The sequence below is a fragment of the Streptomyces sp. NPDC057543 genome (assembly GCF_042801895.1).
GTDB lineage: Bacteria > Actinomycetota > Actinomycetes > Streptomycetales > Streptomycetaceae > Streptomyces.
Map to the genome: position 1 here is coordinate 1 of NZ_JBHVFF010000009.1, position 54,003 is coordinate 54,003.

58 protein-coding genes and 1 pseudogene (2 of these 59 cut by a window edge) are annotated in these 54,003 nt (G+C 70.6%); 33 read left to right on the forward strand and 26 right to left on the reverse strand.

The annotated features are described in order from the left end of the window. Window positions 1–346 precede the first annotated feature (346 nt). On the forward strand, window positions 347–841 hold the full coding sequence (locus tag ACFU8Q_RS03145) for an HIT family protein (protein WP_384447115.1): 495 nt from the start codon (window positions 347–349) through the stop codon (window positions 839–841). Window positions 842–933: 92 nt separating this feature from the next. Here ACFU8Q_RS03145 and ACFU8Q_RS03150 read toward each other — a convergent pair whose 3' ends face one another. The 6 genes from ACFU8Q_RS03150 to ACFU8Q_RS03175 form a co-directional block, all read right to left on the reverse strand. Then, window positions 934–2,346 (reverse strand): sensor histidine kinase, encoded by a 1,413-nt coding sequence (locus ACFU8Q_RS03150; RefSeq protein WP_384447117.1) that lies wholly within the window; start codon window positions 2,344–2,346, stop codon window positions 934–936. Beyond that, window positions 2,343–3,074: a response regulator transcription factor gene (locus ACFU8Q_RS03155; protein ID WP_384447119.1), complete on the reverse strand. Its 732-nt coding sequence runs from the start codon at window positions 3,072–3,074 to the stop codon at window positions 2,343–2,345. The genes ACFU8Q_RS03150 and ACFU8Q_RS03155 overlap by 4 nt, the downstream gene beginning before the upstream one ends. 42 nt (window positions 3,075–3,116) lie before the next feature. Continuing rightward, entirely contained in the window at window positions 3,117–3,287 is a 171-nt protein-coding gene (locus tag ACFU8Q_RS03160) for a hypothetical protein (RefSeq protein WP_384447121.1), read from the reverse strand. A 10-nt stretch (window positions 3,288–3,297) separates the two neighbouring features. Continuing rightward, a complete protein-coding gene (locus ACFU8Q_RS03165) occupies window positions 3,298–4,320 on the reverse strand; it encodes a S1C family serine protease (protein WP_384447123.1) in 1,023 nt (340 codons plus the stop codon). A 190-nt stretch (window positions 4,321–4,510) separates the two neighbouring features. Beyond that, window positions 4,511–5,554 (reverse strand): LacI family DNA-binding transcriptional regulator, encoded by a 1,044-nt coding sequence (locus ACFU8Q_RS03170; RefSeq protein WP_384447125.1) that lies wholly within the window; start codon window positions 5,552–5,554, stop codon window positions 4,511–4,513. A gap of 24 nt (window positions 5,555–5,578) precedes the next feature. Continuing rightward, window positions 5,579–6,382: a response regulator transcription factor gene (locus tag ACFU8Q_RS03175; protein ID WP_384447126.1), complete on the reverse strand. Its 804-nt coding sequence runs from the start codon at window positions 6,380–6,382 to the stop codon at window positions 5,579–5,581. A 314-nt stretch (window positions 6,383–6,696) separates the two neighbouring features. Here ACFU8Q_RS03175 and ACFU8Q_RS03180 point away from each other — a divergent pair, with 314 nt between their 5' ends. From ACFU8Q_RS03180 to ACFU8Q_RS03215, 8 genes are all read left to right on the forward strand, one after another. Further along, entirely contained in the window at window positions 6,697–7,599 is a 903-nt protein-coding gene (locus ACFU8Q_RS03180) for an alpha/beta hydrolase family protein (RefSeq protein WP_384447128.1), read from the forward strand. 41 nt (window positions 7,600–7,640) lie between these two features. Continuing rightward, window positions 7,641–7,895, forward strand: coding sequence for a MoaD/ThiS family protein (locus tag ACFU8Q_RS03185; RefSeq protein ID WP_384447130.1), 255 nt, complete (start codon window positions 7,641–7,643; stop codon window positions 7,893–7,895). A 10-nt stretch (window positions 7,896–7,905) separates the two neighbouring features. After that, window positions 7,906–9,378 (forward strand): hypothetical protein, encoded by a 1,473-nt coding sequence (locus tag ACFU8Q_RS03190; RefSeq protein WP_384447132.1) that lies wholly within the window; start codon window positions 7,906–7,908, stop codon window positions 9,376–9,378. Window positions 9,379–9,526: 148 nt separating this feature from the next. Then, window positions 9,527–10,216: a DUF2993 domain-containing protein gene (locus tag ACFU8Q_RS03195; RefSeq protein ID WP_384447133.1), complete on the forward strand. Its 690-nt coding sequence runs from the start codon at window positions 9,527–9,529 to the stop codon at window positions 10,214–10,216. A gap of 220 nt (window positions 10,217–10,436) precedes the next feature. Further along, on the forward strand, window positions 10,437–10,544 hold the full coding sequence (locus ACFU8Q_RS03200; protein ID WP_384447135.1) for a putative leader peptide: 108 nt from the start codon (window positions 10,437–10,439) through the stop codon (window positions 10,542–10,544). Between the two features lie 171 nt (window positions 10,545–10,715). Beyond that, the gene (locus ACFU8Q_RS03205) at window positions 10,716–11,561 is read left to right on the forward strand and encodes a sulfurtransferase (protein ID WP_383760226.1); all 846 of its coding nucleotides are present in this window, start codon (window positions 10,716–10,718) and stop codon (window positions 11,559–11,561) included. 77 nt (window positions 11,562–11,638) lie between these two features. Then, window positions 11,639–11,926 (forward strand): DUF1416 domain-containing protein, encoded by a 288-nt coding sequence (locus tag ACFU8Q_RS03210; RefSeq protein ID WP_030925040.1) that lies wholly within the window; start codon window positions 11,639–11,641, stop codon window positions 11,924–11,926. Window positions 11,927–12,079: 153 nt separating this feature from the next. Continuing rightward, entirely contained in the window at window positions 12,080–12,337 is a 258-nt protein-coding gene (locus ACFU8Q_RS03215; RefSeq protein ID WP_383760227.1) for a DUF3099 domain-containing protein, read from the forward strand. Window positions 12,338–12,384: 47 nt separating this feature from the next. On the opposite strand, the gene ACFU8Q_RS03220 is transcribed toward ACFU8Q_RS03215, so the two are convergent. Then, a complete protein-coding gene (locus tag ACFU8Q_RS03220) occupies window positions 12,385–12,747 on the reverse strand; it encodes a DsrE family protein (protein ID WP_384447137.1) in 363 nt (120 codons plus the stop codon). A 344-nt stretch (window positions 12,748–13,091) separates the two neighbouring features. On the opposite strand from ACFU8Q_RS03220, the gene ACFU8Q_RS03225 reads away from it, so the two are divergent. From ACFU8Q_RS03225 to ACFU8Q_RS03235, 3 genes are all read left to right on the forward strand, one after another. Continuing rightward, window positions 13,092–13,664, forward strand: coding sequence for an FABP family protein (locus tag ACFU8Q_RS03225; protein ID WP_384447139.1), 573 nt, complete (start codon window positions 13,092–13,094; stop codon window positions 13,662–13,664). A 146-nt stretch (window positions 13,665–13,810) separates the two neighbouring features. Continuing rightward, window positions 13,811–14,281, forward strand: coding sequence for a Fur family transcriptional regulator (locus tag ACFU8Q_RS03230; protein ID WP_384447140.1), 471 nt, complete (start codon window positions 13,811–13,813; stop codon window positions 14,279–14,281). Between the two features lie 44 nt (window positions 14,282–14,325). Further along, on the forward strand, window positions 14,326–15,291 hold the full coding sequence (locus ACFU8Q_RS03235) for a YgfZ/GcvT domain-containing protein (RefSeq protein WP_384447142.1): 966 nt from the start codon (window positions 14,326–14,328) through the stop codon (window positions 15,289–15,291). Between the two features lie 142 nt (window positions 15,292–15,433). Here the strand turns inward: ACFU8Q_RS03235 and dtd are convergent, their stop codons facing one another. Then, window positions 15,434–15,883, reverse strand: coding sequence for a D-aminoacyl-tRNA deacylase (gene dtd / locus ACFU8Q_RS03240; protein ID WP_384447144.1), 450 nt, complete (start codon window positions 15,881–15,883; stop codon window positions 15,434–15,436). Between the two features lie 131 nt (window positions 15,884–16,014). On the opposite strand from dtd, the gene ACFU8Q_RS03245 reads away from it, so the two are divergent. From ACFU8Q_RS03245 to ACFU8Q_RS03265, 5 genes are all read left to right on the forward strand, one after another. Then, window positions 16,015–16,635 (forward strand): ABC transporter substrate-binding protein, encoded by a 621-nt coding sequence (locus ACFU8Q_RS03245; protein ID WP_384447145.1) that lies wholly within the window; start codon window positions 16,015–16,017, stop codon window positions 16,633–16,635. Between the two features lie 46 nt (window positions 16,636–16,681). Beyond that, on the forward strand, window positions 16,682–17,665 hold the full coding sequence (locus ACFU8Q_RS03250; protein ID WP_384447147.1) for an asparaginase: 984 nt from the start codon (window positions 16,682–16,684) through the stop codon (window positions 17,663–17,665). A 64-nt stretch (window positions 17,666–17,729) separates the two neighbouring features. Then, complete coding sequence (locus tag ACFU8Q_RS03255; RefSeq protein ID WP_384447149.1) at window positions 17,730–18,980, forward strand: GNAT family N-acetyltransferase; 1,251 nt, start codon at window positions 17,730–17,732, stop codon at window positions 18,978–18,980. A 216-nt stretch (window positions 18,981–19,196) separates the two neighbouring features. Further along, entirely contained in the window at window positions 19,197–19,970 is a 774-nt protein-coding gene (locus ACFU8Q_RS03260; protein WP_384447151.1) for a TetR/AcrR family transcriptional regulator C-terminal domain-containing protein, read from the forward strand. A 300-nt stretch (window positions 19,971–20,270) separates the two neighbouring features. After that, the gene (locus ACFU8Q_RS03265) at window positions 20,271–20,945 is read left to right on the forward strand and encodes a TetR family transcriptional regulator (RefSeq protein WP_384447153.1); all 675 of its coding nucleotides are present in this window, start codon (window positions 20,271–20,273) and stop codon (window positions 20,943–20,945) included. A 48-nt stretch (window positions 20,946–20,993) separates the two neighbouring features. Here ACFU8Q_RS03265 and ACFU8Q_RS03270 read toward each other — a convergent pair whose 3' ends face one another. The 4 genes from ACFU8Q_RS03270 to ACFU8Q_RS03285 form a co-directional block, all read right to left on the reverse strand. Then, window positions 20,994–21,515 (reverse strand): DUF2199 domain-containing protein, encoded by a 522-nt coding sequence (locus ACFU8Q_RS03270; RefSeq protein WP_384447155.1) that lies wholly within the window; start codon window positions 21,513–21,515, stop codon window positions 20,994–20,996. Between the two features lie 332 nt (window positions 21,516–21,847). Further along, window positions 21,848–22,738: an oxidoreductase gene (locus tag ACFU8Q_RS03275; RefSeq protein ID WP_384447157.1), complete on the reverse strand. Its 891-nt coding sequence runs from the start codon at window positions 22,736–22,738 to the stop codon at window positions 21,848–21,850. A 158-nt stretch (window positions 22,739–22,896) separates the two neighbouring features. After that, the gene (locus ACFU8Q_RS03280; RefSeq protein WP_384447158.1) at window positions 22,897–23,982 is read right to left on the reverse strand and encodes a MerR family transcriptional regulator; all 1,086 of its coding nucleotides are present in this window, start codon (window positions 23,980–23,982) and stop codon (window positions 22,897–22,899) included. A gap of 226 nt (window positions 23,983–24,208) precedes the next feature. Continuing rightward, window positions 24,209–26,599, reverse strand: a complete 2,391-nt coding sequence (locus ACFU8Q_RS03285) for an ATP-binding cassette domain-containing protein (RefSeq protein ID WP_384447160.1) — start codon at window positions 26,597–26,599, stop codon at window positions 24,209–24,211. Window positions 26,600–27,281: 682 nt separating this feature from the next. Here ACFU8Q_RS03285 and ACFU8Q_RS03290 point away from each other — a divergent pair. The 3 genes from ACFU8Q_RS03290 to ACFU8Q_RS03300 all read left to right on the forward strand — a co-directional run bounded on the left by ACFU8Q_RS03290 (window position 27,282) and on the right by ACFU8Q_RS03300 (window position 28,910). Further along, complete coding sequence (locus ACFU8Q_RS03290) at window positions 27,282–27,752, forward strand: helix-turn-helix domain-containing protein (protein WP_384447162.1); 471 nt, start codon at window positions 27,282–27,284, stop codon at window positions 27,750–27,752. 51 nt (window positions 27,753–27,803) lie between these two features. Then, window positions 27,804–28,454: a hypothetical protein gene (locus tag ACFU8Q_RS03295; protein WP_384447164.1), complete on the forward strand. Its 651-nt coding sequence runs from the start codon at window positions 27,804–27,806 to the stop codon at window positions 28,452–28,454. Window positions 28,455–28,577: 123 nt separating this feature from the next. Then, window positions 28,578–28,910, forward strand: coding sequence for a DUF2516 family protein (locus ACFU8Q_RS03300; RefSeq protein ID WP_384447166.1), 333 nt, complete (start codon window positions 28,578–28,580; stop codon window positions 28,908–28,910). Here ACFU8Q_RS03300 and ACFU8Q_RS03305 read toward each other — a convergent pair. The 3 genes from ACFU8Q_RS03305 to ACFU8Q_RS03315 form a co-directional block, all read right to left on the reverse strand. Beyond that, on the reverse strand, window positions 28,892–30,298 hold the full coding sequence (locus ACFU8Q_RS03305) for a PP2C family protein-serine/threonine phosphatase (protein ID WP_384447168.1): 1,407 nt from the start codon (window positions 30,296–30,298) through the stop codon (window positions 28,892–28,894). The two genes, ACFU8Q_RS03300 and ACFU8Q_RS03305, sit on opposite strands and share 19 nt — an antisense overlap. Window positions 30,299–30,720: 422 nt before the next feature. Then, window positions 30,721–31,803 carry an NlpC/P60 family protein gene (locus tag ACFU8Q_RS03310; protein WP_384447170.1) on the reverse strand — a complete coding sequence of 361 codons (1,083 nt, stop codon included), beginning with the start codon at window positions 31,801–31,803 and terminating at the stop codon, window positions 30,721–30,723. A 249-nt stretch (window positions 31,804–32,052) separates the two neighbouring features. Further along, on the reverse strand, window positions 32,053–32,844 hold the full coding sequence (locus ACFU8Q_RS03315; protein WP_384447172.1) for a class I SAM-dependent methyltransferase: 792 nt from the start codon (window positions 32,842–32,844) through the stop codon (window positions 32,053–32,055). A 196-nt stretch (window positions 32,845–33,040) separates the two neighbouring features. Here ACFU8Q_RS03315 and mshA point away from each other — a divergent pair, with 196 nt between their 5' ends. After that, window positions 33,041–34,393: a D-inositol-3-phosphate glycosyltransferase gene (mshA, locus tag ACFU8Q_RS03320; RefSeq protein ID WP_384447174.1), complete on the forward strand. Its 1,353-nt coding sequence runs from the start codon at window positions 33,041–33,043 to the stop codon at window positions 34,391–34,393. Next, complete coding sequence (locus tag ACFU8Q_RS03325; protein ID WP_384447175.1) at window positions 34,386–34,928, forward strand: YbjN domain-containing protein; 543 nt, start codon at window positions 34,386–34,388, stop codon at window positions 34,926–34,928. Before mshA ends, ACFU8Q_RS03325 begins: the two co-directional genes overlap by 8 nt. A gap of 173 nt (window positions 34,929–35,101) precedes the next feature. On the opposite strand, the gene ACFU8Q_RS03330 is transcribed toward ACFU8Q_RS03325, so the two are convergent. Next, window positions 35,102–36,187, reverse strand: coding sequence for a phosphotransferase family protein (locus ACFU8Q_RS03330; RefSeq protein ID WP_384447177.1), 1,086 nt, complete (start codon window positions 36,185–36,187; stop codon window positions 35,102–35,104). A 185-nt stretch (window positions 36,188–36,372) separates the two neighbouring features. Here ACFU8Q_RS03330 and ACFU8Q_RS03335 point away from each other — a divergent pair, with 185 nt between their 5' ends. Together ACFU8Q_RS03335 and ACFU8Q_RS03340 are read left to right on the forward strand one after the other, a co-directional pair. Further along, window positions 36,373–37,161 (forward strand): hypothetical protein, encoded by a 789-nt coding sequence (locus ACFU8Q_RS03335; protein WP_384447178.1) that lies wholly within the window; start codon window positions 36,373–36,375, stop codon window positions 37,159–37,161. Between the two features lie 145 nt (window positions 37,162–37,306). Beyond that, window positions 37,307–37,579, forward strand: coding sequence for an SCO0607 family lipoprotein (locus ACFU8Q_RS03340; RefSeq protein ID WP_384447227.1), 273 nt, complete (start codon window positions 37,307–37,309; stop codon window positions 37,577–37,579). A 49-nt stretch (window positions 37,580–37,628) separates the two neighbouring features. Here ACFU8Q_RS03340 and ACFU8Q_RS03345 read toward each other — a convergent pair whose 3' ends face one another. The 3 genes from ACFU8Q_RS03345 to ACFU8Q_RS03355 form a co-directional block, all read right to left on the reverse strand. Then, complete coding sequence (locus ACFU8Q_RS03345; protein ID WP_384447180.1) at window positions 37,629–37,871, reverse strand: hypothetical protein; 243 nt, start codon at window positions 37,869–37,871, stop codon at window positions 37,629–37,631. Beyond that, on the reverse strand, window positions 37,868–38,116 hold the full coding sequence (locus ACFU8Q_RS03350; protein ID WP_384447182.1) for a hypothetical protein: 249 nt from the start codon (window positions 38,114–38,116) through the stop codon (window positions 37,868–37,870). The genes ACFU8Q_RS03345 and ACFU8Q_RS03350 overlap by 4 nt, the downstream gene beginning before the upstream one ends. Before the next feature lie 177 nt (window positions 38,117–38,293). Further along, the gene (locus ACFU8Q_RS03355) at window positions 38,294–38,476 is read right to left on the reverse strand and encodes a hypothetical protein (protein WP_384447184.1); all 183 of its coding nucleotides are present in this window, start codon (window positions 38,474–38,476) and stop codon (window positions 38,294–38,296) included. 646 nt (window positions 38,477–39,122) lie between these two features. On the opposite strand from ACFU8Q_RS03355, the gene ACFU8Q_RS03360 reads away from it, so the two are divergent. Further along, window positions 39,123–39,389 (forward strand): hypothetical protein, encoded by a 267-nt coding sequence (locus ACFU8Q_RS03360; protein ID WP_384447186.1) that lies wholly within the window; start codon window positions 39,123–39,125, stop codon window positions 39,387–39,389. 460 nt (window positions 39,390–39,849) lie between these two features. Then, entirely contained in the window at window positions 39,850–40,392 is a 543-nt protein-coding gene (locus ACFU8Q_RS03365) for a GNAT family N-acetyltransferase (RefSeq protein WP_384447187.1), read from the forward strand. Window positions 40,393–40,454: 62 nt separating this feature from the next. On the opposite strand, the gene ACFU8Q_RS03370 is transcribed toward ACFU8Q_RS03365, so the two are convergent. The 6 genes and pseudogenes from ACFU8Q_RS03370 to ACFU8Q_RS03395 form a co-directional block, all read right to left on the reverse strand. After that, complete coding sequence (locus ACFU8Q_RS03370) at window positions 40,455–41,039, reverse strand: rhodanese-like domain-containing protein (RefSeq protein WP_384447189.1); 585 nt, start codon at window positions 41,037–41,039, stop codon at window positions 40,455–40,457. A gap of 124 nt (window positions 41,040–41,163) precedes the next feature. After that, a complete protein-coding gene (locus tag ACFU8Q_RS03375) occupies window positions 41,164–42,552 on the reverse strand; it encodes a rhodanese-like domain-containing protein (protein ID WP_384447191.1) in 1,389 nt (462 codons plus the stop codon). A gap of 94 nt (window positions 42,553–42,646) precedes the next feature. Beyond that, window positions 42,647–42,873: pseudogene (locus ACFU8Q_RS03380) on the reverse strand (rhodanese-like domain-containing protein). A 477-nt stretch (window positions 42,874–43,350) separates the two neighbouring features. Beyond that, on the reverse strand, window positions 43,351–44,217 hold the full coding sequence (locus ACFU8Q_RS03385; protein ID WP_384447193.1) for a GNAT family N-acetyltransferase: 867 nt from the start codon (window positions 44,215–44,217) through the stop codon (window positions 43,351–43,353). Between the two features lie 480 nt (window positions 44,218–44,697). Then, on the reverse strand, window positions 44,698–45,474 hold the full coding sequence (locus ACFU8Q_RS03390; RefSeq protein ID WP_384447195.1) for a class I SAM-dependent methyltransferase: 777 nt from the start codon (window positions 45,472–45,474) through the stop codon (window positions 44,698–44,700). A gap of 207 nt (window positions 45,475–45,681) precedes the next feature. Then, window positions 45,682–46,443 (reverse strand): phosphoglyceromutase, encoded by a 762-nt coding sequence (locus ACFU8Q_RS03395; RefSeq protein WP_114245786.1) that lies wholly within the window; start codon window positions 46,441–46,443, stop codon window positions 45,682–45,684. A 238-nt stretch (window positions 46,444–46,681) separates the two neighbouring features. On the opposite strand from ACFU8Q_RS03395, the gene ACFU8Q_RS03400 reads away from it, so the two are divergent. After that, window positions 46,682–48,007, forward strand: coding sequence for an MDR family MFS transporter (locus ACFU8Q_RS03400; RefSeq protein WP_384447197.1), 1,326 nt, complete (start codon window positions 46,682–46,684; stop codon window positions 48,005–48,007). 107 nt (window positions 48,008–48,114) lie between these two features. On the opposite strand, the gene ACFU8Q_RS03405 is transcribed toward ACFU8Q_RS03400, so the two are convergent. Then, a complete protein-coding gene (locus ACFU8Q_RS03405) occupies window positions 48,115–49,575 on the reverse strand; it encodes a purine-cytosine permease family protein (protein ID WP_384447199.1) in 1,461 nt (486 codons plus the stop codon). A gap of 161 nt (window positions 49,576–49,736) precedes the next feature. On the opposite strand from ACFU8Q_RS03405, the gene ACFU8Q_RS03410 reads away from it, so the two are divergent. Continuing rightward, entirely contained in the window at window positions 49,737–50,645 is a 909-nt protein-coding gene (locus ACFU8Q_RS03410; RefSeq protein ID WP_384447201.1) for a LysR family transcriptional regulator, read from the forward strand. 152 nt (window positions 50,646–50,797) lie between these two features. Next, window positions 50,798–51,373: a flavin reductase family protein gene (locus ACFU8Q_RS03415; protein WP_384447203.1), complete on the forward strand. Its 576-nt coding sequence runs from the start codon at window positions 50,798–50,800 to the stop codon at window positions 51,371–51,373. A 31-nt stretch (window positions 51,374–51,404) separates the two neighbouring features. After that, the gene (locus tag ACFU8Q_RS03420) at window positions 51,405–52,877 is read left to right on the forward strand and encodes a 4-hydroxyphenylacetate 3-hydroxylase family protein (RefSeq protein WP_384447205.1); all 1,473 of its coding nucleotides are present in this window, start codon (window positions 51,405–51,407) and stop codon (window positions 52,875–52,877) included. After that, complete coding sequence (locus ACFU8Q_RS03425) at window positions 52,874–53,332, forward strand: RidA family protein (protein ID WP_384447207.1); 459 nt, start codon at window positions 52,874–52,876, stop codon at window positions 53,330–53,332. The genes ACFU8Q_RS03420 and ACFU8Q_RS03425 overlap by 4 nt, the downstream gene beginning before the upstream one ends. After that, on the forward strand, window positions 53,329–54,003 hold the 5' portion of the coding sequence (locus ACFU8Q_RS03430; protein WP_384447209.1) for a DUF1028 domain-containing protein. Its footprint extends 3 nt past the window's final position; the window shows 675 of its 678 coding nt (coding positions 1–675); the start codon lies at window positions 53,329–53,331; its stop codon lies beyond the right edge, outside the window. The genes ACFU8Q_RS03425 and ACFU8Q_RS03430 overlap by 4 nt, the downstream gene beginning before the upstream one ends. Further along, a protein-coding gene (locus tag ACFU8Q_RS03435; protein ID WP_384447211.1) for a M20 family metallopeptidase crosses the window boundary here: on the forward strand, window position 54,003 shows a 1-nt sliver of it. The gene runs 1,148 nt beyond the window's last position; just 1 of its 1,149 coding nucleotides falls inside the window; the start codon is cut by the window's right edge — 1 of its three bases falls inside, at window position 54,003; the stop codon falls past the right edge of the window. The genes ACFU8Q_RS03430 and ACFU8Q_RS03435 overlap by 4 nt, the downstream gene beginning before the upstream one ends.

Sequence of the window (54,003 nt, forward strand, 5' to 3'; positions counted from 1 at the left end):
AACCTCCCCATACGACAACGTCGGCCTTCAAGACCACAACCGGGTGTTGAAGGCCGACGTCACGCCGAGCCACGAATTCGCCAACAGCATCCCCGAAGGTGCGGGGCCGCAGTGCACGTGGGGCGGCTGTCGCCAGGTCCTGAAGCGGGTTCCGCCGGCGCCGTGTGCTCGGGCGGTGACCCGGCACGGGTCGGGGCAGCGTCCGGAGGTACTGCGGCGACGTACCGGCGTGGGTCCGGACGCCGTAGAAAATCAGCCCTCCTTCGAGCCGGTGCGCGTCGCAGGGCTGCGGCAGACTGATGCGCCCCTATGGAGAGGCGCACAGGTGTCTTTGGACCGACGGCCCATGAATCTTGAGGCGTACGTGGAGCGCACGGAGAGCGGCCCGTGCTTTGTCTGCGCGTTCCTCGCCGGGAACCCGAACTACCCGCACGAGACCGTATTCGAGGATGCCGACCACATCGCGTTCCTGGACAGGTGGCCCACCTTGCCGGGCAAGGTCCTCGTCGCGCCGAAGGTGCACGTCGAGCATGTGGTGCGTGACCTGAACGAAACGGCATACAGCCGACTCATGCTGTTCGTCCGGGAGATCGCCCTGGCCGTCGAGGCCGTCTGCGAGTCGGAGCGGACGTACCTCTACTCGCTCGGCAGTCAGCAGGGCAATGCGCACCTGCACTGGCACATCGCCGCCCTGCCGTCCGGCGTCCCCTCCTCCCAGCAGCAGTTCCACGCTCTGATGACGGAGAACGGGGTTCTGTCGCTGCCGCCGGCCCAAAGGGACGAGATGGCCGCACGACTGCGCGAGGCGGTCAGTGCCCGGGGTGTCCTCAAGGAGGGGTGACCGGGTTCCCGGGCAGGACGAGTGGTCCGGTTTCGGGGGCGGACGGCCGTCGACCCGGTTCCGTTGGTGTCGTGTACCCGTCGGTTCCCCCGTCAGAGCCCCGGCGGCGGCTGCGGGGCTCCCGGCAGCCTGATCGACGCCTCGGTGCCGTCTCCCTCCGCCGCCGGGCGCAGGGTCACTTCGCCGCCCGACTGCTGGACCGTGCGGGCGACGATCGACAGGCCCAGGCCCGAGCCGGGGAGCTGGCGGGCGGACGGGGAGCGCCAGAAGCGTTCGAAGACGTGGGGGAGTTCCTCGGCGGGGATGCCGGGACCGTGGTCCCGTACGGTCAGTTCCCCGTTCCGCAGCGCGACCTCGATGGTGCCGTGGGGCGGGCTGAACTTGACCGCGTTGTCCAGGACGTTGACCACGGCCCGTTCCAGCGCCGCCGGTTCGGCCCGTACGTACCAGGGGGTCAGGTCGGCCCTGATCGTCAGCTCGGGGCCGCGCAGGCGGGCGCGTTCCAGGGCCGTGTCCGCGATGTCGTGCAGGGCGACGACCTGGAGCGGGCCGGGGTTCGCCGCGTCGGGGCGGGCCAGTTCCTGGAGGTCGCCGATGAGCGAGGCCAGTTCGGTCATCTGCGCCTTGACCGAGTTCATCAGGGCCCTGCGGTCGTCCGGCGGGATGGCCCGGCCGGTGTCGTCGCTGCGGGCGAGGAGCTCGACGTTGGTGCGCAGCGATGTCAGCGGCGTCCGCAGTTCGTGGCCGGCGTCCGCGATCAGCTGGGCCTGGCGGTCGCGGGAGCTGGCGAGTGAGGCGGTCATCGAGTTGAACGACCGGGACAGCCGGGCGATCTCGTCCTCGCCCTCGACCGGGATGCGTACGGTGAGGTCCTCGGTACGGGCGACGTGCTCGACCGCCTCGGTGAGTTCGTCGACGGGACGCAGCCCCGTGCGCGCGACCCACAGTCCGGCCGCGCCGGCGCCGCCGACGCCGATGCCGGAGACGGCCAGGAGCACCCAGGCGAGCGTGGACAGCGGGTCGTTGATCTCGCTCATCGGGCGGGCGATGGAGACGGCGATGCTGCCTGTCGTCCCACCGGAAACGGGGAGCGCGTACGTGTAGACGCGCATCCGCTCTCCGTCGGCGTTCTTCGTCGAGTGCAGGGCGTCGCGCTGCGTCCCCTCGGCCACCGCGATGTCCGCGGGGCTCACCTGGAGTGCCGACGCCTTGGGGGCGATGCACACCGTGCCCTGGGAGTCGATGAGCTGAACGGTGTATCCGGTGAACGGCCGCGGCGGCAGCGGACTGGTGCCCTGGCAGTAGTTGTACAGGTTGCTCAGGTAGCTCTTGTCGACCTTGGAACTGTGCAGCGACGCGTCCATCTGCTGCTCCAGCTGCACCCGCGTCACGAACCAGCAGGCCGCCGCCACCGCCGCGACCGCGACCGCGACCGCCACCGCCACCAGCATCGCGAGCCGGGTCCGCAGGGGCAGGGCACGGAGCCGGTGCAGGGTGCCGGTCATCCGTCACCGCCGCCGGAGCGGAGCGCGTAACCGACCCCCCGCACCGTGTGCACGAGCCGCGGTTCGCCGCCCGCCTCCGTCTTGCGGCGCAGGTACATCACGTACACGTCCAGGGAGTTGGAGCTCGGCTCGAAGTCGAAGCCCCACACGGCCTTGAGGATCTGCTCGCGGGTCAGCACCTGCCGCGGGTGTGCCAGGAACATCTCCAGCAGGGTGAACTCGGTACGGGTCAGCTCGACCCGGCGGGTGCCCCGGGTGACCTCGCGGGTGGCCAGGTCCATCCGGAGATCGGCGAAGGCCAGCACATTGTCGTCGGGGACGCCGCCGCCCGCCGTGGCCGCGTACGAGCTGCGGCGCAGCAGGGCCCGGATGCGGGCGAAGAGCTCGTCCAGCTCGAAGGGCTTGACCAGGTAGTCGTCGGCGCCCGCGTCGAGACCGGTGACCCGGTCGCCGACGGTGTCGCGGGCGGTGAGCATCAGGATGGGGGTGGTGGTGCCCGCGGAGCGGAGCCGGCGGGCCGCCGTCAGGCCGTCCATCCGCGGCATCTGGATGTCGAGGACGATGAGGTCGGGCGCGTACGCGTCGGCTCTGGCGAGGGCGTCGAGACCGTCGACGGCGACCTCGGTGCCGTATCCCTCGAACGCGAGGCTGCGCTGCAGGGCCTCACGCACGGCGGGCTCGTCGTCGACGATCAGGATGCGCTGCGGATCGTCTTCGGCGGGGCTCATCGCTCGTTTTCCTCTTCTCGTTCCGTGCGGACCGGGCTGCTTTCAGCCTCGCACGGTCGCGGCACGTCGTCGCGCGGCCCGGCGTTTGCGGGCCGTGGCGGTACGGACCTCCGGGACACGTTCCGGAGCCCGTTCCATGAGGAGTTCCGAGACGAGGGCGAGAGGCAGGGCCAGGTCGGCCGGGCCGGCGGGGGTCTGTGCGGGGTGGTGCATGGCTGTCTCCTCAGGAGCTGTTGCCGGACCTCAGGGTGTCGAGGTCGGCCTTGACCGTATTGACCGGGATCGCGAAGCCGAGGCCCACGCTTCCCGCGCCGGAACTGCTGGAGTTGCCGGACGAACTCGCCGAGTACATCGCCGAGTTGATGCCGATGACCTCGCCGTTCATATTGATGAGCGCGCCACCGGAGTTGCCGGGGTTGAGCGAGGCGTCGGTCTGGATGGCCTTGTACGTGGTGGTGGAGTCACCGGTGTCGCCGTTGAACTGCTGACCGCCGAACTCGAACGGCCACTGTCCGCCGCCGCCCATTCCGCCCTGCCCGTTCCACCCCTGTCCCTGGCTGCCGCCGTCGTCCTTGGCGACCGTGACATCGCGGTTCAGGGCGGAGACGATGCCGCTGGTGACGGTGCCGGTCAGGCCCTCCGGTGAGCCGATCGCGACGACCTGGTCGCCGACCGCGACCGCCGAGGAGTTGCCCAGCGTGGCCGTCTTCAGCCCGCTCGCACCCTGGAGCTTGATGAGCGCGAGGTCCTTGTCGGCGTCGGTGCCGACGACCTTCGCGGTGTACGTCCTGCCGGTGCTGAGCGTCACCTTGACCGACGAGGCGCCGGAGATGACGTGGTTGTTCGTGACGATCTCGCCGTCGGAAGTGATGACCACGCCGGAGCCGGTGGACTCGCCCGCGGTCGAGGTCGCGTTGATCTCGACGATCATCGGCGAGACGGCCGCCGCGACACCGGCGACGGTGCCCTTGCTGCTCTGCGAGACGGTGGTGCCGGGAATGATGCCGCCGGCCGTGCTGTTCGTGTCGTTGCCGGTGAGCTGTTCGACGAAGGCGGCGGTGCCGCCGCCGACGACGCCCGCCGCGATGGCCACGGCCGCCAGGAGTGCCACCGGCCGCTTGGCCCGGCGCCGGTGCGCGGCCGGCTCGGGGGCGGGCGGGTAGGACGGCGGCGGGTAGGACGCGTCACCGTTGCCGTACGAGGGGTACATCGGGTACTCGCCGCTCGGGCGCTGGCTCTCTGTCATGTAAAAGAGCGTGACGGCCGAAGATGAGAGAAGCCTGAGCACCCGCTGAGAAGCCCGGCAGAACCTCGTATGCCCGATATAAGGGAGTACGGCTTCCGTGTAGGGAGTACGGCTTCCGTTGGATTGTGGGGGAGTACGAACGAGGCGGGGCCTTCGGCCGGTGCGGCCCGCCCCGCCTGACGCATACCGGCTAACGCACCCCGCCCGTGGGCTCCCCGCAGCCGCACGACCGTCGTACCACCAGCGCCGACGGGAACTGCTTCAGCCGCTCCCGGCGCGACCCCTGCACCCGCAACGAGTCGTCGAGCACCAGGTCCACGGCGGCCCGCGCCATCGCCGGGCGGTCCGAGAAGACCGTCGTCAGGGGCGGATCCGTCAGACCGGCTTCCTTCACGTCGTCGAAGCCCGCCACCGCGAGCTCCCCGGGCACATCGATCCGCAGCTCGCGCGCGGCCCGCAGCACACCGATGGCCTGGTCGTCCGTCGAGCAGAAGATCGCCGGTGGCCTGTCCGGCCCCGCGAGCAGCTTCAGCGCCACCTGATAGGCGTCGTAACGGTTGTACGGGGCCTGGAAGAGCCGGCCCTCCGTCGAGCGCCCCGACTCGTGCATCGCACGGCGCCAGCCCTCGACGTGGTCGGCGACCGGGTCACCGACCGAGGGGGTCGACTCCACGCCGCCGAGGCACGCCACGTACTCGTTGCCGTGCTCCAGGAGGTGCCGGGTGGCGAGTTGGGCGCCGCCGACGTCGTCCGTGACGACCGCGACGTCGTCGATCGCCTCGGGCCGCTCGTGCAGCAGCACGACCCGCGCGTCCCACGCCTCGATCTCCGCTGCCGCCCGCTCGCTGGGGCCCTGGCTGACCAGGATCAGCCCGGAGACCCGCATGCCGAGGAAGGCCCGCAGATAGTGGACCTCGCGCTCGTCGCGGTAGTCGGAGTTGCCGACGAGTACCATCTTTCCGCGCTCGGCGGCGGCCTGTTCGACCGCGTGCGCCATCTCCGCGAAGAACGGCTGCCGGGCGTCCGGCACGATCATCCCTATGAGGTCGGTCCGCCGCGAGGCCATGGCCTGGGCAACCCGGTCGGGCCGGTAGCCCAGCTCCTTGATCGCGGCGAGCACCCGCTCGCGCGTGGCCGGGGCAACCGGCCTGGGTCCGTTGTTGATGACGTAGCTGACGACCGCGGTCGACGTACCCGCCAGTCTCGCCACATCGTCCCGCGTCACCTTGGCCACGCGCGGCAGTCTACGCGGATATACCTACCTGTTGGCAGGCCGCACTGGGGCTTCTTGCGGGGCCTCGGCCGTGCTCGGCTGCTCCGAACGGGTTACGGGTTCGGCGGCCCTCTTCGTCGCGGCCCGGGCCTTGGCCTCCTCGGCCGCGCGCTCCACCTTCTCCGGTGCGACGAATCGGTAGCCGACGTTACGGACCGTGCCGATCAGCGACTCGTGCTCCGGGCCGAGCTTGGCGCGCAGCCGCCGCACATGGACGTCGACCGTCCGCGTACCGCCGAAATAGTCGTAACCCCAGACCTCCTGGAGCAGCTGGGCGCGGGTGAAGACCCGGCCCGGGTGCTGCGCCAGATATTTGAGCAGTTCGAATTCCTTGAAGGTCAGGTCCAGGACCCGGCCCTTCAGCTTCGCGCTGTACGTCGCCTCGTCGACCGACAGATCGCCGCTGCGGATCTCCATCGGGGAGTCGTCGGAGCTGATCTGCTGCCGGCCGGTGGCCAGCCGCAGCCGGGCCTCGACCTCGGCCGGGCCCGCCGTGTCCAGCAGCACGTCGTCGATGCCCCAGTCGGCGGTGACGGCCGCGAGACCGCCCTCCGTCACGACGAGGATCAGCGGACAGCCCGGTCCGGTGGACCGCAGCAGCTGGCACAGCGACCGCACCTGCGGAAGATCGCGGCGGCCGTCGATCAGGATGACGTCGGCACCGGGAGTGTCGACGAGGGCGGGACCTTCGGCCGGCGCCACCCGCACGCTGTGCAGCAGGAGACCGAGGGCCGGAATTACCTCCGTCGACGGTTGAAGGGCATTTGTCAGAAGCAGCAGTGAACTCATCGCCGCCCACCTGCCTGGGTCGTCGGTCGATGATCGTGCGCGGTTCGCTCGCCCATTACGTCGGTCCTCCTCGTTCCCTGCGAGAGGGGCACTCCCGGGCTCGGCCCGGGGGAGTATGCGGCACTTCTTCGTACGGTTCGTGCTGGCTTCATCACTGCTTGCCGTACGACGTTCGTCATCGTCCGTCATACGTTTCTACGGGTGCGGCCGGGGACCGCTGAGCTTGTGGAAACGTCGCCGTAACAACGCCTGGAAAGCACAAAAGGACCCGGGGGCTGCTTTGCCCGGATCCTCTTCCCAGCAGAATAGCCCACATGAGTTCTGTGTCCGAGGGGCGATTTCGGAGTTCCTCTGTTCCCTTGATCACGCCCGGACGTCCGCGCACCCCGTTGCGGACCACGTTGCGGACCGATGACGGGGTCCGTATCGAGGCGGTGTACGAGCCGTGTACGGCAGATGCCGGGGCCGCTGCGGAGACATCCTTCGACGGTACTGCGATCGTGGTCGCGCACGGGTTCACCGGTTCGGTGGACCGGCCCGCGGTACGGCGTGCCGCGGAGGTTCTCGGCCGGCGCGCGGCCGTGGTCACGTTCTCGTTCCGGGGGCACGGCGGGTCCGGCGGGCGGTCGACGGTGGGCGATCGCGAGGTGCTGGATCTGGCGGCGGCGGTGCGGTGGGCGCGTGCGCTCGGACACCGGAGGGTCGTGACTGTCGGGTTCTCGATGGGCGGCTCCGTGGTGCTGCGGCACGGGGCGCTGTGCAAAGGGCGAGCCGGCGCGAGCGCGGAGCGCGGGGGGCGCATCGAAGCGTACGAGGGGGTGCATGCGGATGCGCGCGCCGATGCGGTGGTGGCCGTGAGCGCCCCCGCCCGCTGGTACTACCGGGGCACGGCCCCGATGCGCCGCCTGCACTGGGTGGTCACCCGGCCCGTCGGCCGGCTGGTCGGCCGCTACGGTTTCCGCACCCGGATCGACCACAACGACTGGGACCCGGTCCCGCTCTCCCCGGTCGGGGCGGCCAGGCTGATCGCCCCGGCCCCGCTGCTGATCGTGCACGGTGACCAGGACCCGTACTTCCCGCTGGACCACCCCCGGATGCTGGCCGAAGCGGCGGGCGACGACGCAGAGCTGTGGCTGGAGCACGGCATGGGCCATGCCGAGAACGCCGCGGACGAGAGCCTGCTCACCCGCATCGGCGACTGGGTGGCGGCGCGGTGATCCATGATGGACAGCTGATGCGAGACGAGAGGAGCTCCGCCATGTCTGCCGGAACGATCCGCTACTGGGCCGCCGCGAAGGCCGCCGCCGGGACCGCGGAGGAGGCATACGCCGCCGCGACGCTCGCCGAGGCGCTCGACGCGGTGCGCGAACGGCACCCCGGCGAGCTCACCCGAGTGCTGCAAAGGTGCTCGTTCCTCGTCGACGGTGACCCCGTGGGGACCCGCAGTCATGAGACCGTACGTCTCGCCGAGGGCGGCACGGTCGAGGTGCTCCCGCCGTTCGCAGGAGGGTGAACCGCAGAACATGAGCAGCAACGATCAACAGCATCCGTACGGACAGGACTCGGGCCGCGGCTACGGGTACGAGCCCGGCCAGGAGCCGCAGCCCCAGCCCTCGCAGCCGTATGGGGAGCAGGCGTACGGTCAGCAGGCCTATGGACAGCAGCCCTACGGTCAGCAGGCCTACGGCGACCGGACCCATGGTGCGCAGTCCTATGGGGAGCAGTCGTACGGCGGCCCGTCCTACGGCGGCCCGTCGTACGGTCAGCAGGCGCCGTACGGAGCTCCGCAGCCGGCCGGCCCGGTGTCCGCATGGCCGACCGGCCATCCGCCGGAGTCCGGCGCACCGGCGGCGCACGGCCCGCAGGATCCCGGTGTCGCGCAGACCTGGGAGGGGCAGACCTGGGACACCCAGTACCAGCCGACCATCCAGCCCGCGCAGCCTGTGCAACATGCTCAGCCCGCTCAGCCCGCTCAGCCCGCTCAGCCCGCTCAGCCCGCTCAGCCCGCGCAGCCCGCTCAGCCGGTGCAGCCCGAGCAGCAGCCCGTTCCGGCTGCCGCCGAGAACAACTATCTGCCGCCTTCGCATCCGCGGCGCGCCGCGGGCTCCTACCCGCTGCCTCCCGAGGCCCCGGCCGAGCCGGTCCGGGCGGACGTACCCGCGGGTCAGGCCCCTGCCGCCACCGACTCCGCGCTCGACGCCGCCGGATACAGCGCCCCCACCACCCTGGGCAACAGCCGGATCACCGACGCGCAGCGCGCCCGCGCCGAGGGCCGCTCGCCGATCATCGCGCCGGGTATGCAGCCCGCCGCCATCACCGCGGGACTCGGGCTGCTCCTCGCCCTCGGTGCCGCGATCGGGCAGTACGCCCTGGCCGTACCGCTGGTGCTGCTCCAGGCCGTGACCGCGGCCGGGTGGTTCCGGCTCAACGGCATGTGGCCGGCCCGGCAGGGCATCGCGCTCGCGTTCGCCGGCGGCCTCGTCGCCGACATCGCGCTGCTCGCCGCGGGCCGCGAGAACGGACCGGCCGCCATCCTCGGGACCCTCGGCATCTGGGTGCTGCTCACCGTGGTCCTCCAGCTGCGCAGCCACGCGAGCGCCGACGAGCGGATGCAGGGGCTGATGGCCACCGTCGCCTCGGCCGCGCTCTCGGTCCTGGCCGCCGGACACCTCGCGGCGGTCCCGGACGCGGTGACGGTGGGCGGGGTGGCCGTCGCGGTCGCCGTCCTCGTCCGCGCGCTGCCGCTGCCCGGGCCGGCCTCGGTCGTGGTGGCGCTGCTCGCCGCCGCGGGTGCCGGTGCCGCGGCGGGGGCGTTCACCGATTTCGGTACGAAGGGTGCGCTGCTCGGCCTCGCGGCGGGCGGTTGCGCGCTGATCGGGCTGCGGGTGGCGAGTTACGACTACCCGTCGCGGTTCGTCCACATGACGGCCGGTGTGGCACTGCCGCTCACCGCCGCCGCACCCGCCGTCTATCTGCTCGGCCGCGCGATCTCGTAGCACGCACCGGCACCACCCCCTTCGGGAACCGAGCGGGAACCGAAGGGGGGCGTCCGCTCGTCGATCACCCCGGGAGTTCCGTGCATCCGTACCGGACACACGGGCGTCGGGGGGTCCGGCCGGATGCAGGGTGGGGGAAAGAGCGGGCATGCGCGCACTGCGAATACTGCTGGTCATAGTGGTGGTTCTGGGCGGGATCTTCTTCGTCGTCGACAGGGTGGCGGTGTATTTCGCCGAGTCGGAGGCCGAGGGCCGGGTCCACGTCACCGGCGCCACGATCGGCTCCACGGACGTCTCCATCAAGGGATTTCCGTTCCTGACCCAGCTCGCAGGTTCGCAGCTCGACGAGGTCGACGTCGAGATCACCGGCATCGAGACCGACGCCAACGGCCACCGGATCCGGATCAGCAGGATGAACGCCGCGCTGCACGAGGTGAAGCTGGCCGACGGCTACTCCAGCGCCACCGCCGCCCGCGCCACCGGCTCCGCCGTCATCTCGTACGAGGACCTGACCAAGGCCGCCGGCGACGGCGTCGTCGTCGAGTACGGCGGCAACGGCAAGGTGAAGGTGACCGGCACGGTCGACATCCTCGGCCGCCCCCTGTCGCGCAGTGTGCTCTCCACCGTCACCCTCGTCGACGGCCACATCCTCAAGGTGCACGCCGACAAGGTGCCGGGCGAGGGCATTCCGGGGCTGGAGGGTCTGGTGCGCCGGAGGACCGACTTCGAGCGGGAGGTCGGCGGCCTGCCCAGCGGCCTGAAGCTGCAGAAGATCCAGCCGACCGCCGACGGCCTGGAGATCTCGGTGACGGGCACGGACGTACAGCTCGACGGCTAGGTCCCGCCGGGTCCGGGCAGCGGCCTCGACCTAGCAGGGCACTTCGGGCCACATATTGAGACGGCCGTGTCCGATCCGCAGATGACCGACGGGCGCGGACGGCGGGGGAGCCACGCGGGGGACGGTGCCGCCCAGTCGATGTCTCGTATTGCGGACGATCGAGTCTCAGGATGCGACACGGCGGTGACATGTCCGGCCGTACCTCCCTACGATCGGTCCCATGCAGTGCTCCATAAGCGGTCTCCCACAGTGGGGACGGGCGGATCTCACGAAGCGGCGGGCAGTGGACCTGTGCCGCGTCGCCGCCATGCTCTGTCGCACTGTCTGAGCGGGAGCCTTCGGCACCCCGCATTCCCCCGGCCCTTCGAGCGATTCAGGGCCCATCCCGATCGCATGTCGCACGTGCGCCGCACCCTGCGCCGCCGTACATCCGCATCACGCATCCGCATCACGCACCGTCTCGCACATCTCGCCGCAGACTGCCCCGGAGGAGAACAGAATGAGCCGCAGTGACGTCCTGGTAGACGCCGACTGGGTCGAGGCCCACATCGAGGACCCGAAGATCGCCCTCGTCGAGGTCGACGAGGACACCTCCGCGTACGAGAAGAACCACATCAAGAACGCGATCCGGATCGACTGGACCAAGGACCTCCAGGACCCGGTCCGCCGGGACTTCATCGACCAGGCGGGCTTCGAGAAGCTGCTGTCCGAGAAGGGCATCGGCAACGACACCACGGTCGTCCTGTACGGCGGCAACAACAACTGGTTCGCGTCCTACGCGTTCTGGTACTTCAAGCTCTACGGTCACCAGGACGTCCGCCTGCTCGACGGCGGCCGCAAGAAGTGGGAGCTCGACTCCCGCGACCTGGTCGACGGCGACCAGATCCCGTCCCGCCCGGCCACCGCGTACAAGGCCCAGCCGCAGGACGAGTCGATCCGCGCCTACCGCGACGAGGTCGTGAAGGCGATCGGCAGCCAGAACCTGGTCGACGTGCGGTCGCCCGACGAGTTCAGCGGCAAGCTGCTCGCCCCGGCGCACCTCCCGCAGGAGCAGTCCCAGCGCCCCGGCCACGTGCCGACCGCCCGCAACATCCCGTGGTCGAAGAACGCCAACGACGACGGCACCTTCAAGTCGGACGACGAGCTCAAGGCCCTCTACGAGGACGAGCAGGTCGACCTCGCGAAGGACACCATCGCGTACTGCCGCATCGGCGAGCGCTCCGCGCTGACCTGGTTCGTGCTGCACGAGCTGCTCGGCCAGGAGAACGTCAAGAACTACGACGGTTCGTGGACCGAGTACGGCTCCCTCGTGGGTGTGCCGATCGAGCTCGGCGCCAACAAGTAACCACCAAGCAACTCCGCACGACCCGGACCGGCACCACCCGGACCAGGACGCCCCCCGACCCAGAAGGACAGAACACCATGTGTGGAGCAAAGGCCGGCGGCCCCGACGCTTCGACCATCAAGCCCGGTGAGACCACCATCCAGGGCAGCGTGACCCGCGACGGCGAGCCCGTCACCGGCTACGTGCGCCTGCTGGACTCGACCGGCGAGTTCACCGCGGAGGTCCCGACCTCGGCGACCGGACAGTTCCGCTTCTACGCGGCCGAGGGCACGTGGACGGTCCGCGCCCTCGTCCCGGGCGGCAGCGCCGACCGCACGGTCGTGGCGCAGACGGGTGGCCTCTCCGAGGTCGCCATCGCCGTCTAGTACGTACGCGGGAGCCCGCCCGGCCGACCGGCCCGGCGGGCCCGCGACACCGCACCGGCCGAAGGGCCGTACCCCAGGGTTGGACGCCTTCTGAAACGGGGTACGGCCCTTCGTGCCGTTCGCGTGGGCGTGCCACGGGCCTACGCTTGACCTATGTACGCCCGACGCCGTCGCGGCTATTTCCTGATGATGGGCGGCTGCATCGTCCTCTTCGTGTCGGCCTGGGCATTCGTCCGGCTGTGGTCGATGCCCGCCGCGATAGCGATGTGTCTCGTCGCCATGGTCATCCCGCCCGTCGCGGCCATGATCGCCAACCGTCGGGGCCCGGAGGACCGCTGGTGGGACGATCCGTCCGGCGACCCGAAGTCCGACGAGTGGTGGGACGAACTCGACGGCAAGAAACGGCACTAGTGGGTGGGGTGGGGCGCCGGCGGGTGCGCGGTAGTGCGCGTGGCGCGTCAGTAGACGAGGGCCTGGACGCCCTCGGCCATGATCTCGCTGACGAAGACCTGGGCGCCCGCGATCCGCACGCCCTTCAGGACGTCCTGTTCGGTGATGTCGCGCCGCGCCGCGCACTGCGTGCAGAGGGTGATCTGCCCGGCCGCCTGGATCGACTCGATCAGATCGGGCAGCGGCGCGGCATGCGGCAGTTCGAACTCCGCGGCGCGGCCCGGCAGAGCGAACCAGGAGGATTCCCCGGTCAGCCAGAGGGAGACCTCCACGCCGCTGGCGACGGCGACCGCGGCCACCGTGAACGCCTGCGAGCAGCGCTCGGCTGAGTCGGCACCGGCAGTCACCTTGATCACGAGCTTCTTCGGCATGTGCCGAACTCTAATCGCGGCCCGGAGAGCGTGCCGTTCCACCGGGTGCCGACCGGTGCCGACCCTGCGGAACCGGCCGCCGGGCCGGCCTGCGCCCCGGCGGACCCACGCAGGCCCCGAACCGACGGGCCGGGCCCCAACCCATTAGGCTGGGGCCGGGCCCCGTACTGTCGGCCTACCGCTCGTTCCAAGGAGTTCCCGTGCTTGAGGCATTCTTCTCCGCCCTGCTGGTGCTGGTCTGCGTCGGCGTTCTCGCCTTCGCCGGCCTGACCGTGAAGAAGCTCTACCAGGGTCAGCGCTGACCTTCCCCGCCCCCACCCCCTCACAGATCGTCTGAGCCACTCATGATCGAGATCCCGTCCGACCTCCACCCGGACCTCGTCCCGCTGGCCTTCCTCCTCGGCAACTGGGCGGGCGCGGGTGTCTCGGACTTCCCGGGCGCCGAGCAGTGCAACTTCGGCCAGGAGGTCTCCTTCAGCCACGACGGCCGGGACTTCCTGGAGTACACCTCGCACACCTGGGTGCTCGACTCCGAGGGCAAGAAGGTCAAGCCGCTGGAGTCCGAGTCGGGCTACTGGCGCATCGACAAGGACCGCAAGGTCGAGGTCGTCATGGTCCGCGACCAGGGCGTCATCGAGATCTGGTACGGGGAGCTGGCCGACCAGAAGCCGCAGATCGACCTGGTCACCGACGCGGTGGCGCGCACCGCGGCCTCCGGCCCGTACAGCGGTGGCAAGCGGCTCTACGGTTATGTGAAGAGCGACCTGATGTGGGTCGGCGAGAAGGCCACCCCGGAGGTGGAGCTGCGCCCGTACATGTCGGCGCACCTGAAGAAGGTCGTCACCCCGGAAGAGGTCGAGGCGATGGCGAAGAGCCTCGGCGACCTCCCGGACGACGGCATCGCCTTCTTCAAGTAGTTCAAGAAGCCCTCCGGGTCCAGGTCCACGCCGGAGCAGTGCACGGACTCCTCCCGGACATAGCTACGGACTCCTCCCGGACATAGCTACGGACTCCTCCCGGACATAGCTGGGGCCAGGTGTTCACCCGGTCCTACACTGGGCCTGTGGTGAGCACCGATTGGAAGACCGATCTCCGGCGGCGCGGCTATCGGCTGACGCCGCAGCGGCAGCTTGTCCTGGAAGCCGTCGACACGCTGGAACACGCGACGCCCGACGACATCCTCGCCGAGGTGCGCAGGACCGCGTCCGGCGTGAACATCTCCACCGTCTACCGGACGCTCGAACTCCTGGAGGAGCTGGAGCTGGTCAGCCACGCCCATCTGGGGCACGGGGCGCCGACGTACCACCTGGCCGACCGCCACCACCACATCCACCTGGTCTGCCGCGACTGCACGAACGTCATCGAGGCCGATGTCGGGGTCGTCGCCGAGTTCACCGCGAAGCTGCAGGACAGCTTCGGGTTCGAGACGGACATGAAGCACTTCGCGATCTTCGGCCGTTGCGCCGACTGCACGGCGAAGGCGGCATCCGGGGACGCGGCACGGACGGCCGACGCGGCCGGACCCAAGGCATAGGACCGACCCGTCCCGAGCCGTAAATCGCGTCGTACGCTGGTCGCATGAAGAGCCCTCTGCTGTCCCTGCCCGGCGCGGTCCCCGCCGAAGGCCGCGACGAAGGCGTCGCCGCGCACTACGGTGACCTGTTCCGCGAGCAGCGCGCCCTCGCCGACGGCTCCGGCCTCGTCGACCTCTCGCACCGCGCCGTCGTCACCGTCACCGGCAGCGACCGGTTGGCCTGGCTGCATCTGCTGCTCACCCAACACGTCAGCGAACTCGCCCCGGGACAGGCCACCGAGGCCCTGATCCTCACCGCGCACGGACACATCGAGCACGCCCTCTATCTCGTCGACGACGGCGAGACCGTGTGGATGCACGCCGAACCGGGCACGCAGGGCGACCTCGTCGCCTACCTGGAGTCCATGAAGTTCTTCTACCGGGTCGAAGTCGCCGACCGCACCGCGGACTTCGCCGTCGTGTACCTGCCGGCCGGTTCTATCGCGGAGGTCCCGGACGGGGTGACGGTACGGGAGACGGCGTACGGCCGGGACCTGTTCCTGCCCCGCGCCGACCTGGAGGCGTACGCGGCCGCACACGGCCCGGTGGCCGGCATCCTGGCGTACGAGGCGCTGCGCGTCGAGGCGCACCGACCGCGCCTCGGTTTCGAGACCGACCACCGCACCATCCCGCACGAGCTGGGCTGGATCGGCACCGCGGTCCACCTGCAGAAGGGCTGCTACCGGGGCCAGGAGACCGTGGCCCGGGTGCAGAACCTGGGCAAGCCGCCGCGGCGGCTGGTCTTCCTGCACCTCGACGGCAGCGAGGTCGTGCTGCCCGGACACGGCACCCCTGTCCGGCTCGCCGCGGACGGCGCCGAGGGCCGGCAGCTGGGCTTCATCACGACGTCCGCCCGCCACCACGAGCTGGGGCCGATCGCGCTGGCTCTGGTCAAGCGGAACGTGGCAGTGGACGCGGAGCTGCTCGCGGGGGATACCGCCGCCGCCCAGGAGACGGTCGTGGAGCCGTAACCGCACGCAGATTCTCTACGCGCGGCGTCTGCCGCGTCCGTACCGATGCACTGACCGGCATGGGCCCGGCCTCTGTCCGCGGTCGGGCCCGCACCGACCGGCATGGGCCCGGCCTCTGTCCGCGGTCGGGCCGTGGGCCGGTTCAGACCTCGACGATGACGGTGAACGGGCCGTGGTTCGTGAGCGAGACCCGCATGTCCGCCCCGAACCGGCCGGTCTCCACCTGCGCGCCCAGCGCCCTGAGCTGCGCCACCACCTCGTCGACCAGCGGTTCGGCGACCTCGCCGGGCGCCGCGGCGTTCCAGGTGGGCCTGCGCCCCTTCCGGGCATCCCCGTAGAGGGTGAACTGAGAAATCACCAGAAGCGGCGCATTCACGTCGGAGCAGGACTTCTCGCCCTCCAGAATGCGGACCGACCAGAGCTTGCGGGCGAGCTGCGCCGCCTTCTCCGGGGTGTCCCCGTGGGTGACCCCGACCAGCACACACAGCCCTTCGCCGACGATTTCGCCGACGACCTCGGGACCGCCCGACGCGCCCGTGCCGTCGGTCACCGTGACGCTCGCACCGTCCACCCTCTGCACCACTGCACGCATATGGACCAACCTATCCTGGCCAACCTGTCTTGGGCTGAACGGGTACAGAGCATCCACATATGCCCGACCGGAGTGGCACCATGCTGGGAAGGCGGTGTGCCGACGCACCGGTCGAGGGGATGGACACCAGCATGAGTACCTATGGAACCGGGCAGTCCCCCGGCGCCGTGCCGGTCACACGTACCGGCACCAGTACGAGTACGAGCACCGGCACCTTGCGCCCACCCGTCCAGCGAACCGGCCACGGATACCTGGACGGCCCGTCCGCGGGGCCGCAGCCGGAGCTGGTCCGCCTGCGCCTGCCGGAGCTGCGCACACTGCGCCGCGACTCGCAGCGCGACGAGGCCGACCTCAGCTATGTGCGGCGGCTGATCCAGGGCCGGATCGACATCCTGCGGGCCGAGCTGGCCCGCAGACGGGATCCGGAGGCACCGGTGGTGGACCGGCTCTCGGAGATCCTCGCCGACACCCCGTCCCAGCACCGCTCCTCCGCCCGGCACGTCACGCTCACCACGCCGCGCAGCGATGAGTACCGCCGGCTGGCGGCCGAGACGCTCGCCGAGGTCGAGCTCTCCGACCTCGACGCCCGTACGGACGACGAGCTGGACATCGCGATGGGGCGCCTGGTCCGCTACGAGCAGCAGGTCTCCCGCCGCCGTCACCAGCTGCAACGCACCGCTGACGATTGCAGTGCCGAGATCGCCCGCAGGTACCGTGACGGTGAAGCACAAGTAGACGACCTGCTCGCCTGAAGCGACCCTTCCGGGGGCGGGTTCCGCCCGTCCCCGGAAGGCCACCATGACCTCCAGCGCCGCACCCGCTGCCCCCTCCGTCATATCCCCCGCCCACCCCGTCCTGGCCGAGGTCGTACGGTCCGGCTTCGTGGAGGGCCGTCACCGGGGCTCGCTGGTCCTCCTGGCCGCCGACGGCAGCGTGGAACGGGTCATGGGCGATCCGACGGCGCCGGTCTTCCCTCGTTCGTCCAACAAGCCGATGCAGGCCGCGGCCGTGCTGCGGGCCGGGCTCGACCTGTCCGGGGAGCGGCTGGCACTGGCCGCCGCGAGCCACTCCGGCGAGGGGTTCCACCTCGAACTCGTACGCCGGATGCTCGCCGAGCACGGACTGACCTCCGCCGATCTGCAGACCCCGCCCGATCTGCCGCTGGACCCTGCGGAGGCGGAGACGTATCTCGCCGCCGGCCACGTCCGGGAGCGGATCACCATGAACTGCTCCGGCAAGCACGCGGCGATGCTCGCGGCGTGCGCGCTGAACGGCTGGGACCGGGCGTCCTACCTCGACCCGTCGCACCCGCTCCAGCAGCTGGTGCACCAGGTGGTCGAGGAGGCGGCCGGCGAGCCGGTCGCGGCGGTCGGTACGGACGGGTGCGGGGCGCCGCTGATGGCGCTCAGCCTGGTGGGTCTGGCGCGGGCCTTCCGCACGTTCGTGCTGGCCGAGCCGGGGACGGCGGAGCGCCGGGTCGGCGACGCGATGCGGGCCCACCCCGAGTACGTGGCGGGAACGCGCCGCCCCGACACCTGGCTGATGCGGGAGGTGCCGGGCACGCTCTCCAAGATGGGCGCGGAGGCGGTGCAGGCGGTGGCGCTGGCGGACGGCCGGGCCCTGGCCTTCAAGATCGACGACGGCGCGACGCGGGCGCTCGGCCCGGTGCTGGCCCGGTCGCTGCGCCTGCTCGGCATCGACGCTCCGGTGGTCTCCCGGATCGGACGCACGCCGCTGCTGGGCGGCGGCGGTGAGGTCGGCGAGATCAGGGCGGCGTTCTGACCGGGTTGCGCGGTCCCGGAAAACCGGGCGACAACCCGTGAGGCCGGTGCCTAGCGTGGGTCACATGGCTCCTGACGTCCGGACGATCACCGCTTCCGAGTTCCCCGACTGGCTGCGTGCCAAGCACACCGGCTTTCTGCACCCGCCGACAGGAACGGAACAAGAGGCCGAACGGCGGCTCCCGTACACGGACCTCGCCCGCACGCAGGGCGCGTTCGACGGAGGGCGGTGCGTGGCCACGTTCCGCTCGTTCGCGCAGGAGCTCACGGCCGTCGGCGGTGCCACGGTGCCGGCCGACGCGATCTCCAACGTCACGGTGTCGCCCACGCACCGCCGTCGCGGACTGCTCAGCCGGATGATGACCACGGACCTGGCAGCGGCGAAGGAGCGCGGCGACGTGGTCGCCACCCTGATCGCCGCCGAGTACCCGATCTACGGGCGGTACGGCTTCGGTCCGGCGACGTGGACCACCGAGTGGGAGATCGACGTACCGAGGGCGGGCCTCGACCCGCGCTGGTCGGGCCCCTCCGCACAGGACGGCGGCCGGGTCGACCTGGTGAGCGGTGCCGACGTACGCAAGCTGGGCCCGGCCCTCCACGACCGGCTGCGCGCCCGGCAGCACGGTGCGGTCGACCGCGACGCCCGCTGGTGGAAAGTGAAAACCGGCGAGGTCCCGTCCGGTCCCGAGGTCTGGAAGGAACCGTTCTACGCGGTCTACAGCAACGCGGCCGGTGAGACGGACGGTCTGATCGTCTACCGCGCCGACGACAACTGGGGCGATGCCAAGCAGCCACTGAACCGGGCCACGGTGCTCGGGCAGATTGCCGTCACCCCGGCCGCGGAGCGCGCGCTGTGGCACTTCGTCTGCTCGATCGACTGGATCACCACGGTCCGCACCGGCTACCGCGCCCCCGACGACCTGCTGCCCCTCCTGCTCCCGGACCCGCGCGCGGCCCGCATCGTGACCCACGCCGACTGGCTGTGGGTGCGCGTCCTGGACGTCGTACGCGCCCTGGAGGCCAGGACGTACGCGCTGCCCGGCGCGCTGGTCCTGGACGTCCACGACACCACGGGCCTGACCACCGGCCGCTACCGCCTGGACGCCTCTCCGTCCGGCGCGAGCTGCACCCCCACCTCGGCGGAAGCCGATCTTGCCCTGGACGTAAGGGAGTTGGGGACGCTCTACCTGGGCGACGAATCGCCGGTCCGGCTGGCGGCCCTGGGTCGCATCGAGGAACGCACGCCGGGTGCGGTGGCGCTGGCGGAGGGGATGTTCCGGGCGGCGCGGCGGGCTTGGTGCCCGGACGTGTTCTAGGACCGGCCCCGGCCCGCCGCCGACGGCAGGTCGCGCCGAGCCGACGCCGGCCGTCGGTGGGGACGACGAGGCAGGGCTACGAGAACTGGTTCACGTCGCACGCACCCACCGTCGCTGCCACTGCCACCGCCCCGTGATCAGCCCTTCTGGGCGTGCGTAAATCTGCGTAGGGTTTACGCACAACTGGGCCGGTTCCGAGGACGGGTGGGGGTTCGGGTGGCTGAAGAGACGAGCTCGCCGGGTGGTACGGGCCTGCCGGCCAGCATCGAGGCCGCCTGGGGGCTGCGGCCGCTTCCGGTCAAGGGGCCGAAGCCCGGGCTGAGCCTGGCCCGCATCGTGGACGCCGCGGTGGCGGTGGCGGCGTCCGAAGGGCTGGGCGGGGTGTCGATGGGGCGGGTCGCCAAGGATCTGGGCGCCTCGACGATGTCGCTGTACCGGTACGTGGCCGCCAAGGGGGAGCTCTACGTCCTGATGCGGGAGGCGGCGATGGGCCAGCCGCCCCCGCTGCCCGTGCTGGAGAGCGGTGGCGGCTGGCGGGAGGCGCTCGCGCAGTGGGCGTGGGCGCAGCGCCGGGTGTTCCACCGCAATCTGTGGATGCTCCGCATTCCGGTCTCGGGCCCGCCCGCCAGCCCGAACTCCGTCGCCTGGTGGGAGCAGGGTCTCCAGGCCCTCGAAGGCACCGGTCTCCGCGCGGACGAGAGGGCCTCCGTCATCACCCTGGTCTGCGGGTTCGTGCGGAACGAGGCGCTGCTCATGGCGGACCTCGCCGTCGCCGTGGCGGAGCGGGGCATCCCGGTGCAGGAGGTGCGGGACGGGCGCGCCCGCACCCTGGAGCGGCTCGTCGACCCCGTACGGCATCCGTCGCTCTTCCGGATGCTGGAGTCCGGAGTGCTGGGGACGCCGGGCGAGCCCGACCATGAGTTCAGGTTCGGGCTCGAACGCGTGCTGGACGGGATCGAGTCCCTGGTGGAGGCGCGGGCGCGGGACTGAGGCGGCGAGGCGGCGAGGCGGCGAGGAGCGGGGCGATCGGGGCCTGCGCACACGCACCCGAGCGGATCTGCGTCTCCACGAAGCCGATGTCGACATGGCTCACCTCGATCACCGCCTGCCCCGGCCCCGCGACCGGGTCCGGCAGCTCGGCCGTCACCAGCGACTGCGGCCCGCCCAGCCCCCTGACCAGCACCGCGAGCATCTGGATCACACCCTTCCGGCTGCCGGCGTCCGGCCCGCCGGGCACCCGTGCGACCACTCTCGGACGTCAAGTCCGGTTGAGGTCAAGGCGTACGCTTCATGGTCATGAGCGGAGAGACACCCGAGCCGCCCGGGACGGCGGAGCATGCGGCTCCCGCCCGGCATGCTCCGATGAGCCTGCGTGAGCGGAAGAAGCAGTTGACGTACCAGGCGATCTCCGATGCCGCGATCGCGATGTTCGTGGAGCGGGGTTTCGACAAGGTCTCGGTGGCGGAGGTGGCGGCCGCCGCGGACATCTCCAAGCCGACGCTGTTCCGGTACTTCCCGGCCAAGGAGGACCTGGCCCTGCACCGGTTCGCCGACCACGAGGACGAGTCCGCCCGCGTGGTCGCCGCCCGCGCGGACGACGAGTCCCCCCTGGACGCCCTGCGCCGCAACTACCTGGACGGCCTGGAGCGACGCGACCCGGTGACCGGACTCTGCGATGTGCCGGAGGTGCTGGCGTATCAGCGGATGCTGTACGGGACGCCGTCCCTGGTCGCCCGCATGTACACCTACCAGGGCCGCTCGGAGGCGGCGCTCGCCCGTGCGCTGGGCGACGGGGTGCGGGACAGGCTGGCCGCGGGCCAGATCATCGCCGTACTGCGCATCCTGGCCCTGGAGAACTGGCGGCGGATCGAAGCGGGGGAGAGCGCGGACCAGGTGTACGACGGCGCGGTCGAGGCGGCCGAACTCGCCTTCGTGCAGCTGCGGTCGGGACTCGGCGCACAGTAGCGGCCGGCCCGGCGCGCGGTCACGACCGCCCGCTGGGCGCGGGAGCGCTCAGGCGGGGCCGTCGTCGGCGTGCAGCACCGCTTCGGCGATCTCGCGCACCCGGTCGCGCGTGATGCCGGTGCGCTGTTCCACGGCGAGGGGATGGTCGGTGGGCTCCAGTTCGATCCTGGGACGCAGGCCGATCGGGCGGGTGTGGGCGTTCGTCTTGAGGTTGGTCGTGCGGGGCGAGTACAGCCCCAACTCGGTGCTCAGCCAGCCGAAGTACGGCTGCTCGGACTCCCGGCCGGGGGTCTCCCACACGTCGAGGGCACGTCCGAAGTTCTCCCGGCTGAGCGAGACCCAGACGCCCCAGGAAAACGGCTCCTCGCTGCCGAGGACGGGTATCTCGATCAGGCCCTTGATGAAGTAGTGCTCGTGTCTGACGATGCACTGGTCCGAGGAGAGCATGCTGTCGGGATCGTTCTCCAGGCTCGCGTCCCAGAGGTCGGGTGCCATGGTCGAGTACCCCATCGGGAGTTCCGCGTGGTGCTCGCCGCAGCAGGAGCAGGTGTAGCCGGGGTCGATAGCCATGGGCGGGATCCTAGGCCGTGTGGTTCCGGGGGGCGGGCGTGCGAGGTCCGTTCCCTTCCCTTGCGCACACCCGCACCCGCGCCTGCACGGAACGGCCGAGCGCGTCCTCTCGTACGTCGGCCCACTCCAGGGAGTGGCGGATGCCCTCCGCCGGCGAGTACCGCGGCTGCCAGCCCAGCCCAGCCCAGCAACCGCTTCGCCCGGTCGCTCCGGGTGTACGCCCCCGCGACATCGCCCGGCCGGACTTCGGCGTCGACCGCGGGCACAGGTGTTCCGACCACGCTGTTGAAGGCGTCGAGGCATGCCCGGCGCCGTTCCGCACAGCTGTCCCGCTATTGGCGACGTCCGAGCAGCGCCATGTCCTCCTCGTCGAGCGTCAGCCGGCCGGCGGCCATGTTCTCCTCCAGGTGGGCCAGCGAAGCGGTGCCGGGGATCTGGACGATCGAGGGCGAGCGGGCCAGCCCCCACGCGAGGGCGACCTGGTGCACCGTCGCGCCGTGCCGTTCCGCGACCTTCCGGACGTTCTCGCCGCCGAGCTCGGTGTGGCCGCCGCCGAGCGCGAAGAACGGCATGTACGCGATACCGGCGTCCGCGCACTCGTCGACGAGCGCGGCATCCGCCTGGTCGAGCACGCCGAACCGGTTCTGCACGGCTGCGACCGGCGCGACCGACCGCGCCTCCGCGAGCTGCTCGCGCGTCACATTGCTGACGCCGAGCTGCCGGATCAGCCCTTCCTCGCGCAGTGCGGCCAGCACCTCGAATCGTTCGCCCAGCGACCCGGCGACCCCAGAACCCAGCCGTCCCACCCGCAGGTTCACCAGATCGAGGGAGTCGACCCCGAGGTCCTCCAGATTCCGTTCCACCTCCCCGCGCAGCTGATCGGGACGGGCCTCGGCGTACATCTCACCGGTCTCGTCCCGCAGCGGGCCGACTTTGGTGGCGATGGTGACGTCGGCGGGGTACGGGTACAGGGCCTCGCGCAGGAGGTCGTTGGCGCGGTGGGTGGGGGAGAAGTAGAACGCGGCGGTGTCGATGTGCCGTGCCCCGAGTTCGACGGCGCGCCGGGCCACGGCCACCGCGGTCCCGGGGTCACCGGCGGGCCCGCTCCACCGCCCCGGCAACTGCATCGCGCCGAAGCCGAGCCGCGGGACGGTGACGGTGCCGCCCAGCTCGAAGGCGCCGGGGCCGGAGGGGGACGGTGCGCTGTTCGGTGAGGAGGCCATGAAGGCAGCTTGCCCGCCGAAGGACCGGATCGGCACATTCATTTCATTCGGGCCTTCGAGCGGGCAGCGCGGCAACGTGCAACCCCGGGTCTCGTGTTCGTCGGGGGATACGAGGGCCCGGCGGATGCCGATCGGGCTTCCGCCGGAGGGCGCCGGAGTCAGTGGCCCGAACCCGGTTCCATGACGTCGGCGACCACGCAGCTGACGTTGTCGGGGCCGCCGGAGCGGTTGGCAAGGGCGATGAGTTCGCGCACCGCCTGCTCCGGATCGCTGATCGCGACGAGTGTCCGGTGAATCTCTTCCGCCGGCACGACGCTCGACAGGCCGTCGGAGCAGAGCAGATAACGGTCGCCCTGCCGCGCGTCGTGCAGGCGCATGTCGGGCGTGACTTCGGCGCCCCCGCCCAGGGCCCGGATCAGCAGCGATCGCTGAGGGTGGGAGACGGCCTCCTCCGGGCTGAGGCGCCCTTCGTCGACCATCGACTGCACCACGGTGTGGTCATGGGTGATCCGGAAGAGCTCTCCGGCACGCAGCAGGTAGGCGCGGGAGTCGCCGATGTGGACAAGAGCCAACTGCGAGCCGGTCCAGAGCATCGCGGTGAGCGTCGTGCCGACTTCTTGCGGTGAGGGGCCGGCTTCGGCGACTCCGTGGACGGCCCGACCGGCCTGTTCGACGGCGTCTTCGAGGGCGTTGAGGAGACTGCCTGCGGGAACGTCGTCGGTGTCCAGGCGCTTGAGTACGTCGATGGCGGCTGCGCCGGCAGCTGCTCCGCCGGTCCCGAAGCCGTCGGCGACGGCGAGGAGGCGCGATCCGGCACAGGCGGTGTCCTGGTTGCTCTCCCGGACGAGGCCGGTGTCGGACAGTGCGGCGTAACGGATTTCCAGTGGCCGGGTGATCGGGGACATGGCGGGGTCCTTCCGGGACAGGTGGTCGACGAGGAAGGTGGCCAGGTCCCGCCGTGCGGCGGTGTCGGCCTCGACTCGTGCCCAGAACGCGCGGACCTCTTGGGCCGCCGCGGCCGCGTCCAGCGTGCAGACGTGCTGGATGCGAGCCAGCGGCATGCCCAGGCGGCGCAGCCAGGCCACCAGCCGGGCCCGGTCCAACTGGTCCGGGGCGTAGAGCCGGTAGCCGGTCACCGGGTCGACGCGAGCGGGGGTCAGCAGTCCGAGCTCGTCGTAGAGACGCAGCGCCTTCGGTGACAGCCGGGACGCCTTCGCGAACGTCCCTATGGTCAGCAGCCCCATGCCCGCTCTCCTCCTCGTGCCGAGCAGGTCGCCCGGCCCCACCGATGCTGCGGCCTCCCCCAAGGTGAAGGTCAACCGGTGGGCGACTGCCCTGCGGACGGCCGTCGTGCGGGTGTCCCGGACCGGAATCGGCCGGACAGCGCGCTGCCGCTGTCCGGGTGATCCCCGTCCAGTCCTCGCACACCGGCTCCGGTGTGCGAGAACCGCCCTACGGAGCCCGCCCCGGTCAGGCGCCGACGTAGGCCGCGAGGTGCTCGCCGGTGAGGGTGGAGCGGGCGGTGACGAGGTCGGCGGGCGTGCCCTCGAAGACGATCCGGCCGCCGTCGTGGCCGGCGCCGGGGCCGAGGTCGATGATCCAGTCGGCGTGCGCCATGACCGCCTGGTGGTGCTCGACGACGATGACCGACTTACCGGAGTCGACGAGCCGGTCGAGCAGACCGAGCAGCTGCTCGACGTCGGCGAGGTGCAGGCCGGTGGTCGGCTCGTCGAGGACGTAGACACCGCCCTTGTCGGCCATGTGGGTGGCCAGCTTGAGCCGCTGCCGCTCGCCGCCGGACAGCGTGGTGAGCGGCTGGCCGAGGCTGAGGTAGCCGAGCCCGACGTCGGCGAGCCGTTCGAGGATGCGGTGCGCGGCCGGTGTGCGCGCCTCGCCGTCGCCGAAGAACTCCTCGGCCTCGGCCACCGACATCGCCAGCACCTCGCTGATGTCGCGCCCGCCGAGGTGGTACTCCAGCACCGACGCCTGGTACCGCTTCCCCTCGCACTCCTCGCAGGGGGTGGCGACGCCGGCCATCATCGCCAGGTCGGTGTAGACGACGCCGACGCCGTTGCAAGTGGGGCAGGCACCCTCGGAGTTGGCGCTGAACAGGGCCGGCTTCACGCCGTTGGCCTTCGCGAACGCCTTGCGGATCGGGTCGAGCAGTCCGGTGTACGTCGCCGGGTTGCTCCGTCGCGAGCCCTTGATCGGGCTCTGGTCGACCGACACCACGCCCTCGCCGGCGGGGATCGACCCGTGCACGAGCGAACTCTTGCCGGAACCGGCGACGCCGGTGACGACGGCGAGCACCCCGAGCGGGATGTCCACGTCGACGCCCTGCAGGTTGTTCGCCGTCGCGCCGCGGATCTCCAGCGCGCCGGTCGGCTTGCGTACCGTCTCCTTGACGGCGGCCCGGTCGTCGAGATGGCGGCCGGTGACGGTGTCACCGGCCCGCAGCTCCTCGACGGTGCCCTCGAAGCAGACGGCGCCGCCCGCCGTACCGGCACCGGGGCCGAGGTCGACGACGTGGTCGGCGATCGCGATCAACTCCGGCTTGTGCTCGACGACGAGCACCGTGTTGCCCTTGTCCCGCAGCCGCAGAAGCAGGTCGTTCATCCGCTGGATGTCATGGGGGTGCAGGCCCGCGGTGGGCTCGTCGAAGACGTACGTGACGTCGGTGAGCGAGGAACCGAGGTGGCGGATCATCTTGACGCGCTGCGCCTCGCCGCCCGACAGCGTGCCCGCCTGCCGGTCGAGCGCGAGGTAGCCGAGGCCGATCTCCACGAACGAGTCGAGGGTCTCCTGCAGCGCGGCGAGCAGCGGCGCCACCGAAGGCTCCTCGAGGCCGCGGATCCATTCGGCGAGGTCGCGGATCTCCATCGCGCAGGCGTCGGCGATGTTGATCCGCTCGATCTTCGACGACCGGGCTCCCTCGCTCAGCCGCGTCCCGTCGCACTCGGGGCAGGTGGTGAAGGTGACCGCCCGCTCCACGAACGCCCGGATGTGCGGCTGCAGCGCCTCCTTGTCCTTGGACAGGAACGACTTCTGGATCTTGGGGATCAGTCCCTCGTAGGTGAGGTTCACGCCCTCGACCTTCACCTTGGTCGGTTCCCGGTAGAGGAAGTCGTGCATCTCCTTCTTCGTGTACTTGCGGATCGGCTTGTCCGGGTCGAGGAGGCCCGACTCGGCGTAGACCCGGACCGTCCAGAAGCTGTCGGACTTCCAGCCGGGGATGGTGAACGCGCCCTCGGCGAGCGACTTGGAGTCGTCGTAGAGCTGCGTGAGGTCGATGTCGGAGACGGTGCCCCGGCCTTCGCAGCGCGTGCACATGCCGCCGGTGCGGGAGAAGGTCGCCTTCACCGCCTTCTTGGCACCGCGCTCGACGGTGATCGCGCCGCTCGCCCGGACCGAGGCGGTGTTGAAGGAGTACGCGCTGGGCGGGCCGATGTGCGGCTTCCCGAGCCGGCTGAAGAGGATGCGCAGCATCGCGTTGGCGTCGGTGGCGGTGCCGACCGTGGAGCGGGGGTCGCCGCCCATCCGCTGCTGGTCGACGGCGATCGCGGTCGTCAGCCCTTCGAGTACGTCGACCTCGGGACGGGCCAGCGTCGGCATGAAACCCTGCACGAAGGCGCTGTACGTCTCGTTGATCAGTCGCTGCGACTCGGCGGCGATCGTGTTGAACACCAGCGAGCTCTTGCCCGAGCCGGAGACGCCGGTGAACACCGTGAGGCGGCGCTTCGGGATCTCGATGCTGACGTCCTTGAGGTTGTTCTCGCGCGCGCCGTGCACGCGGATCAGATCGTGGCTGTCGGCAGTGTGCGGCGCGGACGACTGCGTGTCCGTCCTCGTGGCCATGCTCATCGTGTCTCCATCTGTCGGGCGGGGGCCGCCTTCGCGGTCCCCGTCGGCGTCGCCCGGCTCGATCCGACCGGCTTCGAGCGGTACGCCTGGTTCTCCTTCGCTTCGGCCGCTTCGGCCCGTGAAGCCCCTGGGCCCCGGCCACCCGGCGCGCCCGGCCGAAGGAAGCGTCGACCAACCGGCGGCCGTCGTGCAAGGGCTCGCGGTCGGGCGTCTCGGCCACCTCGCGCCAGGCCTGCTGCGGCGCGGGGAGAAGCGGAACCAGGGGTACGGGGTGGGCGGCGCCATGGGTCTCCCCTGCTCACGAAGTTGAGAGCTTGGGGAAGGGCCGGAGCCGGTGCGCGCGGCGCACCGGTCGCCCCGCTCCTGCGGCAGCGCGTCGACCCCGTGGACCTCGGCTGCCCCGCGATCATGGACGCGCCGCGGGTGTGGCCCGGCCCCGGTCGAGGATAGCGGTACCGGTTGCGGCGCAGGGTCCGCAGGCGTCGGAGCGGATCCCCGGGGCGGGACACGGGGCGCGTGATGTCCTGTCGGCTCCGGTGGGGTGTGGACGGTGCACCTCGGACTGGCCGAGACATTGCGACAGGCGCCCGAGGGCGGCACGGAGAGGGCCGCGCGGGTGGTGTGGCGCACTTTTGCAAGCGAGTGCTTGCAAAAGTTAGCAAGATGGGTGCACCATCGAGGTATGGCATCACTCAACGTCGGCAATCTCGGTGAGTATCTGCGCGAGCAGCGGCGCAACGCGCAGCTGTCGCTGCGGCAGCTCGCTGATGCCGCGGGGGTGTCCAATCCCTACCTCAGCCAGATCGAGCGCGGGCTGCGCAAGCCGAGCGCCGAGGTGTTGCAGCAGGTCGCCAAGGCGCTGCGGATCTCCGCCGAGACCCTTTACGTGCGGGCCGGGATTCTGGATGAGCGGGAGCGGGAGGAGCTGGAGACGCGGGCGGTGATTCTGGCCGACCCGTCCATAAACGAGCGGCAGAAGAGTGTTCTGCTGCAGATCTACGACTCCTTCCGCAAGGAGAACGGGTTCGAGCCCGGACCGGAATCCGGCGTCGGAGCCGGATCGGAGACCGGCGGCGGGTCCGGAGCGGGTGCCGGTGCCGACGGCTCCCACAAGGCCGGCGGCAGCGATGCCGACTCGGCTTCAAAGCCTTGAAAGTCTTCAAAACCCTCACACTGAGTCTGATGATCCGGGAGGACCACAGTCATGGCCATCACCGATGACCTGCGCAAGACCCTCACCGACCCGACCCCCCTCTACTTCGCCGCCGGTACGGCCGACATCGCCGTCGAGCAGGCGCGCAAGGTCCCGGCGCTGATCGAGCAGCTGCGCGCGGAGGCGCCGGAGCGTATCGAGGCCGTACGCAACGCCGACCCCAAGGCCGTGCAGGAGAAGGTCGCCTCGCAGGCCAAGGAGGCGCAGGCCACCGTGCAGGCCAAGGTCACCGAGGTGATCGGGTCGTTCGACAGCGACCTGCGGAAGCTGGGCGAGAACGCCCAGGACCTGGCGCTGCGGGGCCTGGGCGTGGCCGCGGAGTACGCGGTGCGGGCCCGGGAGACGTACGAGAAGGTCGCCGAGCGCGGTGAGCAGACCGTGAGGAACTGGCGTGGCGAGACGGCCGACGAGATCGTCGAGATCGCCGTCGTCGTCGAGCCGCGCAAGGAGTCCAGGCCGACGGGCACCGCGAAGACGGAGCCGGCCGCCAAGCCCGGTCCGGCCGCGAAGCCGGGGCCGGCCAAGGCCGCGCCCGCCCCGAAGGCCGTCCGGCCGGAGAGCAAGGCGCAGGCCGCGCCCGCCAAGAAGGCGCCCGCGCGCAAGCCCGCCGCGAAGAAGACCACTCCGCCGACCGCGAAGTAGGGTCGCAACGCCCCGGCCGGATGGTGTACCGGGGCACGGGATGGGCACCTTTCGGGGTGCCCGGCTCGTTGTCCCGGTACCTTGGCCGCGAGGCGCTCATCCATTTATTAGGCGGTGCACACCATGTTGCTCACAGGATTCAGCACACTCGTCTGGCTGCTCTACATGGTCATGCTCGTCCTGGCCGTGGTCGCACTGATCATGGCCGCGACGGCCCGTGAGGACGCCTACCGGGCCGCGGACAAGCAGAAGAAGTCCTTCTGGCTGATCATCCTCGGCATCACCGTCGCCGTGAACCTCTTCGTGCCGATGCTGTTCCTGCAGCTTGCCGGAGCAGTCGCGTCCATCGTCTTCCTGGTGGACGTACGGCCCGCGCTGCAGGCGGTCTCGGGTGGCGGCCGACGCGGTGGCTCCGGCAGCGACGGGCCGTACGGGCCCTACAACGGCGGGCGTTGACCGCTCGCGGCGGTCGTGGCGCCCGCGGCGCTTGCGGAGGGCGTGGGTGGTGTCGGTTCGGGGCGGGGGCGCGGGATGCTCCGGCCCCGTTCGCCGTTCACGCCCCACCGGCGGCTGTGCTCCTGGTCGCGGTCGAGCAGCAGGACCGCGACGTCGTCGGTCAGCTCGCCGCCGTTCAGCTCCCGCGCCTCGGTGACCGCCGCCTCCAGGAGGGCCTCGCCGGTGAACCCCTCGGCCAGATGGCGGTTGATCATCGCGACCATGCCGTCCTGGCCGAGCCGCTGCGTACCGTCCGGTCCCACGCGCCCCTCGATCAGCCCGTCCGTGTACATCATCAGGCTCCAGGTGCCGCCGAGGTCCACCTGCCGGCGCGGCCATCGGGCGCGCGGCAGCAGGCCGAGGGCCGGGCCGCCGTCCTCGTACGGGAGAAGGCGCGCGGCCTGTCCGCGCCGGGCGATCAGCGGGGCGGGGTGGCCCGCCAGGCTGAGCCCGGCGCGCCTGCCCTCGGGCGCGATGTCGACGGTGCAGAGCGTCGCGAAGATCTCCTCGCTCTCCCGCTCGTGCTCGAGGACCTGCTGGAGCGTGGAGAGCAGTTCGTCCCCGCAGAGCCCGGCCAGGGTCAACGCCCGCCACGCTATGCGCAGTTCCACGCCGAGCGCAGCCTCGTCGGGGCCGTGCCCGCAGACGTCGCCGATCATCGCGTGGACGGTGCCGTCGGGCGTGCGGACCGTGTCGTAGAAGTCCCCGCCGAGCAGCGCGCGGCTGCGGCCGGGGCGGTAGCGGGCCGCGAAGCGCAGATCGGAGCCTTCGAGCAGCGGGGTGGGGAGCAGGCCGCGTTCGAGACGGGCGTTCTCCTGGGCGCGCAGCCGGGACTCGGTGAGCTGGTGCTGAGCGGTGTCGGCGCGCTTGCGTTCGACGGCGTAACGGATGGCGCGGCTGAGGAGCAGTCCGTCGAGTTCGCCGCGGCAGAGGTAGTCCTGGGCGCCGACCCGTACCGCCTCGGCGCCCAGCTCGGCGTCGTCCTCCGCCGTGAGGGCGAGGACGGCGTGGCGCGGGGCGATCCGCAGGACGTGCTTGAGGGTGGCGAGCCCGTCGGCCCGCTCGGCGTCCTCGGCCCCTTCGGGTCCGGTCGAGCGCGCCTCGTTGCCGGTGGGCAGGGCCAGGTCCAGCAGGATGCAGTCCACGTCGTCGGTGAGGAGCCGGCCCGCCTCGGTCAGGTTGCGGGCGGTGCGGATGCGGACTCGCCTGCCGGCCACGGCCGGGAGCTCCGGAACGGTGAACGTGCCCGCCGGGTCGTCCTCGATCACCAGGAGGGTGAGGTGGGCGCCGTGGGAGGTCTCCGCAGCGGGAACGGTGTGCTGTTGTTGCTGCGGTACGGGTACGGGCATCGGTTTCAGGTTTCCTTCCCTCCCCCCGAGGGCGCGGCGGAACGTCGATCGACGACCCGCCAGACGGGGACGATAGCGTTCCGCGGTGGCGGAACGGAATGCCGTTCCGCGATCGGCCGCTGTCATATGCACCGCCATAAGCCGCGTCAGGTCACGGATCCGGCGAGATGCGCGGGCGTGGGGGTGGGTATCCGGGCATGACAAAGGTCACGCGGGGTGGTGCGGGCCGGTGGCGCGGGTCACTCCCGTGCGAGCGCGGGTCGCTCCCACGAGGGTCAGGGGTCCGCCAGGGTGCCGGGGGGAGTGACCGCCGGGGCGCGCTTCGTCCCCGATCGCCGGCCGCGCTCGACGCGGCCCGCGCCCCCCGAATCCGGTCGGTGCGTCCCCGCATCCGGCCCCGCCCCCGGACCCGGTCGGTCTCCCTACTTGTCCGGGCGTACGACTCCGAGGATCTGCATCGAGCCCGCGCCCGCCAGGGTGACGTTGCGGCCGGGTCGGGGGGCGTGGATGATCGCCCCGTCGCCGATGTACATGCCCACGTGGCTGGCGTCGCCGTGGTAGATGATCAGGTCGCCGGGGCGCATGTCCTTGACGGCGATGTGCGGCAGCAGCCGCCACTGCTCCTGCGAGGTGCGCGGGATCGGCCGGCCCGCTGCCGCCCAGGCCTGTGACGTCAGCCCCGAGCAGTCGTACGAATCGGGGCCCTCGGCCCCCCAGCGGTACGGCTTGCCGATCTGCGCGGTCGCGAAGGCCACCGCCTCCTTGCCGCTCGCGCTCGCCTCGCGGTTGATGTCCTTCAGGGCGCCGGAGCTGAGCCAGGCCGTCTGCTGCTTGTACTCCGCCTCCTGCTCCAGCTTCAGCAGGCGGGCCCGCTCCTCCTTCTTCAGCTGGGATTCCAGCTTCTTCGCCGCGGCGATCTGCGCGTTGATCTTCTTCTTGGCCTCGGCCTGTTTGAGGCGGCTCGCTTCGAGCTTCTCCCAGTTGGTGCTCGCGTCCTGGGTGTACGTCTCCAAGTCCTGCTGGGTCCTGGTCAGTTCGCCGAGGACGCCCCGGGCTGCCTGCTGGCCCTCCCTGACCCGGGTCACCCCGTCCAGGAACAGCTGCGGGTCGTCGCTGAGCATCAGTTGGGCGCCGGGCGGCAGTCCGCCGGAGCGGTACTGCTCGCGGGCCTGGGCGCCCGCCTGGCTCTTGAGTTCGGCGATCTTCGCCTGGCCCGCGACTATGGCCCGGGCCAGCCTGACGATCTCGCCGGACTGCTTCTCGGCCTTCTCCTCGGCGAGGTTGTACGCGTCGGTGGCCGCCCCGGCCTTGCGGTAGAGGGCGTCGATCTCCTTGCGTACCTCTTCGAGGGTCTTCTTCGGCTTCGCCGCCTCGGACCCGGAAGCGGGCTGCGATGCGGAGGGAGAGGGGGGTGGGGGCGCGGCGAATGCCTGGACCGGCGCGGTGAGTACGGTCAGCGCGCAGGCCAGAGTGATCGCGGCTGCGGCACAGTGACGTCGGTTCACGAGATCCCCCTCCGAATGAACCCGATGAAACTTATGAAGCCTGTGGAACCGGTAGATACAACGAATCTGATTTACCGTCAGTAACTTTGGTCGATGACGAGATCGTGCCATGCCGTCCCGAAAAGCAACAGAGGCACACGGCCGCTGTCCTGACGGCCCCGTGGTCGCTGTCGCTCCCCTTCGTCTGGACGAACGATGCCTCGTCCGTGTTCCCGACCGCCTCCTCGAACGCGCGTTCGCCAGGGCTATTCAGCGCGTGTTGGGCTGTCGGCCGGGCCGGACGGCGGCCCATTTCACCGTGACTTCGCCCTGGCGCCAGCGCCGCACCCCGTCCGCCAGCGGCCAGTCGGCCGACAGCGACCGCACCGCCGTGATCCAGCGCTGCCGGGCACCCAGCGAGGCGTACGGGGCGGCCGCGGCCCACGCCCGGTCGAAGTCCCGCAGGAAGGCGTGGACCGGCTCGCCCGGCACATTGCGGTGGATCAGCGCCTTGGGCAGGCGTTCCGCGAGGTCGGAGGGGCGCTCCAGGGAGCCGAGCCGGGTCGCGAAGGTCACCGTGCGCGGACCCTCCGGGCCTAGCGCCACCCAGACGTGCCGGCGCCCGATCTCGTCGCACGTCCCCTCCACCAGCAGCCCGCCCGGCGCGAGGCGGTCGCACAGCCGTTGCCAGACCGCGGCGACCTCGTCCTCGTCGTACTGGCGCAGCACGTTCGCCGCCCTGATGAGGTCGGGACGGGTGGGGAGCGGTATCTCGAAGCCGCCGTGCAGGAAGGTGAGGCCCTCGCGTTCGTACGGTTTCGCCGCCGCGACCCGCTCCGGGTCGATCTCGATGCCGGTCACCGTCGTGCGCGGCTCGGCGGTGCGCAGGCGCTGGAGCAGCTCGACGGCGGTCCAGGGCGCGGCGCCGTACCCGAGGTCGACGGCGACGGGGGCGTCGGCGCGGCGCAGGGCCGGGCCGTGGGTGGCGGCGATCCAGCGGTCCATGCGGCGGAGCCGGTTCGGGTTGGTGGTCCCGCGGGTCGCGGTGCCGATGGGGCGCATGACAGCGAGCGTAACGATTCCGCGGGGGTGGCAGGCGGCGCGGGGCCCGGCCCCGCTTCCCGGCCCCGGCGTTCGGCTCCCGCACCGTAATGATTTGGTAAAGCGGAAATGAAAGGGGGAATTCCACTGTTGCAGCCCCTTGCGAGGGGCTCAAGTCCCTCCGCTGTCATGCCCTGAGTGAGGAGGACCGGACGACGTGAGTCAGTACGTCTCCCGGCTCGGCAGCAGCCGCGTCGCGCCGCGCCTCAGGTTCCCCACCGCGTTCCCCGGCGGTCACCGCAAACCCCGCCGTGTAGCGATGCTCTCCGTGCACACCTCGCCGCTGCACCAGCCGGGCACGGGTGACGCGGGCGGCATGAACGTCTACATCGTGGAGCTGGCCAGGCGCCTCGCCGCGATCAACATCGAGGTCGAGATCTTCACCCGGTCCACCACCGGCGGGCTGCCCCCGACGGTCGAGCTGGCGCCCGGCGTCCTGGTCCGGCACGTCGACGCGGGACCGTACGAGGGTCTGGCCAAGGAGGAGCTGCCCGCCCAGCTCTGCGCCTTCACGCACGGCGTGATGCAGGCGTGGGCCGGTCAGCGCCCCGGCTACTACGACCTGGTCCACTCCCACTACTGGCTCTCCGGTCATGTCGGCTGGCTCGCGGCCCAGCGCTGGGGCGTCCCGCTCGTCCACGCCATGCACACCATGGCCAAGGTCAAGAACGCGTCGCTCGCCGCGGGCGACACCCCCGAGCCGGCCGCCCGCGTCATCGGCGAGACCCAGATCGTGAGCGCGGCCGACCGGCTGATCGCGAACACCGCCGGAGAGGCGGAAGAGCTCGTCCGCTTCTACGAGGCCGATCCCGGGGCCGTCGCGGTCGTCCACCCCGGGGTCAACCTGGACCGCTTCCGCCCGGCCGACGGTCGGGCGGCGGCGCGTGCGCGCCTCGGACTGCCGCGGGACGCCCTGATCCCGCTCTTCGCGGGGCGCATCCAGCCGCTGAAGGCCCCGGACGTGCTGCTGCGGGCCGTCGCCGCCCTGCTGGACCTCGATCCCTCGATGCGTACCCGGATGGTCGTACCGGTCGTCGGCGGCCCCAGCGGCAGCGGGCTCGCCAAGCCGGAGGGGCTGCAGAAGCTGGCCGCCCGGCTCGGCATCGCGGACGTCGTACGGTTCCACCCGCCGGTCGGGCAGGACCAGCTCGCCGACTGGTTCCGGGCCGCGTCCGTGCTGGTCATGCCCTCGTACAGCGAGTCCTTCGGCCTGGTCGCCATAGAGGCCCAGGCGGCCGGCACCCCGGTCGTCGCGGCGGCCGTCGGCGGGCTCCCGGTGGCGGTGCGGGACGGGGTCAGCGGCTTCCTGATACCGGGGCACGACCCGCAGGCGTACGCCCAGGCGCTGGGCCGGTTCGCCGACGCACCGGAACTGGTCGCCCGGATGGGTGCGGCCGCTGCCACACACGCCCAGGGCTTCGGCTGGGACACCGCCGCGTCCGCGACCGCCGACGTGTACACGGCCGCGATGCACGAACATCGCCGTCGCGTACGCTCGCACCATGGCTGACGTACCCGACGAAGCGGCAACGGCTGTGGCGGCGACGGCGCAGGCCACACAGGTCGCGCAGGTCATCGAGGCGACCCTGGAGGACGCCGGGCTCGTCTGGGAGAGCCCCGAACCCGGTGGCTACGTCGTCACGCTGCCCGGCACGCGCAAGCTGTCCACCACCTGCTCACTGCGCGTCGGCAAGCACTCGCTCTCCCTCAACGCCTTCGTCGTCCGCCACCCGGACGAGAACGACGCGGCGGTCCACCGCTGGTTGCTGGAGCGCAACCTCCGCCTCTTCGGCGTGAGTTACGCGATCGACCCACTCGGCGACATCTATCTCGTCGGCAAGCTGCCGCTCTCCGTGGTCACCCCGCAGGAGCTGGACCGGCTGCTCGGCACGGTCCTGGAAGCGGCCGACGGCTCGTTCAACACTCTGCTGGAGCTGGGTTTCGCGAGCGCGATCCGCAAGGAATACGACTGGCGTGTGTCGCGCGGTGAATCCACGCGGAACCTCGACGCATTCACGCATCTGACCCAGCGCCCGGCCGACTGACCGTCGGCGGCGGTTCGGCGTCCCGGCACACCGGGCTCCTCCATACGAAGCTTCCCCGTCAGGGACTTCCCCGGTGCACGACTCCTTCGCCGTGCCGGGGGGTCGTGGCATGCTCGCCGCCGTTGCGGACATGAGCGTCGTTCGCATGCATGGAAGGCTGCGGGTCGGTGGGGTCAGCCCCTTGCCCGCAGCGCCGACTCCACGTCCTCCAGCGCCGACACGAGCTGCGGAGCGACCTCCGTCCAGGCCCGGTCCAGGTGCTCCCGCGGAACGCGGCGCGGGACGGTCTCCACCAGCATGATCAGGTAGAGGTAGCAGCGGTACAGCGCGAGTCGCAGCCGCACGGACGCGTCGAACAGGACCGGGCGTCCGGTGCCCTGCGCGTACCCGGTAAGGAAGTCCGCGTCGTCCTCCATGTCCGCGAACAGCGCGAGCGATACGAAGTCGGCGACCGGGTCGCCCCAGAACATCCGCTCGCCGTCGATGATCCCGCCGATGGTGCGTGCGCCGGGCTCCCCGTCGACGAGCAGGTTGCCCTGCCACAGGTCGAAGTGGACCAGGGCGGGCCGGGTGACGTCGTCGAGTACGGGGGACGCGGCGGCGAACAGCGCACGGATACCGGCCGGCGATCGCGGCAGTCGGGCGTGGTAGGTGTCGGCGTCGGCGAGGACGGCGTCGGTCATCGCGGTGAACGCCTGCCGCCAGGTCGGCGACAGCGGCCCCAACGCCTGCCCCGGATAGCCGAATCCGGCGGGGCCCGTGACGGAGTGCAGGCGGGCGACGATCCGTCCCAGCTCGTTCCTGAGCCGGCGCTCTTCCGCGTCGGACATGGCGGCGGGGGCGATTTCGTTCCAGGGCCGGCCCGGGCACGCCGACATGATCACGTACGGACCGGTCGGGGACGCGGGTGAGGCGGATGGATCCAGGAACTCCGGGAACACCGAGAGCTGTGGGAAATCAGGGAACGTCGGTAGCTGTGAGGTGAGTTCGCTGTGCAGGACGCGGGGGACCACTGCTGTCGACGCACCCGCGCGGCCGTAGAACTCGACCTCGTTGACCAGCAGATCGCGCTCGTAGCTCATGAGCGTTCCGGCGACCGCGGGCGGCGGTATCTTCACCACCCAGTCGCTGCCGTCGGTGAGAGCGACCCGGGTCACGGCGTTGAACGTGCCTCCGGCGAGGGGAGTGCATGCGGTGATCCGTTCCTTCGGCACGCCAACGGACCGGAGAACGCGCGCAGTTGTCTCATCCATCTGCATGGGTAGAAATGCCCCTTTGTGTCGGAAGTCGTTAGGGCTTGCGGTGAAGGGCTGTGCCTTCACGGGACGATCACGGCGCCGTCACGATCGCATCCCGTGCCCTCCTTTGTTGATCAACAAACAAACTCCCGCTCATAAAGTAGGCAAAACCCGAAGACTCCAGCTCAGAGAGACGGACCGGACTCATGCGATCCACCGCCATACGCCGTACCGCTGTTGCCGCCGCCGCGGCGTCCCTGGCCCTGCTCGCCGCCGGTTGCGGTGGCGGCTCGGACTCCGATTCCGGCGGCAAGGGTGCGGATGCCAAGGGCAAGGAGTCCGCGGCCGCGAAGCCGGCGGCCAAGGCGCTGACCGCTGCCGAGTTGGAGAAGGTCGCGCTCGCCCAGGGTGACGTCAAGGGGCACAAGATTTCCGAGGCCGCGGCCAAGGATGTGGTGCCCGTCGACGACATCAAGGTCGAGAAGGAGGTCTGTGCACCGCTCGCGCACGCGCTGATGGGCGCGGAGGTCGGTGAGCCCGGCGCGTTCACCAAGCGGACTGTCGTCAGCGAGCCCAAGAAGGGCAGCATGGACAAGGACAGCGCGGACCCCGAAGAGGCGTTCAAGACGGCCTTCGACATCACGACGACGCAGCTGGCCCTGGGCTCGTACGACGGCAAGGGTGCGGAGGAGTCGGTCGCCTCCCTGCGTACCGCGGCCACCGAATGCGCGGGCGGGTTCGACTTCACGGCGGCCGGTGAGAAGCAGAAGGTCAGCAAGATCACCGAGGAGCAGGTCAAGGGCGGCGAAGAAGCGGTCGCCTGGACGGTGCAGCTGGAACAGGGCGGGGAAAAGGGGCAGTTGAAGCTGGTGGCCCTGCGTCAGGGCTCCACGCTGGCCTCGTTCTCCTCGATGAACCTGGCTGCGATGGGTGGGGGCGGGGACTTCGAGCTGCCGACCGCGGTGGTCGAGGCCCAAGCCGCCAAGCTGGCGTAGGGTTCCTGTACGGACATAAGTGAGTATTCGTACTCATGGTCGATGTCTCGTGCTCCGGGCAGGCTGGGTCGTACCAACCACCCCGAGGGAGGCAACTGTGCACGGAAGCAACCGACGCGGCCGCGCGGGCCGGTTCGCGGTCGGCATCGCCCTGGTCTCCGCGACCGCGGCGCTGCTGACCGCGGGCTGCTCGCTCCAGGACGCGACGTGCGGCGGCGGCGAATACCCGGTCATGACCGTCGGGAGCACCGGATCGGCGTGCGTGCCCAATGGCGAGGATCCGCCGAAGGGGTACGTCCGCTATCCGAAGGGCAAGGTTCCCGAGCACGTGGGCGACAAGTGGGACACGTACTGGGAGACCCACTCCGTGGATGAGAACGGCAGGATCATCGACGTTCCGGCGGACTCCGGGGAGTGAGCACGTCCCGCTCGGAGGCGCCGGTGGCCTGCGCCCGGGACCGGTTTGTTCAGGGCAGCGGTACGAGCCTCACCACGGTGACGGTCAGGACCGACCCGGAGACGTAATAGAGCACGATCGCCCCGGCGACCGTCGCCTCGCGGCGGTCGCGCTCGCTCTTGACGGCCGACGACCCGTGTCCGTACGGGTCGAGGCCCAGGGTGCGTACCATCTCGTCGCGGAAGGATTCGCCTTCGCGCATCTTGGCCAGGGTGTCGTCGGCGGGTGGGGCGTAGGAGATGCGGAAGCTCAAGCGACGGTCCGCCTCTCGGCCTCGTCCTGTGCCAGCCGGTCCAGGATCTTCTCGGCCTCCGGATCGGGCACGGCCTCCAGCATCCAGTGGCGCATGACCGCCTGGATCTCGCCCACACCGGCGTCGTTGATGGCGCGGTCGAACTCCGCGCGTCTCTCTTCGGGAAGGGTCGCCCGGATGTCCGGGATGCTGTTGGGTACGTCGACTTCGGCTCCGCCGACGAAGGTCTTCAGGGGCTCGCCCATGATTGCTCTCCCCGCTCTCCTTGCTCTCTCCGCACGGCCCGCCCCGTCGGCTCCGCCCTTGCGCGGGCCGGTACTTGGGTCACGTTAGCGCCAGGTCCGGAGGCGGACGCGGAGCCCACGCGATATGTTTCCGCCGGGACCGGAACATCATGGGGCATATTGCCGCGCGACGGGGCGTCAGGTGTCGGCAAGAGCTGGGCGGCCCGCCAACTGGCCGCTGAAGCGGGGTTTTTCGTGGTCGAGTTCGACGACTTGGTCGGCGCCGTCGAGGCCATGACGACGGCCGAACACCACCCCGGCCTCCACTAATTCGACGGCATTCCCGACACCGCACACCACCGGGCAGGAAGCAATGATCAAGGCCTCGACGCGCCACCGCCAATCATCTCGTCAGTAGTGTTTCGCACCTCGTTATTCCGACCGACAAGGTAGTTGCGTTGAAATGGCGCGCACTGCCTGGGATGCGGAGTAGTAACTGCCGGTCAAGTCGGCTGCCCGGGCGTCAACTTCAAGTTGATCGCCGTCCCATGCGCCGTGTTGCTCGTCCTATGGCGCTCGGCCCCGAGCCATCGGTGGCACGGGAGCGACGATTCTTCAGCCTGCGCCGTGGGGCGGGCGAGTTGTGGCTCGATGCGCCCCGCAAGCTTGATTTGTCAAATAGTGCAGATTGCGAGGCATTGACGAAAGGCGCAAGCTGGAGATATGGGGAACTACCCCATGGGCGTTCAGCCTTTGGTGCGTAACCACTGAGGACACGAAGGGCGTCGCAGATTCACGATCTTGAGGGGGCACAGCCATGTCTAGCGCATCCAGGCGGCGAATCCCCGGTTTCATCGGCGCTACGGCTTTGATCTCGGCTCTTGCTTTTTCAGGAGCCGCTCCTGTCGCGGAAGCGGCACAGCCGGCGCAGGCAGCGTCCACGTCGCAGGCCGTTGCCAGGTCCATTGACACGGCGCAGCAGAGAACTGCGCCAACCGCCGGACAGTGCTTCCGTCACGGTGAACGAGTGCCGTGCAACGACAACAACTTCAACCAGGACCAGAACCGGCACAACGGGCGGCACAACAACGAGGACAATCAGCAGAACAATCAGCAGAACAACCAGCAGAACAACCAGCAGAACAACCAGCAGAACAACCAGCAGAACAATCAGCAGAACAATCAGCAGAACAACCCGAACGCTGGTTGCCACATCACCACCACGAAGACCGTCGATGTGGCAACGGGGAAGTCCCAAGAGGTGACTGAGACCATTTGCCTCCCGGCGGCGTAGTCGAGATGCGGGTGGGTGAGAGCGGCGACTGATGAGGGAAGGGGCCGAAGGTGACGCCCCGAGCAACCGTGGTGACAACCCGGCCCTGTTCGGGAGAGCGTCGGTTGGGGCGGACCGGCGATGCCGCCCAGCACGGCAAGGGGTGCGAGCGCACGACGGAGTCGCGACCTCCGGGTCGCCACCGCTCGCACCCCGAAGCCCGGGTGCTCGGCGTCGTACGTGAACACTTGGCCGCCGCCGGGACGTTACCGCGACGCCTCGCGGCGCCGGGGTCGGCCCACCGTCACCTGCCGTCGGCGTAGTCGCCGGCGGCCGTCGCGCCGCCCGTCGTGGACATCTCGCTGAAGGCCCAGCGCCAGTAACCGTCCCTGGACGCCTTGACCGTACGTGGTGTTCAGGTTGCCCGAGGAGTTCGCTCTGACCCGGTCACCAAGCGGTCGTACCCGTAAGGTGCGGCTCCATGAACATCGACTTCCGGCGCCTGAGCGACTCCGACGCTGATGCCCTCGTCCGCTTTCTGACCGGAGAGAGGTGGCCCTTCCACGTGATCGGCGAGGTGGACGATGCGACAGCGCGTCAATGGGTCGCCGAGGGGCGCTTCGCGAGCGAGGAGAACCGCAGCTTCTGGATCGTTGCGGACGGGACCCCCGTCGGTCTGGTCCGGCTCATGGACCTGGCCGACGATACGCCCATGTTCGATCTGCGGATCGAGGCCGCGCACCGGGGCAGCGGCATCGGCGCGCAGGCTGTGACATGGCTGACGCGCTACCTGTTCACGGAGTTCCCGGAGGTGCGTCGCGTCGAGGGCACTACCCGACAGGACAACGTTCCGATGCGGCGCGTCTTCCTGCGCTGCGGCTACGTCAAGGAAGCGCACTACCGCGACGCGTGGCCGGCATACGACGGAACGGTCCACGACACCGTCGGCTATGCGATCCTGCGCCGCGACTGGACGGCGGGCACCGTAACGCTTCCTCCGTGGGACGACGACCCGATCGACTAGATGGTGCGGCACCAGGGACTCGTGGACTCCGACGAACAGGGACGCCGCGATGACCAGGGCGGTCATGACGTGCCCCGCAGTTCCGCGATCACGCTGCGGATGTCGGTGCGCGGTCCGCGGTTGTAGGGGAGCTTGGACAACAGAACGCCCATGGCGCAGGAGTTGCTCAGAGCCGCGTACGTCAGGCCGGCGCCGACCGCGGTGCCGATGAGGTGCGCGCCGGGAACGAAGAGGCCCACCAATCCGGTCGCAAGGACGATCGAACCGGCGACGAGCCGGACCTGGCGCTCCATGTCCCAGCGGTCGGTGCCGCGGTTCGCGGGAGCGCCTGCCATCTCCCAGGCGTTGATGCCGCCCTCCAGTACACGGAGGTTCGGCAGGCCGGCCTCGGCCAGAGCCTTTTCGGCCTGGGCGGCACGGGTCCCGGAGCGGCAGACCAGGATGACGTCCTCGTCGAGGTGGGCCAGCATTTCGTTCCGGTGCTCGCGCAGGGTGGCGAGAGGCACGTTGTAGGCGCCTGGGATGTGGACCGTGCGGAACTCGCCGGGCGTGCGCACGTCGAGGATTCGCGGTGCGCGTTCCTCCTGTACGAGGCGGTGCAGGACGGCGGGCGTGATCGAGGAGGTCTGGGTGGACTTCTCAGCCATGGGAGGCTCCGTTCGGAGAGAGTTTGATACGCCGGGGGTATTGATCGGAATCGGCTGGGTGACCGCCCCGGACGGAGGACGACCCCTGCCCGGGGCGTGCTCGAAAGTCGCGGGAGAAGGACGGTCAGACGTCGGCGGGTTCCGCCGACAGGGCCCAGGCGGCGTAGCCGCCGAGAAGGTCGGAGACGTCCTCGAAGCCGCGGTGGCGCAGCAGGCTGGCCGCGATCGAGGAGCGGTGGCCGCCGGCGCAGTGCACGACGAGGGGCCGGTCGGTGGGGATCTCGTCCAGGCGCGTGGGCAGTTCGCTCAGGGCGATGTGCGTGGCGCCCTCGATGAAGCCGTTCGCGCCGCGTTCTCCGCAGGCGCGTACGTCGACGACGAGCGGGGGGTTTTCTCCTCGCAGGGCGGTGCGCAGCTGTGCAGCGGTCAGGCGGCTCGCGGGAGCGACCTCCTCGGCCAGCTCCTTCAGGGCGTCCTCGGGGTTGCGGAGGTAGCCCATCGCACGGTCGAAGCCGATGCGGGCGAGGCGGGTGACGACTTCCTCCTCCCGGTTCTCCGGAGCCATGACGATCAGCTCGTCGGCCGGGTCGAGGACGGTGCCGGCCTGTTCGGCGAACCGGCCCTCGGCGGGTACGTTGACCGCCCCGCGCAGGTGACCGTTGGCGAACTCCTGCGGGTCCCGGGCGTCGACCACGACCGCCCCCGCCTGTCGCAGCTCGGTGAACTCGGCCAGGGACAGCGGGCGGGGCGCCGCGGCCGAGTCGAACAGGAGGCGTTCCTTGCGGTTGAGTTCCGCGTCGAAGGCGAAGTACCCGGGTGCGGCGGACTGGCCGGCGGTGACGAGCGCGACGAAGTCCTCGCGGCTCATCGGCGCGCAGGCGTAGTTGGTGGCGCGCTGTTCTCCGATGGTGGACTGCTTCTCGGTGGAGAGGTTCTTGCCGCAGGAGGAGCCGGCGCCATGGGCGGGGAAGACCCGGACCGCGTCGGGCAGCGCCATCAGCTTGTTCTGGACGCTGTCGTGAAGCATCCCGCCGAGTTCGTCCGCGGTCACGCCCACGGAGGCGAGCAGGTCGGGGCGGCCGACGTCGCCGATGAACAGTGCGTCGCCGGTCAGCACTCCGTAGGGAACCGCGTCGTCGGCGTGCTCGTACACCAGGACGCTGATCGACTCGGGGGTGTGGCCGGGGGTCTCCATGATCTGCAAGGTGACATCGCCGAGGGAGACACGTTCGCCGTCGGTGAGCTTGCGGATGGGGTACTCGGTCTCGGCGCGGTGGCCGTAGCCGATCCAGGCGCCGGTGTGGTCGGCCAGCTCCAGGTGGCCGGCGATGAAGTCGGCGTGGAAGTGGGTGTTGATGACGCCCACGACGGTGAAGCCGTGCGCCCGGGCGTCGGCCAGGTACTCCGAGACGTCTCTGCGCGGGTCGACGACCACGGCCCGGCCGGTCGTCTCGTCGGCGATCAGGTACGACGCCTGGGAGAGGCAGTCGAGGTAGTACTGGGTGAAGAACACGGCAAACCCTCCATCGGGGACGCGCACCCGGCCGGGTGCGGAAAGTTGATCGAAGACGCGTCGGCGCCTTCCGAATGGGCCCGGGGTTCGGGCTTCAGGCGGCCTCGGTCGCAGCGCCGCGGTCGATGGGGCGACCTGCCCGGGCCCAGGCGACGGTGCCGCCCGCGACCGAGACGGCATCCACGCCGAGCGTCCGGAGGTGCTCGGTGGCCCGGTCACTGCGGTTGCCACTCGCGCAGATCACGTAGACGGTCCGCTCTCCGGGCAGGGCACCCACGACGGCGTCGAGTGCGGACAGGGTGCGAGGCGGGCGCCGGGCACGTGGCCGGCCCCGTACTCGTCCGGCTCCTGGACGTCGATCACGCGCGTCGTTCGCGAGCTCCGCCGCGCAGACCTTCAGATCCACTTCGCGCATGAAGAACCCTCGCTTCCAGATACCCCCCTAGGTATGTGTGTCTTCGACCGTAGGCGGGCCCGCGACAGGAAGTCAAATACCCCTACGGGTATTGCGCGTCACATACGAAAAATACCAGTGGGGGTATCCTGGCCTGCGGGTAATCGGATCTTGAGGGGGATGGAAGGGGCGATGGAACGGTGGACGGGCGGGTCTCGCCCTCGCGTGGAGTGACGGCTGGGCCTCCGGGAGAACTGGGCTCGGTTCTCGGCTACGCGGCTTTACCCACCTGTTCGGGCAGTGGCCCGTGTCGGGCGGCCGGCTCCTGATACTGCTCCTGCGGCCCCAGTGGCCTCGTGAGGTGCCACAGCTCGTTCCGCCGGTCGAGAGCCTGGATCCGGCGACTACGTCCGTGTGGTGTGGGTGAAGCCGAGGGAGGTCAGTCCTTCGGCCTGGCACAGGCGGTCGGAGGGGCCGTCGACCTCTGTCTGGAGCAGTTGATAGGCGGCGCCGCGGGACTGGCCCCAGCGCATCGCGGCCCGCCACAGGACGCGTCCGAGTCCCTGCCCTCGGGCCGCGGGCAGGACGGCGAAGTATTGCGGCATGAGCTGGGGGCGTCCGATGGCGTCGGGGCGTACTTCCATGGGGCCGATCGCTCCCACGATGCGGTCCGCAACGGCGGCGGCGAGGACGGGCCCGCACTGCCCGGCCCGCATCCGGGTGCAAAGGAAGGCCAGGCCGTCGCCCGCCATGGCCTCGGCGAACGGGGCGAAGGTCTCCTGCACGGTGGCCGGCCAGTCGGTGAGGGGGGCGACCGGGCCGCCCGGGTCGGGGCAGGGGCCGGTGGTGAAGTCCTTCAGCTGAATGCGGGTGCCGCGCGGGTGTGCGGTCTCGGGGCCGAGGGGGCGTACAACCTTCGCGTCGACCACGTCGTGCGCGGCTGCGAGCTTCGCGGCAAGTTCGGCGGCCCCGCCCACGATGCTGCCGTGGTGTCCGTAGGCGAAGACCTTGACGGTGCCGCGTCCGCGTCGGTTCAGGGTGGGGATGAGGGTGTGCTCGGGCTGGTGGACCACGTCTTCGCGGAGGACTTTCTCCTCCTTCTCGCTGCCCCAGCGCTGGTCCTTGTCGTAGGGCAGGAAGTCCCCGGTGTCGGCCGCTCGCAGAGTGTCCTCGAAGAGGTCGGCGGTGAGGGCCTCGGGGTGGACGGGCCCGAGGGTCGGCACGATCGGTGCGGTCAGTTGGGGCCGGAGCCAGTCCCAGCGGAAGAACATGAGCGGCACCCTAACGGTGGGCCGGGCAGGGCTCAGGCCCCGACGCGAGCACGCCGGGGCCTGAACGGAGTCGACCGGATCTGTCGGTCAGTGGGGGTTGTCGTCACCGGCGTCGCGGGAGCATTCCGCGCTCTCCACGATGACGTCGAGGTCCTGGGGTCGGCGGAGCGGCTTTGGGCTGGAGCTGCTTTGGAACCCGCCAGGGCCGGCTGACACCTGCCGTCCCACGCCGGGCAGCGGAATCACCTAGTGCCGTGACCGGCAATGTTTGCCCCATGAAGAGCGTCGTCCGGTGCGAGCGATCGCAAGGCGGCCGGGAGCCCTTGGATGGGGTCTCCCCTGCTCGAACGAAGTTGAGAGCTCGGGGAAGGAGCTACCAGGGCTTTTGGCCAACGCGGAAGGGGGTCCCCCCTGGCCCTCAAGGCCTTGGGGGAGTGCGTGCTGGGCGGCGCGACGGGGCAAAGCTTGCCGGGAGGGGCACTAGTCGCCGACGCGAGCCACAAGCAGCGGTTGGAAGAAGCCCGTCTCCTGCGGCATCCGCCACCCGAGGTCGACAAACCCGGCCTCGGCTGCGAGGCCGGCTAGTTGGTCCTGGCCGAGTGCCCAGTAGGTGGTCCGGCGGACCTGGACGCGCCACTCTCCGCCTTCCGGAAGCAGTTGGAAGTGCTCCAAGTCGTAGTGTTCGCCGTCGTCATGCCAGTGCCAGAGCTGGAAGGTGACGGTTCGTTCTCCGCTGTCGGCGCAGTCGGCGATCCGGTGGACTTGCGGCGGCGTCGAAGCCGGGCGCTCGCGCACCAGGTCGTCATAGGGACGTGTGCTGACCAGCAGCCGGCCGGCGGGACGCAGCACGCGACGCATCTCGGCCAGCGCAGCGTGCACATCCCGCTCTGTCAGCAGGTGAGGCAGCGAGTTGTCGGCGCAGACGACGGTGTCGAACTGGTCGTCGGGAAACGGGAGGTGTCGCATGTCTGCGGCGGCTGTGCGCAGGCTCAGGCTCCGGCGGGCGGCCTCACGGGCAGCGCGGGCGGCGGCGCGGGGGCTGAGGTCGGTCCCCGTGACGCGGTGCCCGCGCAGCGCCAGGCCGATGGCCTGCGTGCCGATGCCACAGGAACAGTCGAGCACCGCCGCACGATCCTGGCCGATCAGGGCATCCAGGGCGTCCCCCTGCCTACGGACGCTCACGTCCCAGTCTGAGTAGATCAGGTGGTAGTCGTCGGCCAGTTCGTCATAGAAGCGCGCCACCGATGTCTTGGACATGGCCCGAAACTACCGGGCCTGATTCCCCGGAGGCCCTGCTCGCCCAGGCCCGCGAGGTCTACCCCCGCGACCGGCGCCTACGAGTGGCGGCGTGCTCGCAATGTCTGACGGCCCGACCGGGCAACCGACGGCCCACAGACGGCCCAGCCCACACCAAAGCCCCCGCCCCGCGAGAAACTCGCAGGTCGGGGGCTTGCCAGTGTCGCGTTACTTCTTCTTGCCCTGATTCTTCACGGCCTCGATGGCGGCCTTCGCGGCGTCCGGGTCGAGGTACGTACCGCCCGGCTTGATCGGGCGGAAGTCGGCGTCCAGCTCGTAGGCGAGCGGGATGCCCGTCGGGATGTTCAGGCCCGCGATGTCGGCGTCGGAGATGCCGTCGAGGTGCTTGACCAGGGCGCGGAGGCTGTTGCCGTGGGCGGCGACCAGGACCGTACGGCCGGCCAGGAGGTCCGGGACGATGCCGTCGTACCAGTACGGCAGCATGCGGACGACGACGTCCTTGAGGCACTCGGTGCGCGGGCGCAGCTCCGGCGGGATCGTCGCGTAGCGCGGGTCGTCGCTCTGGGAGAACTCGGTGCCGTCCTCCAGGGCGGGCGGCGGGGTGTCGTACGAGCGGCGCCAGAGCATGAACTGCTCCTCGCCGAACTCGGCGAGCGTCTGCGCCTTGTCCTTGCCCTGCAGGGCGCCGTAGTGGCGCTCGTTCAGCCGCCAGGAGCGGTGGACGGGGATCCAGTGGCGGTCCGCGGATTCCAGCGCGAGCTGCGCGGTGCGGATGGCGCGCTTCTGGAGGGAGGTGTGCAGGACGTCGGGGAGCAGGCCGGCATCCTTGAGCAGCTCACCGCCGCGGACTGCTTCCTTCTCGCCCTTCTCGGTGAGGTTGACGTCCACCCAGCCGGTGAACAGGTTCTTCGCGTTCCATTCGCTCTCGCCGTGGCGGAGGAGGATCAGCTTGTACGGTGCGTCGGCCATGGCTCCGAGCGTAATCGAAGCCGTACGAGCGCTGCGCGGCCGGTCACAGGGCGGACAGGTGGGGGGACGGATGGGGGACAGGGGGCGGGCGAGAGGGGTGTGGCCGGCTCGGGTGCGTGACGATTGACGGGCGGCGTCAATTGAGTAGCGGACTGGAATCCGGGGTTCGTAATGTTCGGGTGACCATCGGGCCTCTTACCGATGGTGTCCGTTCTGTACTTCCCTGGGGGGATTCCGTATGTCTGTCGCCGGTCTCAGACGGGCCGCACGTGAATCCGTGTCCGGTCTCCCCAGGGAGTTCTGGTGGCTGTGGACCAGCACGCTGGTCAACCGCCTCGGGGCGTTCGTCGCCACGTTCATGGCGCTCTACCTGACCCTGGACCGGGGCTACTCCGCCTCGTACGCCGGTCTGGTCGCGGCGCTGCACGGGCTCGGCGGGGTCGTCTCCTCGCTCGGGGCGGGGGTGATGACGGACCGGCTCGGCCGGCGGCCCACCATGCTCATCGCGCAGACCTCGACCGCCGTGTCCGTGGCCGTCCTCGGGTTCATGGTCCATCCGGTGGCGATCGCGGCCGTCGCATTCGTCGTGGGCATGGCCAGCAACGCCTCGCGGCCCGCCGTGCAGGCCATGATGGCGGACATCGTCCGGCCCGAGGACCGGGTGCGGGCCTTCTCTCTCAACTACTGGGCGATCAATCTCGGCTTCGCCGTCTCCTCGGCGGGGGCCGGGTTCGTCGCCGAGTACAGCTATCTCGCCGGGTTCCTGGGCGAGGCCGCGATGACGCTGGTCTGCGCCTTCGTCGTCTTCATGAAGGTGCCCGAGTCGCGGCCCGAGAAGGCGGCGGCGGTGCCCGGCCGTGCGGTCGGCGGCGCGGACGAGGTCCGGCTCTCCACGGTGCTGCGCGACGGGCGGTTCATGAGCGTCGTCGGGCTGTCCTTCGTGATCGCGCTGATCTTCCAGCAGGGGTACGTGGGGCTGCCGGTGGCCATGGGGGCGGACGGGTTCTCCAGCTCCGACTTCGGCACCGCCGTCGCCGTCAACGGTGTGCTGATCGTGGTGCTCCAGATCCCGGTCACCCGCTTCATCCAGCACCGCGATCCGCGTCGGCTGCTCATCGTGTCGTCGCTGCTCGCGGGGTACGGATTCGGGCTGACCGCGTTCGCCGGGTCCGTCGCCGTGTACGCGCTGACCATCTGCGTCTGGACGGTCGCCGAGATCGTCAACTCGCCCATCCAGACCGGTCTCGTGGTCCGGCTCTCGCCCGCCCAGGGCCGCGGCCGCTATCAAGGCATGTACACGATGTCCTGGTCCGCGGCGGCGCTGATCGCACCGCTGATGTCGGGTGTGGTGATCGACCGCTTCGGGGCGGCGTGGCTGTGGGGCACCTGCGCCGTCCTGGGGACCGGGGCCGCGCTCGGGTACTGGCTGCTGATGCGGAATCTGCCGGGGGAGGACGGGGCGGAATCCGCGGGCGGCAGCCGGGTGGCGGAGAGTGGCGGCGGCGAGGGGAGCGGTGTCCGCGCCGCTGCCGGGGCCGAGCCTTCCGTCGAGCCGGCGGGCTGAGACCGAATGAGGCGGGGGCGAGGCTCAGCGAAACGGGCTGGGACGGGACCGGCCGGGGCGACCGCACGGTCGTCGCCCTCGCCCCGGCCCGTCCCGCCCGCTCGCGGTTACGGGGCCGGGCTCGCCGCGCCGGCTACCGCGGCCGGCGACTCCTGGTGCCGCGGTACGGAGGGCCGCTCGTCGCCCTCGCCCCGGCTCCGTGCCCAGAAGTAGTACACCGGAGCCGTCACCACCAGGCCGACCAGCCACGACAGGTCCGCGCCGCCCAGTGGCCCGACCAGCGGGCCGGTGTACAGCGACGTGGCGACGAACGGGAGCTGGACGAGGATGCCGATCGCGTACGACACCAGCGCCACCGTGTTGAAGCGGCCGTAGCGTCCGCCGTCCGGGAGGAAGAGGTCGCCGAGCTCGTAGCGGCCCCGGTGCACCAGATAGAAGTCGATCAGGTTGATCGCGGTCCACGGGACGAGAACGATCAGGAGCACCAGCACCAGGTTCACGAAGTGCGAGACGAAGTCGCTGGAGAGGCCGACCGCGATCAGCAGCGCGGCCACCAGCACCACGGCCGACACCGCGCCGCGCGCCGCCTGGCGCGGCTGCCACGCGGTGCGGAAGGTCTGGCCGATCGTGATGAGGGAGAGCACCGCCCCGTACAGGTTCAGCGCGTTGTGGTTGATCACGCTGAAGAGGAAGAGCAGCAGGATCACCGGGCCGAAACTGCCCGCCGCGCTGTCGAATCCCGCCACGGTGTCGTCCGTGCCGGGGGCGGCCAGCCCGATGACCGTGCCCGCCAGGAACGGCAGGGTCGAGCCCAGACAGGAGCCCCAGTAGGTGGCCCAGAAGGTGGCCGAGGTACGGACCGTGCGCGGCAGGTAGCGCGAGTAGTCGGAGACGTACGGGGCGAAGGCCAGCTGCCACAGGGCGCTCAGCGAGACCGTCGCCAGCCAGCCCGCGAAGGTGAAGCCGCCGCGCGTGAAGAAGTCGTCCGGCAGTCCGCGCGCCACCACGATCGCCAGACCGGCGACGATGCCGATGCCCAGGACCCAGGTCGCCACCTTGTTCAGGGTGTGGATCAGCCGGTAGCCGATCCAGCAGATCGCCGCCGAGCCGAGCGCCCCCAGCACGATGCCCGCGTCGACCGGGACGCCGGGCGCGAGGCCGTGCAGCGACTTGCCCGCGAGCACGATGTTCGACGCGAAGAAGCCGATGTACATCGCCGCCGCGACGACCACGATCAGCAGTGCGCCGATCGCGCCGAACTGCGCCCGGCTCTGGATCATCTGCGGCACGCCCAGCTGCGGGCCCTGCGCCGAGTGCAGCGCCATGAAGACGCCGCCCACGAGTTGGCCGACCACGATCGCGAGCACGCTCGACCAGAAGGACTGGTGGAAGACCTGCACCCCCATGGCACCGGTCACCAGCGGCAGCGGGGCGATGTTCGTGCCGAACCACATGGTGAACAAGTCCCGTACGCGGCCGTGCCGTTCGCTGTCCGGGACGTGATCGATCGTGTGCTGTTCGACGGCGGCGGCGGCGGCGGTGGCCGCCGGCTCTTCGGGACCGGACATGCGGACTCCCAGGGGACGGGGGTGAGGTGGCTCCATGGCGGAGAAGATGCGGGTGGTCGGTGAGTCTCGAACGGTTTCAGCCAGCGGTCAAATAGTGATTTCGACGTGGTTACATCTGATTTCTTGATGCAATGTTGCGCGGCAGGGCGCAGAATCCGGTCATGGCCAAGGACGCGAACTTCACCCTCGTACAGCTCCGCTACTTCCTCGCGGCCGCCGAGCTCGGCTCCATGACCGCCGCCGCGCAGCGCATCAACGTGTCGCAGTCGGCGGTCTCCACGGCGGTCACCCATCTGGAGCGGGAGCTCGGGGTGCAGCTGCTGATCCGCCGACATGCCAAGGGGCTCTCGCTGACCGGGGCGGGGGAGCGGTTCCTGCACGAGCTGCGCGGCTTTCTGACCCATGCCGACGAGCTCGCCGAGTCCGCCCGGAGCCTCGGCTCGGACCTGGTCGGCGAGCTGGCCGTGGGCTGTTTCCAGACCCTGGCGCCGTTCTATCTCCCGCGCCTGCTGCGGGAGTTCGGCGAGAGCCACCCCGCCGTACGGATCGAGGTGCACGAGGACGACACCCCCGCCCTGCAGGAGAGCCTGCGCAACGGGGAGTGCGAGCTGGCGCTGCTGTACGACCTCGATCTGGACGCCGACATCGAGTGCGAGGTGCTGGCGATGGCCCCGCCGTACGCCCTGGTCCCGGCGGGGCACCGGCTGGCCGACAGCGGCTCGGCGCGGCTGGCGGACCTGGCCGAGGAGCCGATGATCCTGCTCGACCTGCCGGTCAGCCGGGACTATTTCCAGTCGGTGGTCGCCAAGGCGGGCGGCGAGCCGCGGGTGCGCCACCGGACCAGGAGCTACGAGACCGTACGCGCCCTGGTCGCGGCCGGACACGGCTGGGCGCTCCTCAACCAGCGCCCGGCGCACGACCGTACGTACGACGGCGCCAGGGTCGTCGACCTGCCGCTCGCCGACCATCTGCCCGCGCTGCCGCTGGTCCTCGCGAAGCTGCGCGGCGTCCGGCTGACCGGGCGCGCGCAGGCCTTCGCCGCCGTGTGCCGGGAGGCGCTCCGGGGCTGAGGCCGGGCCGGGCAAGGCTGTGACCGGGCTGGATCTGAATGCATCTGGAAAATCGATGCAATAGAGCGAAAAGATCAGCTTTACGGATAGCCCGCCGCCCTCCCATAGTGGTCCACCACCAGGACCGCACACTCCAGGGGAGGCCGCAGCCCATGACGATCGCTCCGCACCACCCGGTCCAACCGGCCACCGCCCGCGGCGACTTCGCGGGGCGGGAGCGCACGATGGACCCCACCGCCCGCGCCGACTTCGTCGCCGCGATGGGCAATGCCGCGACCGGTGTCACCGTCGTCACGACCGACGGACCCGCCGGCCGCTTCGCGCAGACCGTGAGCGCCATGTGCTCCGTCACCGCCGACCCGCCGTCGCTCCTCGTCTGCGTCAACGAGCGCAGCCCGCTCGCCGAGGCCGTCGTCCGCAACGGCCACTTCGGCGTCAGTGTCCTCAGCCTCGGCCAGGCCCACGTCTCCGATGTCTTCGCCGGCCGGCCCGCCCACGGCGCGGGCCACGCCCCGTACGACTTCGACTGCGCCGACTGGCACACCCTCGACACCGGCTCGCCGCTGCTGCGCGACGCGGCGGCCGCCTTCGACTGCCGTCTCGGTGACGCCGTGGTCTCCGGCACGCACCGGGTCCTCTTCGGCGCCGTCGCCGCCAGCACCGTCTCCACGACGGACGCGCCGCTCGTCCACCACGCCCGTACCTACGGCGCGCACCGCCCCCTCTGACACCGCAGAACAACACCGAAGGAGTACGGAGATGATCCGCACCGGAGAGCAGTACCGGGAGTCGATCCGCGACGGCCGCGACGTCTGGATCAACGGCGAGAAGGTCGCGGACGTCCCCGCGCACCCCGCCTTCAAGCCGCTCGTGGACATCCGCGCCCGGATCTACGACATGGCCCACGACCCGGAGACCCGGGACACTATGACGTACACCGACCCGGAGACCGGTGAGGTCAACGCCGTACAGCAGAAGCCGCCGCGCACCCGCGAGGACTGGGACGCCAAGCGTGCCGCGACCGACGCCGTGCTCAGCGATGTCGGCGGCGTCGTCACCCGCGTCGGCGACGAGACCATCGGCGAGGTCTGGTCCCTCATCGACGGCCAGGACGTGCTGAACGAGATCAACCCCACGTACGCCGAGAACGTCAAGCGCCACATCGACCTGGCCTGCTTCGGCGACCCCTTCCACGTCTCCGCCAACACCGACCCGAAGGGCGACCGCTCCAAGCGCCCCCAGGACCAGGACCCCGACATGCTGCTGCATGTCGTACGGGAGACGGACAACGGCATCGTCGTGCGCGGCGCCAAGTACGAGACGGCCGCCGCGTACTCCAACCAGGCGTTCACCAAGCCGACCATCGCCAACTGGGGCAACTCCGAACTCTCCGACTACGCCCTCGGGTTCATGCTCGACATGGGTGCGCCGGGCCTGAAGTACATCTGTCGTACGGGCTTCGCCGGAGCCAAGCCCATCGAGGACTACCCGGTCTCCAACCGCTTCGACGAGGTCGACACCCTGGTCGTCTTCGACGACGTCGAGATCCCCTGGGAGAACGTCCTGTTCTACCGGGACACCAAGGCCGCCACCTTCATCCGCGCCACCCTGCACCGCTACAGCGCCTTCGCCTTCACCCAGCGCAATCTGCGGCTCGCGGACCTGATGATCGGCGCCGCCCTGTGGAACGTGAAGCAGACCGGCCTGGAGAAGCAGCAGGCCGTCCAGGAGAAGCTGGCCACGCTCGCCTGCTACCGCGAGGGCATCAACGCCCACCTCACCGCGGCGATCGCGATGGCCGAGCCCAGCCCCGGCGGGCTGCTCATGCCGAACCAGTCGCTGCTCTACACCGGACGGGTGCTGGCCTGTTCGCAGCTGCACGAGATGATGCACATCGCCCGTGAGCTGTGCGGCGGTCAGATCTGCATCACCCCGGACAAGGCTTCCTTCGACCACCCGGACACCAAGCCGTGGCTGGACAAGTTCTACTCGATCAACGAGCACTGGGTCGCCGAGGACCGCCGCAAGCTCCTCGCGTACGCCCGTGACCTGCTGAACTCCGACTACGCGGGTCACCGGCTGACCTTCCAGCTGTTCGCCCAGTCCCCGCCCTTCGCCCACCTGGGCGCCGTCTACCGCAACTTCGACTGGGACGGCCCGCTCGACCTGGTCAAGGACGCGGCCGGGCTCTCGGACAACGTGCTCGGTTCGCTGGGGAGGTCCGCCAAGTGACCGTCCACGACCGCATCCGCTGTTTCAACACCGCCGACACGTACCCCGAGCAGGACCTCTCCAACGATCTCGCGCAGGCCGTCGTCGCCGACGGCACCGTCTATCTGCGCGGCCAGATCGGCCAGGACCTCGACACCCGCGAGAGCGTCGGCGTCGGCGACGTGGCGGCCCAGGCCGAGAAGGCCATGGCCAACATCGCGATGCTGCTGGAGGAGTCCGGCAGCCGGCTCGACGAGATCGTCAAGATCACCGTCTATCTGACGGACATCCGCTACCGCGAACCCGTCTACCGGACCATGGGCCGCTGGCTGAAGGGCGTCCACTACGTCTCCACCGGCCTGGTCGTCTCGGCGCTGGCCCGCCCGGAGTGGCTGGTCGAGATCGACGCCACCGCCGTGATCCCGGCCGAGCGCCGGGCCGAGGCGGCGGCCCGGCGACAGGAGGCCGGCGCGTGACCTTTTCCCTCGCCGCCCGCTGCGCCCGCACCGGACAGTTCGGCGTCGCCGTCACCTCCTCCTCGCCCGCCGTGGCCGCACGCTGCGCCCACGTACGGGCGGGCGTCGGGGCGGTCTGCTCGCAGAACGTCACCGATCCGCAGCTCGGCACCCGGCTGCTCGACCTGCTGGCCTCAGGCAGCTCCCCGGCCGCCGCCGTCCAGGACGTCGTCGACTCCGAAACCACCATCGAATACCGGCAGTTGACCGCCATCGGAGTGAGCGGTCCGGCCGCCGTGCACTCCGGGGCGCGCGCCCTGGGACGGTACGCGGAGGCGATCGGCCCGGACGCCGTCGCCGCCGGGAACCTGCTGTCCGGCCCCGGCGTCCCGCAGGCCATGCTCGACGCCTTCGCCGCCGACCCGGCCGCCCCCCTGGGGCAGCGCCTCGTCGACGCGCTGGCGGCCGGTGCGGCGGCGGGCGGCGAGGAGGGCCCCGTCCGCTCCGCCGGACTCCTCGTCGCCGACCGGGTCGCCTGGCCGGTGACCGATCTCCGTATCGACTGGACGGACGGCGACCCGATCGCCGAACTCGCCGCCCTGTGGAAGGTCTGGGAGCCGCAGGCCGCCGCGTACGTCAGCCGGGCGCTCGCTCCCGACGAGGCGCCGTCGTACGGCGTCCCGGGGGACGAA

Bases quoted from the DNA above. Each gene is read 5' to 3' on its own strand.
- ACFU8Q_RS03145 (WP_384447115.1), top strand. From the start codon at position 347: ATGAATCTTGAGGCGTACGTGGAGCGCACGGAGAGCGGCCCGTGCTTT.
- ACFU8Q_RS03150 (WP_384447117.1), bottom strand. From the start codon at position 2,346: ATGACCGGCACCCTGCACCGGCTCCGTGCCCTGCCCCTGCGGACCCGG.
- ACFU8Q_RS03155 (WP_384447119.1), bottom strand. From the start codon at position 3,074: ATGAGCCCCGCCGAAGACGATCCGCAGCGCATCCTGATCGTCGACGAC.
- ACFU8Q_RS03160 (WP_384447121.1), bottom strand. From the start codon at position 3,287: ATGCACCACCCCGCACAGACCCCCGCCGGCCCGGCCGACCTGGCCCTG.
- ACFU8Q_RS03165 (WP_384447123.1), bottom strand. From the start codon at position 4,320: ATGACAGAGAGCCAGCGCCCGAGCGGCGAGTACCCGATGTACCCCTCG.
- ACFU8Q_RS03175 (WP_384447126.1), bottom strand. From the start codon at position 6,382: ATGAGTTCACTGCTGCTTCTGACAAATGCCCTTCAACCGTCGACGGAG.
- ACFU8Q_RS03180 (WP_384447128.1), top strand. From the start codon at position 6,697: ATGAGTTCTGTGTCCGAGGGGCGATTTCGGAGTTCCTCTGTTCCCTTG.
- ACFU8Q_RS03185 (WP_384447130.1), top strand. From the start codon at position 7,641: ATGTCTGCCGGAACGATCCGCTACTGGGCCGCCGCGAAGGCCGCCGCC.
- ACFU8Q_RS03190 (WP_384447132.1), top strand. From the start codon at position 7,906: ATGAGCAGCAACGATCAACAGCATCCGTACGGACAGGACTCGGGCCGC.
- ACFU8Q_RS03195 (WP_384447133.1), top strand. From the start codon at position 9,527: ATGCGCGCACTGCGAATACTGCTGGTCATAGTGGTGGTTCTGGGCGGG.
- ACFU8Q_RS03200 (WP_384447135.1), top strand. From the start codon at position 10,437: ATGCAGTGCTCCATAAGCGGTCTCCCACAGTGGGGACGGGCGGATCTC.
- ACFU8Q_RS03205 (WP_383760226.1), top strand. From the start codon at position 10,716: ATGAGCCGCAGTGACGTCCTGGTAGACGCCGACTGGGTCGAGGCCCAC.
- ACFU8Q_RS03210 (WP_030925040.1), top strand. From the start codon at position 11,639: ATGTGTGGAGCAAAGGCCGGCGGCCCCGACGCTTCGACCATCAAGCCC.
- ACFU8Q_RS03215 (WP_383760227.1), top strand. From the start codon at position 12,080: ATGTACGCCCGACGCCGTCGCGGCTATTTCCTGATGATGGGCGGCTGC.
- ACFU8Q_RS03220 (WP_384447137.1), bottom strand. From the start codon at position 12,747: ATGCCGAAGAAGCTCGTGATCAAGGTGACTGCCGGTGCCGACTCAGCC.
- ACFU8Q_RS03225 (WP_384447139.1), top strand. From the start codon at position 13,092: ATGATCGAGATCCCGTCCGACCTCCACCCGGACCTCGTCCCGCTGGCC.
- ACFU8Q_RS03235 (WP_384447142.1), top strand. From the start codon at position 14,326: ATGAAGAGCCCTCTGCTGTCCCTGCCCGGCGCGGTCCCCGCCGAAGGC.
- dtd (WP_384447144.1), bottom strand. From the start codon at position 15,883: ATGCGTGCAGTGGTGCAGAGGGTGGACGGTGCGAGCGTCACGGTGACC.
- ACFU8Q_RS03245 (WP_384447145.1), top strand. From the start codon at position 16,015: ATGAGTACCTATGGAACCGGGCAGTCCCCCGGCGCCGTGCCGGTCACA.
- ACFU8Q_RS03250 (WP_384447147.1), top strand. From the start codon at position 16,682: ATGACCTCCAGCGCCGCACCCGCTGCCCCCTCCGTCATATCCCCCGCC.
- ACFU8Q_RS03255 (WP_384447149.1), top strand. From the start codon at position 17,730: ATGGCTCCTGACGTCCGGACGATCACCGCTTCCGAGTTCCCCGACTGG.
- ACFU8Q_RS03265 (WP_384447153.1), top strand. From the start codon at position 20,271: ATGGTCATGAGCGGAGAGACACCCGAGCCGCCCGGGACGGCGGAGCAT.
- ACFU8Q_RS03270 (WP_384447155.1), bottom strand. From the start codon at position 21,515: ATGGCTATCGACCCCGGCTACACCTGCTCCTGCTGCGGCGAGCACCAC.
- ACFU8Q_RS03275 (WP_384447157.1), bottom strand. From the start codon at position 22,738: ATGGCCTCCTCACCGAACAGCGCACCGTCCCCCTCCGGCCCCGGCGCC.
- ACFU8Q_RS03280 (WP_384447158.1), bottom strand. From the start codon at position 23,982: ATGGGGCTGCTGACCATAGGGACGTTCGCGAAGGCGTCCCGGCTGTCA.
- ACFU8Q_RS03285 (WP_384447160.1), bottom strand. From the start codon at position 26,599: ATGAGCATGGCCACGAGGACGGACACGCAGTCGTCCGCGCCGCACACT.
- ACFU8Q_RS03290 (WP_384447162.1), top strand. From the start codon at position 27,282: ATGGCATCACTCAACGTCGGCAATCTCGGTGAGTATCTGCGCGAGCAG.
- ACFU8Q_RS03295 (WP_384447164.1), top strand. From the start codon at position 27,804: ATGGCCATCACCGATGACCTGCGCAAGACCCTCACCGACCCGACCCCC.
- ACFU8Q_RS03300 (WP_384447166.1), top strand. From the start codon at position 28,578: ATGTTGCTCACAGGATTCAGCACACTCGTCTGGCTGCTCTACATGGTC.
- ACFU8Q_RS03305 (WP_384447168.1), bottom strand. From the start codon at position 30,298: ATGCCCGTACCCGTACCGCAGCAACAACAGCACACCGTTCCCGCTGCG.
- ACFU8Q_RS03315 (WP_384447172.1), bottom strand. From the start codon at position 32,844: ATGCGCCCCATCGGCACCGCGACCCGCGGGACCACCAACCCGAACCGG.
- ACFU8Q_RS03325 (WP_384447175.1), top strand. From the start codon at position 34,386: ATGGCTGACGTACCCGACGAAGCGGCAACGGCTGTGGCGGCGACGGCG.
- ACFU8Q_RS03330 (WP_384447177.1), bottom strand. From the start codon at position 36,187: ATGCAGATGGATGAGACAACTGCGCGCGTTCTCCGGTCCGTTGGCGTG.
- ACFU8Q_RS03335 (WP_384447178.1), top strand. From the start codon at position 36,373: ATGCGATCCACCGCCATACGCCGTACCGCTGTTGCCGCCGCCGCGGCG.
- ACFU8Q_RS03350 (WP_384447182.1), bottom strand. From the start codon at position 38,116: ATGGGCGAGCCCCTGAAGACCTTCGTCGGCGGAGCCGAAGTCGACGTA.
- ACFU8Q_RS03365 (WP_384447187.1), top strand. From the start codon at position 39,850: ATGAACATCGACTTCCGGCGCCTGAGCGACTCCGACGCTGATGCCCTC.
- ACFU8Q_RS03370 (WP_384447189.1), bottom strand. From the start codon at position 41,039: ATGGCTGAGAAGTCCACCCAGACCTCCTCGATCACGCCCGCCGTCCTG.
- ACFU8Q_RS03385 (WP_384447193.1), bottom strand. From the start codon at position 44,217: ATGTTCTTCCGCTGGGACTGGCTCCGGCCCCAACTGACCGCACCGATC.
- ACFU8Q_RS03390 (WP_384447195.1), bottom strand. From the start codon at position 45,474: ATGTCCAAGACATCGGTGGCGCGCTTCTATGACGAACTGGCCGACGAC.
- ACFU8Q_RS03395 (WP_114245786.1), bottom strand. From the start codon at position 46,443: ATGGCCGACGCACCGTACAAGCTGATCCTCCTCCGCCACGGCGAGAGC.
- ACFU8Q_RS03400 (WP_384447197.1), top strand. From the start codon at position 46,682: ATGTCTGTCGCCGGTCTCAGACGGGCCGCACGTGAATCCGTGTCCGGT.
- ACFU8Q_RS03405 (WP_384447199.1), bottom strand. From the start codon at position 49,575: ATGTCCGGTCCCGAAGAGCCGGCGGCCACCGCCGCCGCCGCCGCCGTC.
- ACFU8Q_RS03410 (WP_384447201.1), top strand. From the start codon at position 49,737: ATGGCCAAGGACGCGAACTTCACCCTCGTACAGCTCCGCTACTTCCTC.
- ACFU8Q_RS03415 (WP_384447203.1), top strand. From the start codon at position 50,798: ATGACGATCGCTCCGCACCACCCGGTCCAACCGGCCACCGCCCGCGGC.
- ACFU8Q_RS03420 (WP_384447205.1), top strand. From the start codon at position 51,405: ATGATCCGCACCGGAGAGCAGTACCGGGAGTCGATCCGCGACGGCCGC.